The following is a 57,671-nucleotide window of genomic DNA, read 5'->3' as shown; positions in this document are numbered from 1 at the left end:
TCGCCCATCGCCCGGAGACCATCACCGACGCCGACACCGTGGTGATGCTGGACAACGGGGCGGTCGTCGAGCGCGGGAGCCCCGCCGAACTGCTCGCACGGGACGGCCGGTTCGCCGCGTTCCGGCAATCTCACCGACCGACCCCCGTGGATGGGGCCGAAGCCCGCGTTGGCGTGGCGCAAGGAGACGAGCCCCGATGATCCGCCTGCTCCTGCGCGTCCTGGGACGCGAGTACGCCCGGCCCGTGCGACGCACCGTGGCCCTGATGACCGCGACCGCGATGGCCGAGGGCCTGTCCTACGCGCTGCTCGTGCCGGTGCTGCGCGCCCTCTTCGGCAGTACGCCCGAGGACTCCTGGCCCTGGCTGGCCGCGTTCGGCGCCGCGATCGCGCTCTACGCGGTCCTGCGCTACGTCAGCGCCCTGTCAGGATTCCAGGTCGGGACCACGCTGCTGCGCGGCATGTACCACCGGCTCGGCGATCACCTCGCCCGACTGCCCATCGGCTGGTACGAAGCGGGCCGCCTCGGGGAGGTGTCCGTCCTGGCGGGCCGCGGGGTGCTACAGGCGATGAGCGTGATCGCGCATCTGCTCGCACCGTTCATCTCCGCGAGCGTGACGCCGCTGACGATCGTCGCCGTGATGCTGGCCTTCAACTGGCAGATGGGACTTGCCGCGCTGGCCGCCGTACCGATCGTGGCCGCGATCCAGATCTGGACGGCACGCTCGACGGCGGCAGGCGACGCGGAGCGGGCCGCGCGCGACGAGGAGTCCACCGCACGGGTCATCGAGTACCTCCAGGCCCAGCCGGTGCTGCGGGCCGGTGGCCGCACGGCCGAACGCTTCCGGCTGCTCGACGACTCGCTCCGGGACGTCGAGTGGGCATCGCGCCGCTCCACGCTCTCGGCGTTGCCCGGCGCGGTGGGCCTGACGCTCACGGTGCAGGCGCTGTTCACCGGGCTGCTCGTCCTCGGCGCCTACCTCGCCCTCGACGGCGACACCGGTGTGGCGCAGATCCTCACCATCCTGGTGCTCGCGGCGCGCTGCGCCGATCCGCTCCTGTCCCTGTCGGACATCGGGGGCAGGCTCCGCGGCGCGCGCTCCGTGCTGGTGAAACTCGACGCGCTCCTGCGCACCGAGCCACTGCCGGAGCCCGCCGAACCGGTCCAACCGAAGGGCCACGACCTGGAGTTCGACTCCGTCACCTTCCGCCGCGCGGAGCGTACCGTCTTCGACGACCTGTCGCTTTCCGTGCCGCGGGGACGGCGGATCGCCGTCGTCGGGCCATCGGGCGCGGGCAAGAGCACCCTGCTGCAACTGCTCGCCCGGTTCCACGACGTGGACGCGGGCGCGGTCCGCGTGGGAGGCGTGGACGTACGCTCCATCGACACGGAGGTGCTCATGGCGCGGATCGCCGTCGTCTTCCAGGACGTGTACCTCTTCGACGGCACCATCGAGGAGAACATCCGCGTCGGCCGGCCCGACGCCGAGGAGGCCGAGGTCCGTGCGGCGGCCACCGCCGCACACCTGGACGAGGTGATCGAGCGGCTGCCCGGCGGGTGGGAAGCCCATGTCGGCGAGGGCGGCGCGAGGCTGTCGGGCGGTGAACGCCAGCGCGTCTCGATCGCACGGGCACTCCTGAAGGACGCGCCCATCGTGCTGCTCGACGAGGTGACCTCCGCTCTGGACCCGGCGAACGAGGCCGCCGTCCACGAGGGAGTCGAGCGTCTGATGGCGGGCCGGACGGTCGTGATGGTCGCCCATCGCATGCGGACCGTCCGGCGCGCCGATCACGTCGTGTTCCTGGACGGCGGCCGGATCGTGGAGCAGGGCAGTCACGACGAACTGCTGAGCCGAGACGGCCGCTACGCCGACTTCTGGAACATCGCTCAGCGGCCCCCTCGGGTCGGCGTCCAGTCCCTCAGGTAGGCGGAACGCGACGCGAACTGGGCCTGGGTGCGGGTGAGTTGGGGACGGTTGCCCGCGACCGTGATGTGCGCGCCCGGGCCCGTGTTGCGGTACTCCGCGAACCGCTGGGCCTGCCAGGGGTGGGCGTCACGCATGTTCGCGTACGGGGCCACCGCGTCGATCCCGGGCCCCAGGTGGGTGTCGCGCACCGTGAGCATGGGGCGGGCCGTGGTGTCGGAGCTGGGGACCCAGGGGCGGGCCAGCTTGTAGTACGCGTTCGGGGCGTCACTCGTCACCCGGCCGCGGATGACGAGGTAGCCGCGCGGGTTGGCCACGGCGGTGGACGGCGCGAAGACGAAGCCGTACGGAGCCGCCGCCAGGTCGCCCCGGGTGAGCGTGTGAAAGCGGCAGCGCTCGAAGACGGCGGTGGCCCGGCCGAAGACGAAGTCGACGTCGCCCTCGACATAGCAGTCGCGGAAGTACTGGCGGGCGAAGGCGCCCAGGTCGACGGTGTCGGCGTAGAGGGTGTCCTGGTGGCCCAGGAACCGGCAGCGGAAGAACGCCGAGCGGTCGCCCATGACCTTGAGGGCGACGGCCTGCGTTCCGGTGTACTCGGGGTGGTCGGCGCGCAGCCAGTCGTTGGCGAACGTGATCGCGTGGGCGGTGAATCCGGCTGCCCGCACGGTCGTGGTGGCCGAGCCGCTGGTGCCGTAGGTGCCGGACCCGTCGGGCTTCGGGGTCCCCGCGGCGTTGTCGTACACGATGACGGTGTCGCGCGGGTCGCCGCTCGCGCCGACGAGCGTGAGTTCCGTGCTCGTCTCGGGAACGGTCACCGTCTCGCGGTACGTGCCCGCGGCGAGGACCAGTGTCCACCCAGGACCGGAGGCGGCGTCCACCGCGGCCTGGACCGTGGTGTGGTCGCCGCCGCCCGCCGGGTCGACGTACAGCGTCCGGCGGGCGGGGCGGCGCTCGTCGGCGCGGGCGGGCCGCGTGCCGCCGAGGGTCAGAGCGGCCCCGGCGCCCGCGCCCGCGGTGAGCAACGTACGCCTGCCGACAGGGGAGGTGAGGCGGACAGGGGAGTGGTGCGAGGGCATGGCTGCTCCTTCGCCTTGCGGTCGGTGAGGAGGTGGCGGGGGAGGTGAGGGGAGATGAAGGGAGGTGAGGCGGGTCAGAGGCGCTTGCCCGCGCCCGCGAGACGCGCGAGCAGCCCCGGCAGTGCGCGCGGGTCGTCCACCCGCGTCCGGAGGCTCGGCGTCCAGCCCGCACCCGACTGGAGGGTCTCCTCCGGCAGCTCCGCGTTGTGCACGGCGATGAGATCGACGCGCTTCCCGTTGACGTAGTTGGCGTCGGCGGTGACCGGCGCCTCCTTCCACTTCTTGAGGATCTTCGCGGCGCTGACCCCGCGCGGGAGCGTGAACGCGTTCTTCTGGGCGACGAGTTGCGACTCCTGACCGATGCCGAACGAGTACTGGTAGCCGCCCGCGGGGACCACGTAGTGGTTGTTGTAGGCGTCGACCTGACCGAAGCGGACGCGCGGCGCACGCTCGACGATGTCCCTGAACACGTTGTGGTGCAGGGTGACCCGCAGCTTGCCGCGGTCGGTGGCGCCCGCGCTGTCGCTGTTGCCGATCATCAGGGTCTTGTCGTGGTCGGCGAAGACGTTCCAGGACGCGGTGACCAGATCCGCGCCGCGTACGACGTCCAGCTCGCCGTCGTGCTGCTGGTAGATCTCGCCGTAGTAGGACGGCAGTGAACTGTCGGGGTGCTCGCCGTCGGTGAACGTGTTGTGATCCACCCACACATGCGTCGAGCCGTACACGACCATGCTGTCGTACTCGGAGTTCCAGGCCCCCCGGTCCCCGTCGGTGGGGTCCCACTGGGGGAAGCAGTCCAGCGGGCTCTCCAGGGTGAGATTGCGGACGACCACGTCGTCCACACCCTGGATCTGCAGGCTGCCGCCGACGATCCCGGCGTTCCTGCCGACGCCCACGATGGTCGTGTCGGCGGGGACGTACGCCTTGATCGCCGCGGCCTGCCGCGTCGCCGACGCCGCCCGCAGATCCTCCTGCGCACCGCTGACCGGCGTGTCACGCCCCCACACGGCGGGGTCGTAGTCGGCGAGATAGCGGTCGAAGTCGTAGCCATCGGCCTCGAACGCGGCGCAGCCCGCGGCCGTGGCGTTCAGCGTGCCCTTGACCTTGATGATCCGGGGAGCGCCCGCGTCGTCCGCGAGTGCGGCCCGCAGTTGCTCCCAGGTGGTGACGGTGTAGGTGTGTGCCGCGTCGGCACCGGCGCCGCCGGTGGTCCCGCCGTCGGCCGACGCCCACCCGTCGCGGGGCGGCAGTACGCCGTGCCGGGCGCCGGCGGCCGAGGCCGGGGCACTGGTGACCGCCACCACCAGGGCGGTGCACCCGGCGAGCGTTGCGAGGGATCTGCGTGCGGCCATGCTCGTCGTCCTCATGTCACGGTCCTTCCGGCCAGGTGATCCAGGATGGGGGTATCGCGGCGTCGAGCCGCCGCACGTCCCGCGGCGCGAGCACCTTGTGGTGCAGCAGCCCGGCCGCCACCAGGCGGGCCACTTCGATCGCGCCCGGCGGATTGAAGTGCGTGTTGTCCTGCTCGGTGGCGGTCCAGTTGAAGTACGTCTTGGTCCCCTCGACGCCGAGCTTCTGCCACAGCGCGATGGACCGGGCCTGCACGTCGAGCAGCGGCACGCCGTCGGCCGCGGCGAGCGCGCGCATCGCCGCCGGATACTCGCCGTGGGTGGGCAGGGCGACGCCGTCCGCGTCGAACTTCCTGCGCTCCACGGCGGTCACCAGGACCGGCCGCGCGCCACGGGACCGCGCCCCGTCGACGTACTGCCTGAGGTAGGCCTGGTACGTCGACCAGGGCTCGGTGTAGCGCGTCGGGTCGGCGCTCTTCTCGTCGTTGTGCGCGAACTGGATCAGGAGTCGGTCGCCGGGCCGGATCGCCTCCAGGATCACCGCGAGCCGGCCCTCGTCGACGAAACTCTTCGAACTCCGGCCGTTCATCGCATGGTTGGAGACCCGCAGCCCGTCCCGCAGGAAGAAGGGGAGGGCCATGCCCCAGCCGGTCTCGGGTGCCGCGTCCGTGTACTTCTGTGCGGCGGTGGAGTCCGAGGCGATGTAGAGGGTGGGCCCGGGACCCGCCGGGCGGGCGAACGCCGCCGGGGCCGCGGCCGCCGCGAGCGGAAGGCTCGCGAGGGCCGCGACCGCACGGCGTCGGCCGACGCCGTGCGCGGGGCGCGCTGTCACTTGTTCTGTTCGTTCCACTCGGCCTGAGCCTTGTTGAGCTGCTCGGCGAGGGTGTCGAGGAAGTCCTTCGCGGACATCTTGCCGAGCAGGACCTTCTGGTAGTTCGGCTCGTTGTCGGCCTTGCTGATGGTGTTCCAGTCGGGCAGGTAGTACGGCAGCTGCACGATCTTCAGGGAGCCGTCGTTGAGCGCGGCGGCGGCCAGCTTCGTGGGCTCGGCCTCGTTCACCCAGGCGTCCTTGGACGCCGCGGTGTTGGCGGGGATGGCGCCCGCGGACTTGTTCCACTTGCTGTTGGCCTCGTGCGAGGCGGCGAACTCGATGAACTTCCAGGCCGCCGCCTTCTTCTTGCTGGACTTGAACAGGCCGAGCCCGTCGACGGGGTTGGAGACCTGGACGCGGATGCCCTCGTCGGTCGTCGGGTTGGGCAGGCCACGGAACTTGCCCTCACCGAGCGCCTTCACGTGGTCCGTGTAGGAGCCGAGGTTGTGGCTGAGCATGCCGATCTGGCCCGTGTCCCACTGGGCGTTCATCTTCTTGAAGTCGTTGTTGACGTCGGCCGCGGGGGTGTTCTTCTTGTAGAGCGCGACGTACTTCTCCAGCGCCTTCACGTTCTTCGGGTCGTTGACGGTGGTCTTCTCGCCGTCCCAGAACGACCCGATGCCGGACTGGCCGTAGGCCGCGTCGAGCGCCTGCGCGATGGAACCCTCGCCGCCGCGGATGGTGTACCCGAACTTGTTCTCGCCCTTGGCCGTCAGCTTGTCGGCCGCCTTGTAGAACTTGCTCCAGTTGGTGGGGGCCTCCAGGCCCGCGGCCTTGAACAGGTCGGTGCGGTAGTACAGGACGCCGTTGCTCGCCGACGTCGGCACCGTGAAGAGCCGGTTGCCGCCGCCCGCCGCCCGGACGCTGTCCACCATGCTCGGGTTCAGCTTGCCCTCGAGGGAGCTGCCGGCGAGCCGGTCGTCCAGCGGCTCCAGGGCGTTCTGCGCGGAGATCCCGGCGAGCATCGCGGCACCGACGCCGCCGACGTCGGGCAGGCCGCCGCCCTGGATCGCGGTGTCGTACTTGGACTGGACGCTCTCGGCGGGGATCGGCACGTACTTGACGTCGATGTCCGGGTTCTTCGCCTCGAAGTCCTTGATGATCTCCTTCCAGACGTCGGTGCGGACACCGCCGTTGTTGTCCCAGAAGGTGATCTCGCCCTTGCCGGAGCCCTCCTTGCCCTTGTCTCCGCCCGCCCCGCTGCCGTCGTCGCCGCAGGCGGTGGCGGTCAGCGCGAACGCGGCGGTGAAGGCGACGGCGGCCACCGCGCGACGGCTTCTGCTTCTGTTTCCGCTTCTGTTTCCGCGGATGGTGAGGTTCATGGTCGGCTCTCTTCGTCGGATTACGGGTGGTGCGAGGTGATGTGGGGTCAGGGGGTGCGGTCCGGATTCAGTGGGTGGTGATCCGGAAGTGCGTGAACAGGGCTGTCCCGGCCCCGTTCCGTCCTGTGGGGGCCGTGGCGAACAGGCCGAGCAGTGCGCCCACCCATCGCCATGGAGTCGCGGTGAAAACCTGGCCCGAGGGGCGGAAACCGTCGCCGGTGTCGGCGGAGAAACGGCAGCGGGCGCCCTCCGCGACGTCGATCCGCAGCCGTGCGGTGCCGTCGGGGGCGAGGCGCGGGTACGCGGCGTCACGCTCGTGTTCCGCCACCGGCTCCGCGAACCGGTGGACGAGGCGGACCGTGCCGTCGTCGTCGCGTTCGAGGCCGATCCAGGCGAAGGCGTCGCCGAGCACGGCGAGCCCGGCCCTGGCGCCGGCCGCGGAGCCGTCGAGCCGGAGCCCGACCTCGACGGTGCACGGCGTGAGCGGAAGGCGCTGGGTCAGGACGTGGGGCAGGCGGCGCAGGTCGTCGGCTTCCACGGACCTGACGCACGTCAGCCGCAGGCCGTCCGATCCGTGCGAAGTCGCCCACCCCTCAAGGGGGTTGGCCGACCACTGCCACTGGCGGCCGTGCCGTCCGCCGGGGAAGTCGTCGTCGGTGGCGGGGGCGGACACGGGCTGCGCGGGCAGGTCGGGCTTCTTGTGCACGGCGACCGGGGCGCCGCCGTCACCGATCACCGGCCAGCCGTCGGTGCCCCAGCACATCGGCTGGAGGTGGACGACCCTGCCGTAAGCGCCGCGCTGCTGGAAGTGCAGGAACCAGTCGTCACCGGACGGGGTGCGCACCCAGCCGCCCTGGTGCGGGCCGTTGACGCCGGTGTCGCCCTGCTCCAGGACGATCCGCTCCTCGTAGGGCCCGTGGAAGGTCCGGGAGCGGAAGGCGCCCTGCCAGCCGGTCCCCACCCCGCCGGCGGGGGCGAGGATCCAGAACCAGCCGTCGTGGCGGTACAGCTTGGGGCCCTCCAGCGTGAACCAGCCGGGCAGCCGGTCGGCGTCGATCAGCACCCGGCCCTCGTCGAGGAGTTCACGGCCGTCAGGGCTCATGCGGTGACCAGTGAGCCGGTTCTTGATCCCGGAGCGCGACCTGGCCCAGGCGTGCACGAGGTAGGCCTCGCCGCGCTCCTCGTCCCACAGCGGGCAGGCGTCGATGAGGCCCTTGCCCGCCTTGACGAGGTGCGGCGCGCTCCAAGGCCCGCGAATGTCAGGGGAGTTGACCTGGTAGATGCCGTGGTCCGGGTCGCCCCAGAAGATCCAGAACCGTCCCTGGTGGTGCCTGATCGACGGCGCCCACACCCCGCAGTCGTGCCGTGGCGCGGCGAACGACTCCGCGGGTTCGAGGTGCTCGAGGGCGTGCCCGATCAGGGTCCAGTTCACCAGGTCGCGGGAGTGCAGGAGCGGCAGCCCCGGGGCGCGCCCGAAGCTGGACGCGGTGAGGTAGAAGTCGTCGCCGACCCGGACGACGTCGGGGTCGGACCAGTCGGCGGCGAGGACGGGGTTGCGATAGGTCCCGTCGCCCAGGTCACCTGTGCGGCCGGTGAGGGGCGCGTTCACGCCGTCACCGCCTTGCGGACGAGCCCCGCGGCCTCGGTCCGGCTCGGGCGGCCGTCGGAGACGACGGTGATGACACGGCGTACGACGGTCTCGCCGGGGCCGATCGGCAGGCGCCGCGTGTGTGCGAGCGAGGAGCCGACGCCGGGATACTCCGCGGTCCGCACGAACCACGGGTCTCGCCGCGTGTCGGGCGTGGCCCCGGCGAAGACGAGCGTCCAGCCCTGACCGGAGAGGGCCACCCAGTCGGCCGTCGCGCCGTGGGCGGCGGCCTCGCCGTCGGTGTCCGCGGTGAACACCTCGGGGGGCCGCGTCTCCTTGGGGGCGCGCCAGAAGAAGCCCCCGTAGGCCGCGCCGGGGCGGCCGTTGGTGGCGGGGCTGCCGATCGAGATCTCCGCAGCGGCCGGGTTGGTGAGGGAGAACGTGAAGTCGAGGGCCCAGGCGGACGGGGTGAGGGGCGTGACGGCGACGGTCCGGCGCTCGCGCAGCAGCTCGCACTCACCGTCGAGCCAGCCGATCTCCTCGACGAACCCGTCGGGGTCGCGCAGCTTGAACTCCAGATGGCGCTGTTCGCCGTGGTTGTCGAGCTCGGTGGGCCCCTGGTCGCGGACGTACGTGCGCCCGCCCCAGAAGTTGCGGCCCGCCGCGTCGGGCACGGCGACGCCCACGCCGAGGTGGTGCGGATGGTCGGCCGGACCGTACTCGGTGACGGGGAGGCCGCCGAAAGTGCGGACGGGGTGGAGATAGGGGCGGGGTGCAAGGCGCGGGCCCGCCGAGGGGTGGATGACGTAGCGGCCGACGGGGCGGCCCGAGCAGCGCAGCATGAGCGCGGTGTCGGTCGCGATTCTGTTCATGGCGTACTCACCTCGGTGGGGTCTCGGCGGTGGGTGACGGGGAGGTGGGGGATGCGGGGGCGGCGGCGCCGGCCCGCCGTGCGGAGGGACGGGAGTCGGGCAGCGCCCAGAACGTGCCGAGCTCCGCGAAGCCGCACAGCGTGTCGGCGCTCGCCGCGACGAGCCCGTCGATGCCGTGCACGACCCGCCGCCCCACGCCTTCGTGCTCGCCCGGCACCACGCGCCAGGCCTCGACCGGCAGGGGGAGCGGATCGGGGGCCGTGCGGACCGCCTCGACGACCTTCATGAAGGCGCCCGTCGACGCCGGCGGAACCAGCAGTTCGGCGTGGCCCGAGAGGTGATCGACCAGGTTCTCGAGGAGGTCCGTCCGCCCGTGAAGGACCTCCTCGGGCCCGTGCCCGGCGCGCTGCACGAGCACCCGGTCCTGCTTGTACCAGAACGTGACGCGGCCGCGGGTGCCGTGCACGATGACGTACGGCTCGTCGGGACGCTCGGCGCAGAGGGTCGCGGCCACACCGATGCGGCCGCCGCGCGCGGTGTTGATCCCCACGAAGGAGGTGTCGTCCGACTCGATGGCGTTGGCGCGGAACAGCTCCGTCTGCACGCCCGCGATGTCCTCGGCCCGCGTGGACCCCGCCACCGCCAGCGCGGTGGCGACGGCGTGGGCGAGGGGGTTGGTCAGGACCCCGTCCACGACGTCCACGCCGTCCAGGCGCCGCCGCCCCGCCCAGGACGCGCGCCGGTAGTACGCCTCGTCGCGGGCCCAGGCACCCGCCGCGCCGACACCCGTCGGTTCCCCCACCGCGCCTTCGGCGACCAGGGCGCGGATGGCGGGTACGGCGTGCGAGCCGAGCGACTGGAACCCGACCTGGCAGGCCACGCCCCCGGCGGCCACCGCGTCGGTGATCCGCCGGAACGCGGCGTACGAAGGGGCGGGCGGCTTCTCCAGGAGCAGGTGCACGCCCCGCTCGGCGGCGGCCACGGCCAGGTCGGCGTGGGTGGGGATGGGCGTGCAGATGACGGCGACCGCGGCTCCGGTGGCATCGAGCAGTCCCGCGAAGTCCGCGGACTGCGCGGGCTCACCGAGCCCGTCGAGTTCGGCACCGGTCAGCGGTGCGAGCTCGCAGACCCCCACGAGGCGTACGAGACCCGCCTTCTGGAGGCGCCGGATGTTCTCCAGGTGCCATCTGCCGTGGCCCCGCGCACCGGCGAGGACCAGCGGCAGCGGAGTGCGGGGCGCCTTCGGGCCCGGGCCAGGGCTCATCCCTTCACCGCCCCGGCGCTGAACCCGGTGACCAGCCACTTCTGGATGAAGGCGAAGACGATCACGACGGGCAGGGCGGCGATGACGCCGCCGGCCGCGAGCGCGCCGAGGTCGACGCTGTCGGCGCCCATCAGAGTGGCGAGGCCGACCGGGATCGTCTGCTTGTCCTGGTTGGAGAGGAACATCAGGGCGAACAGGAAGTGGTTCCAGCTGTGCACGAAGGCGAAGGAGCCCACGGCGATCAGACCGGGTCGAAGGAGCGGCAGGACGACGGCGCAGAAGGCGCGGAATCGTCCGCAGCCGTCGACCCAGGCGGCCTCCTCCAGGGAGTAGGGCACGTTCTTGATGAAGCCGCTGATCAGGATCATCGAGAGCGGCAGCTGGAAGACGGCCTCGGCGATGATGACGCTGCCGAGCGAGTTGATCATCTGGAGGTTGGCGAAGATCTGGAAGAGCGGCACCAGCATCAGCGCGCCGGGGATGAACTGCGAGCACAGCAGCGCCAGCATGAAGCCGCGCTTGATCTTGAAGTCGAAGCGGGCCAGGGCGTAGCCGCCGGCCAGCGCGACGAGCGTCGTCATCAGCATCGACAGGACGCCGACGATGAGGCTGTTCTGGAAGAAGAGCGCGAAGCTGCGCTCGGTCCACACCTTGTCGAAGTGCTCGAAGGTGATCGGCCAGGGGAGCAGCGAGGTCGAGCCCGCCGGGCGGATCGCGAAGAGCAGCATCCAGTAGAACGGGATGATGGTGAAGAGGAGGTACAGGCCGAGCGGCAGGTAGATCTGCCAGCGGGGTGCCTGGTCCCAGGGGCGCCGCTTCGGTGTGCGGGGGCCGCCGGCGCGGGTCTCGGCGGTCGCGGCGATGTCCGCCATGGCGCTTTCCCTGTCCAGGTGCTGAGTGGTGGTCACTTGTCCTGACCTCCGAACTTGCTCAGCCGCAGATAGACCATCGAGCAGAAGAGGAGGATCACGAACGCGATGGAGGTCAGTGCGGAGGCGTAACCGAAGTCGTGCGAGTCGACGGCGATGGACGCGATGCGCAGGGGCAGGGTCGTCGTCTCGCCCGCGGGTCCGCCGCCGGTGAGGGTGTAGAGCAGGTCGACGTTGTTGAACTCCCAGACCGCGCGAAGGAGCGTGGAGAGGATGATCGCGTCCTTCAGGTGCGGCAGCGTGATGTGGAAGAACTGCCTGAAGCGGCTCGCGCCGTCCACCTCCGCCGCCTCGTACAGGTCCTTCGAGACGGACTGCAGGTCGGCCAGGATGAGGATCGCGAAGAAGGGGACGCCGCGCCAGAGTTCGGCGACGACGACGGCGGGGAAGACGGTGCTGGTGTCCGAGAGCCAGGACGTCCCGTACGAGCCGATGCCCATGTCCGCGAGGTAACGGGTGATGCCGGTCTGCGAGTTGAAGATCAGCAGCCAGATCGTCGAGGTCAGCACGCCGGAGACGGCCCACGGCGAGAAGACCAGGGCGCGGGCCATCGCGCGGCCGATGAACGTCTGGTTCACGATCAGCGCGAGCCCGAGACCGAGGAGCAGCTGCAGGACGACCTCGACGACGACCCACTGGAGGCTGAAGCCGAGGGTCTGCCAGAACTGCGGGTCCTCGGTGAACGCGGTGACGAAGTTGTCGAAGCCCGCGAAGCCGTCGCGCCACGGCTTGGTCGGGTTGTGGTGGCGCAGGCTGTAGTAGAAGACGCTGATGACGGGATAGGCGATGAAGCCCACCATCAGGAGTCCGGCCGGCGCGATCAGCAGATACGGGAGACGGCGCGGGGTCGCTCCCGTTCGGCGCCGGTGCGCACCCGGCACGCGGCGCCGGGGCGGTGGCTGCGGTGGCGCTTTCGCCACAGCTGAGGCCATGTCTGCTTCTCCGTTCTCAGGGGCGGCACACGGTCCGCGAGATGAAGCGCTTCGCAGACGTCGTTCGAGATCTCGTACCAAGAGGAAAGTGCGTGAGTGGTCGTGCGGGGAGCTGTGCGGCTCAGCCCACGTACGGGTCGGGGACCTCGCCGTCGCGGGCCAGGAACGCGAAGTCGCAACCGGTGTCGGCCTGGGTGATCTGCTCGTCGTAGAGCGCGCCGTAGCCGCGTCCGAAGCGGGTGGGCGGCGGCGTCCACGCGGCCCGTCGCCGCGCCAACTCCTCGTCGGACACGTCGAGACGGAGGGATCGCGCCTCGACGTCCAGGGTGATCGAATCGCCCGTGCGGACCAGGGCGAGCGGCCCGCCCACGTGCGACTCGGGCGCGATGTGCAGCACACACGCGCCGTACGACGTACCGCTCATCCGCGCGTCGGAGATCCGCAGCATGTCGCGCACCCCCTGCTTGAGCAGATGGTCGGGGATCGGGAGCATGCCGTACTCGGGCATCCCGGGGCCGCCCCTGGGGCCCGAACCCCGCAGCACGAGGACGTGGTCGGCGGTGATGCCGAGCTCCGGGTCGTTGATGGTGCGCTGCATCTGCCGGTAGTCGTCGAAGACGACCGCGGGCCCGGTGTGACGCAGCAGGCGGGGCTCGGCGGCGATGTGCTTGATGACGGCGCCGTCCGGGCAGAGGTTGCCGCGCAGGACCGCCACTCCGCCCTCGTCGGCCAGGGGCTTCGTGCGGGGCCGGATGACCTCGGGGTTGTGCACGATGGCGCCCGCGAGCTGTTCGCGCAGGCTGTCGTGGGCAACGGTGGGCCGGTCCAGGTGCAGTATGTCGGTCAACTGGGCCAGGAAGGCCGGGAGTCCGCCCGCGAAGTGGAAGTCCTCCATGAGGTACTGCCCGCCGGGGCGCAGGTTGGCGAGCACCGGGACGGTCCGCGCGATCCGGTCGAAGTCGTCGAGCGTGAGCCGTACGCCGCTGCGGCCCGCCATGGCGATCAGGTGGATCACCGCGTTGGTGGAACCGCCGAGCGCGAGCACGGTGGCGACCGCGTCCTCGTAGGCGTCGGAGGTGAGGAAACGCGACAACTTCAGGCCCTGCCGCACGAGTTCGACGATCCGCATCCCGGAAGCGGCCGCCATCCGGTCGTGCCCGGAGTCCACCGCGGGGATGGAGGAGGCGCCGGGCATCGTCACGCCGAGGGCCTCGGCCGCGGCGGTCAGGGTGGAGGCGGTGCCCATGGTCATGCAGTGCCCGGGGGAGCGGGCCAACCCGTTCTCCAGCTCGGCCAGTTCACAGTCGCCGATGAGGCCGGCGCGCTTGTCGTCCCAGTACTTCCACATGTCGGTGCCGGAACCGAGCACCTCGTTGCGCCAGTGGCCGGGGAGCATGGGCCCCGCGGGCACGAAGACGGTCGGCAGGTCGACGCTCGCGGCGCCCATGAGCAGGGCGGGCGTCGTCTTGTCGCAGCCGCCCATCAGTACGGCGCCGTCCACGGGATAGGACCGCAGCAGCTCCTCCGTCTCCATGGCGAGGAGGTTCCGGTAGAGCATCGGCGTCGGCTTCTGGAACGTCTCCGACAGCGTGGAGACGGGGAACTCCAGGGGGAATCCGCCCGCCTGCCACACCCCGCGCTTGACCGCCTGGGCGCGGTCGCGCAGGTGGACGTGGCAGGGGTTGATGTCGGACCAGGTGTTGAGGACCGCGATGACGGGCTTGCCCAGATGTTCCTCGGGCAGATACCCGAGCTGCCGGGTGCGCGCCCGGTGACTGAAGGACCGCAGGCCGTCCGTGCCGTACCACTGGTGGCTGCGCAGCTCGTCGGGGTTCATGCCGACCACGCCTTCACCAGGGCCGCTATCTCGTCGCGCCGCTCCTCGGGCAGCTCCCGGCTCGGCGGGCGCACCTCGCGGCGGCACAGACCGAGTGCCGCCAGGGCTTCCTTGACGACCGTGACGTTGTCCGCGGACTGGTCGGCGGCGCGCAGTTCCTCGAAGCGGCGGATCCGCTCCCAGACGTCCATGGCCGCCGGATAGTCGCCGGCCCGCAGAGCCCGGAGCATGCTCAGCGACACCTCGGGCGCGACATTGACCAGACCCGAGGTGAAGCCGGTGGCGCCGACGGCCCAGTAGGCGGGGGCGTACAGCTCGGCGAGCCCCGCCACCCACACGAAGCGGTCGAGCCCCGCGTCCCGGGCGAACGCGGCGAAGGCGGCGGCGTCCGGAGTCGCGTACTTCGCGCCGATCACATTGGGGCACAAGTCCCGCAGGTCGGCGAGGCGTTGGCCGGTCAGGCGCGGATTGCGGATGTACGGCACGACGCCCAGCTCGGGCACGGCGTCGGCGACGGCACGGTGGTAGTCGACCCAGCCGTCCTGGGAAACGTACGGATGCACGGGCTGATGGACCATCACCATGTGCGCGCCGATGTCCCGCGCATGCCGGGCCGCGGCGATCGCCGTCGGCAGGTCATGGCCGACGCCGACGAGCACGAAGGCGCCGCTCGACCCCGCCTCCTCCATGGTCAGCTCGGTCACCAGACGCCGCTCTTCGGGGCTCAGTGCGTAGAACTCCCCGGTGTTCCCGTTCGGGGTGAGCGTGCGCACGCCCCCGTCGGTGAGCCGCCTGACCAGGGCGCGGTAGGTGTCCCGCTCCACCGATCCGTCCTCGGCGAACGGTGTCACCGGGATCGCGACCACATCGGCGAGCGCCGAACGCAGGTCGCCGAAACGGGAGTCGGGGGTCGGGCCGGTCATGAAAGCTCCCCTTCCGGGAACGCCCGCCGCACGAACGAGGCGATGTGGTCGTGGAGTCCGCGTGCCGCCGCGTCGGCCTCCCCCGCGAGGGCGAGCCGCAGGATCTCCCGGTGCTCGGCAGCCTCCCGCTCCCAGGAGGGCAGCGTGGCCCAGGCGACGGCGGAGACCAGGGCCGCCTGGTCGCGCACGTCGTCGAGCATCCGGGAGAGCAGCGGGTTTCCGCACGGGACGTACAGGGCGCGGTGGAACTCCCGGTTGGCCAGGGAGCGTTCGGCCGCGTCGACGGCCGAGTCCGCTCGCTCCAGTGCGTCGCGCGCCTCCTCCAGGTGGGCGCCGCCGCGGACGGTGCGCCGCAGGGCCTCCGGTTCGAGGAGCAGGCGTACGTCGTAGACCTCCTGCGCCATGGCCGCGTCGACCGTGCGCACGGTGGCGCCCTTGTACTGGCTCATGACGACGAGACCGGTCCCGGCGAGCGTCTTCAGCGCTTCCCGCACGGGCGTCTTGGAGACCGCGAACTGGGCGGCGAGCTCGGTCTCGACGAGGGGCTGGCCGGGCGCCAGCTGCCCGGTGAGGATGCGGTGCTTGACCGCCTCGAGCACGTACTGCGTGCGCGAGGGGATGGGGTGGGGCGCAAAGTTCATCGATGCTCTCAGTCGTCGTGCGGCCGTCGTGCGGTCATCGCGTAGGGCCGTCGTGCAGTCATCGCGTATCGCGTCTCATATATGACGTACGAAGTACGACGCGATGAAGCTAGGGCGCCGACCGGCCCGCGTCAACGTTTCGCGCAGGAAAACTCGTTCGAAATATCGGAGTTGAGGTCCAGCGGCTCGAAGCGCTTCGACCGTTACCGCCCGAACCGTTGACGTACTCATCGCGGCTCCCTACCTTGTCCCGGCAAGCGCTTTCCTAAAACGATTCAATCGCGTAGCGGAGGACGAACTGTGCCGACGAATGGGGAAGTTGACAGGCGTGGCCTGTTGAAGCTGGCCGGTGGCTCCTTGGCGGCCCTCGGACTGACCGCGGCGGGCTGCGGCGGTGGAAGCGGATCCGGCGACGGGACCGTCACCATCCGGTACGCGTGGTGGGGGTCCGACGACCGCGCCCAGCGGATCAACCGGACGATCGAGCTCTTCGAGAAGAAGCACCCGAAGATCAAGGTGAAGACGGACTTCCAGCCCTACCTGGACTTCTGGAAGAAGTTCAACACCCAGGCGTCCGGCGGGAATCCGCCCGACGTCTTCCAGAACGCGATCGGCTTCCTGCGCAAGTACGACAAGCGCAACGTGCTGCTCGACCTGAACGCGCAAGCCGAGGCGGGCAACCTGCGCCTGGACGGGTTCCGGGCAGGCCTGGAGAAGTTCGGCGAGATCGACGGCAAGCTGCTGGGCGTCCCCGTCGGCAGCAACTCCATGGCCCTGGTGATCGACAAGCCGGTCTTCGAGAAGGCCGGGGTCACTCCGGAGATGGGCTGGACCTGGGACGACTTCCACACCGCGATGGAGAAGATCCGCAAGCAGGGCAGGGCCGGCGACAGCGGACTCTACGGCGTCATGTACCTCTACGACCCCTACCTGCGCCAGCAGGGCAAGGCCTTCTTCACCGAGGACGGCCTGGGCTTCGACGAGTCCGACCTCGAGGAGTGGTGGACCAAGGGGTACGCCGGGGTGAAGTCGGGGATCTACGCCGACCCGAAGAAGGTCGCCCAGATCAAGCCCAAGTCGGCCGTGGCCGCCGAGATCGCCGCGTCCGAGTTCACCTGGGACAACTTCACCGTCCGCTACACCGCTGAGGGCAAGAGCACGTACGGCCTCGCGCCGCTCCCGACCACCGACGGAAAGAAGACGGGGCAGTACCTCGGCTCGCTGATGCTCAGCGGCTCCAAGCGCACGCAACACCCCAAGGAGGTCGCTCAGTTCATCGACTTCATGGTGCACGACCCCGAGGTCGCCAAGATCATGGGTTACGACCGCGGTGTGCCCACCACGACCGCGCAGTACGAGGCGTACAAGCCCGCCGAGGAGAAGGACAAGGTGATCGCCTCGGTCAACAAGGAGATCGCCGCGTACGAGGAGCAGCTGGTCGACGCCGGTGTCCTGGAGACCATCACGCCGCACCCGGCGGGCGCGGACGTCTGCGAGGCGGCGTTCCTGCGCATCGCCGAGGAACTGGCCCTGGGGGAGCGGTCGGTGGACGAAGCGGTGAAGCAGTTCTTCACCGAGTGCAAGACCGCGCTCGGCTCCTGATGGGCGGCACGATGACGTCCCTCCAGGCCTCGGTGGCCACGCCCGTCCCCGAGAAGCCCTCGCCGCCGAGCGGCCGACGCCTCCCCGAGGCCGCCCGGCGGCGACGGCGGGGCGAGAACATCGCCGGGTTCCTCTTCATGTCGCCGTGGCTCGCAGGCTTCCTGCTGCTCACGGCCGGGCCCATGGTCGCCTCGCTCTACTTCGCGTTCACCGACTACAACCTGTTCGACGCCCCCAGGTGGATCGGCCTCGACAACTTCACGGAGATGTTCGGCGACCCGCGCTGGCGAAAGTCGGTGGAGGTGACGCTCTGGTACGTCGTCGTGGGCACCCCGCTGAAGCTGGCGGCCGCCCTCGGCGTGGCGCTCCTTCTCAACCAGAAGCGGCGCGGACAGGCCTTCTACCGGGCCGCTTTCTACGCGCCGTCCCTGATCGGGGCCAGTGTCTCGATCGCGGTCGTCTGGAAGGCGATCTTCTCCGACGACGCCATCGTCGACCGCACGCAGCAGGCGATCTTCGGCATGGACGTCGGCGGCTGGACCGGCGACCCGCAGTGGATCATCTACAGCCTGGTGGCCCTCACCGTCTGGCAGTTCGGCGCGCCGATGGTCATCTTCCTGGCCGGTCTGAAGCAGGTGCCGCGCGAGCTGTACGAGGCGGCGGAGGTGGACGGCGCGGGCGCCTGGCGGCGGTTCTGGAACATCACACTGCCGATGATCTCCCCGGTCCTCTTCTTCAACGTCCTCCTGGAGACCATCCACTCCTTCCAGATCTTCGCCTCGGCGTACATCGTCGGCGGCGGCGCGGGCGGCAATGCCTGTGGCCCGGCGGACGGTTCGCTCGTCTACACCTGCTATCTCTACGTCCAGGGCTTCGAGAACAGCCGGATGGGTCTCGCGTCGGCCATGGCCTGGATGCTGCTGCTCGCGGTGGCCCTGGTGACGGCGGTCCTGTTCTGGTCCCAGAAGCGCTGGGTGCACTACGAGGAGGCATCCCGTTGAGCAGCGCGACACGCGGTCCGCACACCCACCCGTCCGCCCGCCGAAAGCGCTCAGCCGGTTCGCTCGCCTGGCACATCGGCTCCCTGGCGGTCCTCGCCGTGGTCCTCTACCCCGTGCTCTGGGCGATCGGCGGTTCGTTCAAGCCGAACGACGAGATCGTCGGAAGCCTCGACCTGTTCCCGACCGACCCCATCGTCGCGAACTACTCCGGTCTTGCCGACGGGATCGCCGACATCTCCATCTCCACCTTCTTCTCCAACTCCCTGTTTCTGGCGCTCGGCTCGGTGGCGGGAGTGCTGTTCTCGTGCTCCCTCGCGGCGTACGCCTTCGCGCGGATCAGGTTCGCGGGCCGCAATCTGCTGTTCGCCCTGATGATCGGCACCTTGCTCCTTCCGTACCACGTGCTCCTGATCCCGCAGTACGTGCTGTTCCAGAAGATGGGCCTGATCAACACCTATACGCCGCTCCTGCTCGGCAAGTATCTGGCGGTCGACGCCTTCTTCGTCTTCCTGATGGTGCAGTTCATGCGGAACCTGCCCAAGGAACTGGACGAGGCGGCGCGGCTCGACGGCTGCGGGCACCTGCGGATCTACTGGTCGATCGTGCTTCCGCTGTGCAGGCCCGCGCTCATCACCAGTGCGATCTTCACCTTCATCAACTCCTGGAACGACTTCATGGGGCCGCTGATCTATCTCAACGACCCCTCGAAGTACACGGTCTCGCTCGGCCTGAAGATGTTCGTCGACCAGGAGGGCGTCGCCAACTACGGCGGCATGATCGCCATGTCGCTCATCGCGCTGCTGCCCGTCCTCGCGTTCTTCCTGGCCTTCCAGCGGTACCTGATCGACGGTATGGCCACGTCGGGTCTGAAGGGCTGAGCGCCGATGAAGGCCAGGACGACGGAACGCTTCGGCGCCTTCGCCGAATGCCTCCTGACCGGGGTGTGGATCGCGCTCGCCGCCCTGCCCCTGGTCACCCTGCCCGCCGCCTTCGCGGCCGGTTCCCGCCACCTGAACCGGCATCTGGCCCACGAGACCTCCGGGTGGCGGGAGTTCACCGCGGATCTGCGCGCGGCGTCCCGGCGCGGCTGGCTGGTGGGCCTCGCCGGCTGGGCTGCGCTCGCCCTGCTCCTGGCCGACATCGCGTTCGTACGGGCGGGGCTTCCCGGTGGCGCGTTCGTCGGCGCGGTCGGGGTCATCGCCCTGTTCGTGCTGGTCGTCGCCGGGCTGCGAGGCGCGGCGAACTGGCGCCCCGAGGCGTCGTGGCGCGCGCTCCTGACCGGGGCGGTGCGCCGCACGCTGCGCGATCCCGCCGGTTCGCTGGTCATCGTGTGCGGCTTCGCCGTGGTCGTGGCGTCCGCCTGGTTCGCCCTGCCGCTCGCGGCACCCGCCCTGGGGATGGTCGCGGCGGCTGCCCTGGCCGTCGAACGGCGCAGCGCGGCGGCCTGAGGCCCGCGTGACGCAGCCGAATCGGCTGCACGTCCTCTTCTGTCCTGCCCTGTCATGCCCATGTAAATCGTGGAGAAAGGACCAACATGTCTCCGATCCCCCGCAGGTCCCTGCTCAAGGCCGCCGCCGTGGCCGGTGCCGCCGCGCAGTTCAGCTGGGCGCTCGGCCGTGGCGACGCCGAGGCGGCTCCCCGCGCGACGGCGGACGCAGGGCCCGTCGGCATCGGCTGGCTGGAGAAGGGCGGGCTCGGCGCGGCGCCGGGCTCCACCTTCGGCGTCCCGTGGCCCAAGGGCGCCCACCCCGCCGGGCAGAAGTTCACCCTCGCCACCACCGACGGCAAGGACGTCCCCGTACAGACCTGGGAGACCGCTCACTGGCCCGACGGCTCCCTCAAGTGGAGCGCGCACGCGGTGGGCCCGGCGGCGGCAGGCACCGAGAAGTTCACCCTCCGGACGGGGACACCCGCCACGCCGGCGAAGAAGGTCGAGGTCACCGAGACCCGCCGGGCGATCACCGTCGACACCGGTGTCATCAAGGCCGTCATCGCCAAGGACGGCGAGCGGCTCATCGAGTCCGTCACCCGCGACGGCGTGCAGATCGCCACCGACGGCCGGCTCGTCCTCCTCCGGCAGGGCGACCTCGATGACGGCGACCACGGCAATGCCAAGTGGGACCGGTTCGACGGCGAGATCAGCGGAGCCAAGGCCGAGCAGGACGGGCCGGTGCGCGCCGTGGTCCGCATCGACGGCAAGCACCGGAAGGGGAGCCGCAGTTGGCTGCCGTTCAGCGTGCGGCTCTACTTCTACGCGGGCGCCGACTCCTTCCGCATGGTGCACACCATCACCTACGACGGCGACGCGGAGAAGGACTTCATCCGCGGCCTGGGTGTCCGCTTCGGCGTGCCGATGCGCGACGCGGCGTACGACAGGCACATCCGTATCGCGGGCGAGGGCAAGGGATTCCTGACCGAGGCGGTCAAGGGGATCACGGGCCTGCGCCGCGACCCGGGCGCCGCGATCCGCACCGCGCAGGTCAAGGGCGAGAAGCTGCCGGACCCGGCGACCTGGGACCAGCGGGTCACCACCCGCCTCCCGTACATCCCCACCTGGGGCGACTACACCCTCTCCCAGCTCTCCGCCGACGGGTTCACCCTGCGCAAGCGGACCAAGCCGGGGCACACCTGGATCACGGCCGGAGGCGGCGGTCGTGCGACCGGCTTCGGGTACGTCGGCGGGGCCGGCGGCGGCTTCTCCTTCGGCCTGCGCGACTTCTGGGAGAAGCACCCCGCCCAGCTCGACATCCGGGGCGCCGCCGGTGACGAGGCCGAGGTGACCCTCTGGCTCTGGTCGCCCGAGGCCCAGCCGATGGACCTGCGCACCTACCACGACGGCATGGGCCAGGACACCTACCCCGAGCAGATCGAAGGCCTCAACATCACCTACGAGGACTACGAACCGGGCTTCGGCACCCCGTACGGCATCGCCCGCACCAGCGAGCTGATGTTCTGGGCGAACGCGGCCACCCCATCGGCGGCCACCCTCGTCGACCAGGCCGCCGCCGTCCGCACCCCGCCCCAGCTGGCCGCAGGCCCCGAGCACGTGACGAAGGCGGGTGTCTTCGGCGGTCTCTTCGCGCCCGTCGACCGCTCCACGCCCGCGAAGGCGACGATCGAGGACCACCTCGACTTCCTCTTCACCTACTACAGGGACCAGGCCGAACAGCGCCGCTGGTACGGCTTCTGGGACTACGGCGACATCATGCACACCTACGACGAGGACCGTCACCAGTGGCGGTACGACGTCGGCGGCTACGCCTGGGACAACTCGGAGCTCTCGCCCGACCTGTGGCTCTGGTACGCCTACCTGCGCTCGGGCCGCGCCGACATCTTCCGTTTCGCCGAGGCCATGACCCGCCACACCGGCGAGGTCGACTCCTACCACCTCGGCCAGTGGGCGGGCCTCGGCACCCGGCACGGCGTCCAGCACTTCGCGGACAGCGCCAAGCAGCAGCGGATCTCCACGGCCGTCTACCGCCGCCCCTACTACTTCCTCACCGCCGACGAACGCGTCGGCGACCTGATGCACGCCCTGGTCGATTCCGACGAGACGTTCCTCGTCCTCGACCCCCTGCGCAAGATCCGCACCGAGCCGTACGAACCCGACCGCAACGCCCTGTCCATCGGCTTCGGCACCGACTGGAGCGGCCTCGCGGCGGCCTGGCTCACCGAGTGGGAGCGCGGCGGCCCCAAGGCGGACAAGGCCGAGGACCGCCTGCGCTCCACCATGGAGACCATCGCGGCCCAGCCCAACGGCTTCGTCCAGGGCAGCGGACTCTACGACCTGGACACCGGGAAGTTCGCGGTGGCCGACGAACCCGCCGTCAATGTCTCCCATCTCTCCGCGATGTTCGGCCTGGTCGAGATGTGCGCCGAACTCATCGACCTCGTCGACCAGCCGGAGTTCGAAGAGGCGTGGCTGGACTACTGCCGTTACTTCAACGCCACCAAGGCCGAGCAGAAGGAGCGCTACGGCAAGGATTTCGGCAGCCTGCTGCTCTTCCAGGGGCACTCCCGCCAGGACGCGTACGCCGCCGCCCGGACCAAGGACGGGAAGCTCGCGGCGCGCGCCTGGCAGAAGTTCCACGACAGCGACGGCTACACGAAGGCGATGAGCTGGGCCAAGACGGACCTGGAGGGCCCGGCGGCCCTGGAGCCCGGGTACGAGAACCTGCGGATCAACACCAACGAGACCGCGCTGTTCGGGCTCGCCGCCATCCAGAACCTCGCCCTGGTCGGCGGCGAGCTTCCTGGCTAGCCGCCCGACACCGTAAGGGAGTTGGTGGTGAAGTCGAGCCCGCCGGCCGAGCCGCTGATCTCGTAGCCGAACTGCACGTCGCCGATGGTCTCGTTGCCCATCCAGCCCTTGGTGTTCTTGATCCACTTGAGGATCGGGAGGATGTCGACGGTCCCGGACGAGGAGTCGGAGGTGCGCAGGAAGGAGAACACCTCGTTGGCACCGTTGGTGCCCTTGTAGACCGCCCAGGTGTGGCCGCCGAGGCTGACGGTGCCCTGGGCGGTGCCCAGGGGGCCGACGTTCCCGTTGTAGTTGACCCAGAGCATGATCTCGTAGTCGTAGTCCGTGTCCCAGATGTCGTACGAGGAGTTGTAGTCGCCCGCGGACGGGACCCTGACGTTGTACGAGCTCTTCAGCGAGGACAGCGAGTCGACGGGCTTGCCGATGACCTTCTTGGAGTTGGGGTAGGACTTGATGCCGCCGGTGTTCGGGTGGTCGGCGCGCACGCTCCACTTCGTGCCCGAGTCCGCCGATATGCACTGGCTGCCCGCGCCCGAACCCCAGATGTTGTTGTAGAGGGTGTAGCCGCCCAGGCTGGTGTTGCCCCACTGGTTGCAGGAGCTCCACACGGCTGCCTGTGCGGGTGCGGCGGCGAGTCCGAACACCGCGCCCGCAGCCAGGGCGGGGGCGAGCAGCAGGCGGGTCAGGGTGCGGCGGGGGTGTCGTGTCATGTGTCGTCTCCAGGGTGGGGGGAGATGCGCCGCGGGTCCGGGGCGGGCCCGCGGTCGTCGTCGGCGGCGCGGCGCAGGACGGCCACACCGTGGCGGCCCAGGGTGATCGCACCCTCGGCCGCGCGGCCGGTCAGCAGATCGAGGTGCCGGCCCGGCACGGGCACGGTCACCTGCTCGCGGCCGTGGTGCAGGAGGAACAGGAGATCGCCGCGGCGTACGGCCTCCACTGCGCGGGGGAGGCCTGCGAGCGGGGGCCGTACGCCTGCTTCGGCGGCCACGCGCGCGAGCAGGTCGCGCAGGGCCTCGGGCTCGGGAAGCGTGGACAGGTACCAGGCGCGGTCGCGTCGAAGGAGCGCGGGCAGCCCGTCGAGTTCGCCGCCCCGGTAGGCGGCGGCCGTCTCCGCGCCGCCGTCGGCCTGCAGTTCCTCCGACCAGAGCGTGCCGGTGAACGCCCCGCAGTCCACGCTCTCCCCGGCCTCCAGAGGCCACCACTCGTGCACGGTGCGGATGCCGAACAGCGCGCGCAGCCGGGCGTCCATGCCGCCGGGCCGCACCCGGTCGTCCGCGTCGGCGACGCCGGTGAGGAAGCCGCAGACGAGGGTGCCCCCGTCGCGTACGTACGTCAGGAGGTTGTCGATCGCGGCGTCGGTGAGGAGATAGAGGTGCGGCACGGCGACCAGGCGGTACGGGGTCAGGTCGTGCTCGGGGTGGGCGAAGTCGGCGGGGATGTTCGCCTCCCACAGGGCGCGGTGCCAGGCGCCGAGCACCTGCGTGTGGTCGACCAGGGAGGAGGGGCGGCCCTCCTGTCCGCTCGCCCACCAGGAGTCCCAGTCGTGCAGCACGGCGACCTCGGCGGTGACGCGGCTGCCCGCCACCTCGGGACCCACCCGTGCCAGCTCGGCACCCAGCTCCTTGACCTCCTGGAAGGTGCGGCCGTGCTCGCCCGCGTGGCTCAGCATCCCGGAGTGGAACTTCTCCGCGCCCTGCCGGGACTGGCGCCACTGGAAGTAGCAGACGGCGTCCGCGCCGCGCGCCACCGCCTGCCAGGACCAGAGGCGGTTCAGGCCGCGCGGCTTGGGATGGTTCACGCCACGCCAGTTCACCGGACCCGCTGCCTGCTCCATCAGCATCCACGGACCACCGCGCGCCTGCGAACGCGTCATGTCCTGCACCAGGGCGCCCTGTTGGGCGCCGAGCGGGTCTCTGGGGTCCGGGTAGACGTCGACGGAGACGACGTCCTCCTGCGCGGCCCACGCCCACGCGTCCTGCCCCGGCCACAGCGGCATGAAGTTGGTGGTGACCGGCAGGTGCGGGGTGTGCGCGGTGACGATGTCCCGCTCGGCGCGGAAGCATTCGAGGAGGGCGTCGGACGTGAAGCGCTTGAAGTCGAGCACCTGGGTGGGGTTCTTCAGGTAGTGGGCGCGGCGGGGCGGCAGGACCTCCGCCCAGTCGGTGTAGACCTGCCCCCAGAAGGCGCTTCCCCAGGCCGAGTTGAGCGCGTCCGTCGAGGAATACTTCGCCCGGAGCCAGCGGCGGAACGCGGCCGCCGCCTCGTCGCCCCAGTCGTAGGTGCAGTACTCGTTGTTGATGTGCCACATCGTGAGCGCGGGGTGGTGCGCGTACCGGGCCGCCACGTCCTCCGTGATCGCGGCGGCGTAGCCGCGGTAGATGGCACTGGAGTGCGCGAAGTGCTGGCGCGACCCCCACCACTCCACCTGCCCGTTCTCGTCCCTCGGCAGCGTCTCGGGGTGCAGCCGGCCGAGCCAGGGCGGGGGAGCGGAGGTCGGTGTGGCGAGGACGACTCCGATGCCGTGCGCGTGCAGCAGATCCATCAGCCGGTCCAGCCAGCCGAACTCGCGGCTGCCCGGACGTGGTTCGAGCCTCGCCCAGGAGAAGACCCCGACGGTGACGGAGTTGACCGAGGCCTCGCGCATCAGGCGTACGTCGTCGAGCCAGACCTCCTCGGGCCACTGCTCGGGATTGTAGTCGCCGCCGAACAGGATCCGGCCGCGCGTGGTGTCGTCGAGGGAAGGCATCGGTGGGTCAGCCCTTCACTGCGCCGGTGAGCATGCCCTGCTTGAAATGCCGCTGCACGAAGGGCGAGAGGACGGCGACCGGCAGCAGCGCGAGGACCATCACGGCCATCTGGATGGCGAGCGGCGACAGGTGCCCCGTGTTGATCGCCTGACTCAGGCCCGTCGGCTTCTGCTGTTTGATCACCAACTGCTGCATGACGTTCTGCAGCGGCATCATGTCCGGGTCGCTGAGGTAGATCGACGCGTTGAACCAGGCGCTCCAGTAGCCCACCGCGTAGAAGAGGGTGATCACGGCGATGACCGCCCGGGACAGGGGCATGACGATCCGCCACAGGATGCGCAGGTCACCGGCGCCGTCGATGCGGGCGCTCTCGATCAGCTCCTGCGCCGTGCCCATGAAGAACGCCCGCAGGACGAGGATGTTGAAGACGTTCAGGGCGCTCGGCAGGATCAGCGACAGATAGGTGTCCGTGAGACCGAGGCCCTGCACCACCAGATAGGTGGGGATGAGTCCGGCGCCGAAGAACATCGTGGCGACGATCAGCAGCAGGATCGGACGGTGCAGGACCGATCCCGGGCGGGAGAGTCCGTAGGCGCACAGGACGGACACCACCATGCTGAAGAGCGTGCCGACGACCGTGACGCCCACGCTGACCAGCGTGGCCCGCGACACCTGGCCGCCGCCGAGCAGCTCCTGGTAGTGGACGAAGGTGACGCCCCGGGGGATCACCACGAGGCCGCCGGTCTCGGTGATCGTCTTGACGGAGGAGAGGCTGGTGACGACCACCACCCACACCGGGAAGAGGACCGCCAGACAGACCAGCGTCAGCGTCACGCCCTTGGTGGCGAGGCCGGCCCGCGTCGGGGGCTCCTCCCACACCGGACGCAGACCGGTCCTGCTGCCCGGCTTGATGCCGAAGTCGAGCACGCTCACCGCTTGTACACCCCCTGCTCGCCCATGAGATGGGCGGCCTTGTTGGCGCCGAGCACCATCAGGAGGCCGAAGACGCCCTTGACGATGCCGATGGCGGCGCCATATCCGAAGTTGCCGTTGTCCAGGCCGGTGTTCCACACATAGGTGTCGAGGACCTCGGAGGCCGTGGGCCCCACCGCGGTGCGCTGGAGCAGGATCTGCTCGAAGCCGACCGTGAGCGCGTTGCCGACCTGGAGCACGAGGAGCAGGGCCACCACCGGGCGCAGCGCGGGCAGCTGGATGTGCCACATGCGCCGCCAGCGGTTCGCGCCGTCCATCGCCGAGGCCTCGTACAGGTCGGGGCTGACGGCGGCGAGCGCGGCGAGGAAGACGATGACGCCCCAGCCCGCGTCCTTCCAGACCATCTCGAAGGTGACCAGGAACTTGAACAGGCCCGGGTCGGTCATCAGGTCGAAACCCTCGTGCCCGTGGTCCCGCAGGACCTGCGCGACCAGACCCGCCCCGCCGAACATCTGCTGGAAGACCGTGATGACAAGGACCCAGGAGAAGAAGTGCGGCAGATACAGGATCGCCTGCGCCACCGCCCGCACCCGGGGCCGCACGAAGCTGTTGATGAAGAGCGCGAGCGCGATCGGCAGCGGGAAGAACAACGTCAGCTGGATCGCGAAGATCGCCAGGGTGTTCCTGACCGCCTGCCAGAACAGCCGGTCCTCGACCATGTGCCGGAAGTGCTCGACGCCGATCCAGGGGCTCTGCGTCATCGCCTGGAACGCGTTGTCGGCGATGTAGGGGTCGTAGTCCTGGAAGGCGACGACGTTGCCGATCAGCGGCACGTAGTTGAAGACGAGCAGGAGCAGCAGCGCGGGCAGCACCATCAGGAGCAGGACGCGGTCGCGCCGCAGCCGGTGCCGCAGCGGGACGCGGGGCGGTGCCTTCTTCGCGGGGGGCGCGGCCTCGGCCGGCGGCTCGGGCGCCGGCGGGGTGGCGGCGCGCGCGTGAGCGGTGCTCTGTGCCATGTCAGGACGCCGAGTCGCCGGTCGCCCCGGTCTCGTCCAGCAGCTTCTTGTACCAGTCGCGCAGCTTGTCGCCGCCGCCCGACTTCCAGTCCGAAGCCGCCTGCTGCATGTCGGAGACCTTCTTGCGGCCCCGCACGACGTCCTTCTCCAGGTCCTCGAACTCGGCGTTCAGCTCGGTGTACCGGGTCGGCTCGATGATCATCATGCCGTGGAAGAGCGGCTTCTTCGTGTGCGCGCCCTGACGCTGCTGCCACCCGACCATGCCCTCGGTGACGTCCGGCAGGTCGGGGTAGGCGACGAAGGGCGCGGGCGACGCCAGGTACTCGTACGTCGAGAAGACCTCGTTGTTGCCCTTGCCGTTCTTGGTGAGGACGCCGTCCTTGAAGGTGTGGTGGACACCCTCGACGCCGTACATGCGAAGCCGCTGCTCCTTGGAGCCGTAGGGCGCGGCCGTGAAGTTGGCGAGGGCGAGGATGTCGCGGACGGTCTTCTCGTCGGCCTTCTCGCTGATGAACGTCCAGATGTCGGCCGGAGGGCGCGCGTACAGCGTGGGTGCCCCGCCGTCGGGGGAGAAGTAGTCGAACGCCTCCATGCGGAACTTCTTGTTGTCCACGCGCTGCACGGCCGCCTTGCCGTACCAGTCGGAGAGGTCCTGGCAGTACATCCAGACCTTGCCAGCCGCGCACAGGTCGCCGATGCTGCCGGTCTCGGCCTTCGCGTCGGGGTGGACGAAGCCCGCCGAGTAGAGCTTGCGCGACCACTCCAGGGCTTCGAGGTACTCGTCGGTCTCGTAGCGGTTGACCAGTTTTCCGTCGACGAGCTTCCAGTAGTACGGCTTCTCGGGCAGCACCCCGAAGATGTGCCAGGCGGCCCAGGACATGTCGCCGCACGCCCACACCTTGCTCCTGGGGGCGTTCAGCTGCTTGCACAGGTCGTAGAACTCCTGGGCGCTGGTGGGAGCCTCGATCCCCTCCTTCTCGAAGAGATCGGTGCGGTAGAAGGGCGCGATGTTGACGGTGGTCGCGGACGGCATCGGCAGGCCGCGCAGCTTGCCGCCGAAGATGGAGCGCTGCCACGCGCCGCTCGGGATCGCCGCGAGGTTCGGGTACTCCTTGGCCTTGTCGCCGCTCAAGTACGGCCCGAGGTCGGCGAACTTGTTGGCGATGGCGCTCGGTATCTTGCCGGTCAGCTCCCAGCCGGGCACGACCACGGCGTCCGGGACACCGCTGGAGGCGAGGACGGCGCCCAGCTTCTGGCCGTACGTGTCGCCCTGCTGGTTCTGCCACTTGACGCGGACACCGGCGGCCTCGTCCATCGCCGTCCAGTAGGGATTGCCCTGCTTGGGCACGTTCCCCCAGATCGGCGCCATGACGGTGAACTCGCCGCCCTTGCCCAGCTTCCGCGGCACCGACGTCTTCAGCTCTGCCGCGGGCAGGGCCTTGGTGAAGCCGGCAGCCGAGCCGTTCTTGGCGGGGATGTCCGGGGCGGCGAGCTCCGACGCGGTGTACGCGGGGAGCAGGTCCTTGAGCTTCTTCCCCGTCGTGGTGCCCTCGTTCTTCGACCCGCTGCCTCCGCAGGCCGCGAGCAGAGGCGCTCCACCGGCCACCGCGATCGCGGCGAGGCCCGATGAGGCGAGGAAGGATCTCCGGCTCGAACGAGAGCTGTTGGAGAGGGAGTTCGGCGTCATTGCGTCAACCCTTCGTGGCGCGTGCCCGGACACACGGCGGTCACCGCCGGTCGGCATTCGAAGCGCTTCGATATTGCTGCGAGGTTAAGTGAAGGCCTGGTTCGTAACAAGACTCGTTCCCGAATTCGTTTCAGGCGCTGGGGAGTTGCCGGATGAGGCCGGATCAAAGGGGATCGGTGGGTGTCGCACGACCGCGGCCTTGACATCGGCTTGAGCTGCACACAGCATCGAAGCGCTTCGAAGAACATCGACGCGTACGAGAACGAGTCGCCGCCTCCGTGCCCACCGCTCGCCAAGGGGATCCGCACGTGACCGCAAGCCCGCCACCGCTCCGCGACCCAAGACCACTGCCGTTCCGCGACCCCGAACTGCCCCTGGACCAGCGCGTGGACGACCTGTTGTCCCGACTGACCGCCGACGAACGCGTCGCGCTCCTGCACCAGTTCACGCCCGGCGTCGAAAGACTGGGCATCGCCCCGTTCCGCACCGGACAGGAGGCCCTGCACGGCGTCGCCTGGATGGGCCCCGCCACCGTCTTCCCGCAGGCCGTCGGGCTCGGAGCCACCTGGAACGACGACCTCGTCCGCCGCGTCGGCGAGGCCGTCTCCACCGAGGCACGCGCCATGCGGGCGGGGGACGACCGCGTCGGCCTCAACCTCTGGGCGCCCACCGTGAACCTCCTGCGCCACCCGCTGTGGGGCAGGAACGAGGAGGGCTACTCGGAAGACCCCCGGCTCACCTCCGCGATCGCCGTGGCGTACACCCGGGGCCTGCGCGGCGACCATCCGCACCACTGGCGCACCGCCCCCGTGCTCAAGCACTGGCTGGCCCACAACAACGAGACACGCAGAGACACGTCGTCCGCTTCCGTGCGCCCGCGCGTCCTGCACGAGTACGACCTGCGGGCCTTCCGGGCCGCCGTCGAGGCGGGCGCCGTGGCCGGGGTGATGCCCGCGTACAACTTGGTCAACGGCCGGCCCAACCACCTCTCGCCCTACCTGCGCGAGCACCTGCGCACCTGGGCCGACCACGATCTGCTCGTCTGCTCCGACGCGGGCGCGCCCAGCAACCTCGTGGACTCCGAGAAGTACTTCGACACCCACGAGGAGGCCACCGCGGCGGCGCTCGTCGCGGGCGTGGACAGCTTCACCGACCACGGCACCGACGCGAGCATCATCACCGGGCGCATCCAAAGAGCCCTGCGACAAGGCCTGTTGACCCAGGAGGACATCGACACGGCGGTCCGCCGTCAGCTGTCCGTCCGCTTCCGGCTCGGCGAGTTCGACCCCGGCCAGGGACCGTACGCGGATCCGGCGACGCACGCCTTCGACACCCACGGCCACCGCGCGCTCGCCCGGGAGGCGGCCGAGCAGGCCGTCGTCCTGCTGAAGAACGACGGGCTGCTCCCGCTGGACGAAGGGACCCGGATCGCGGTCGTCGGACTCCTCGCCGACGCATGCAAGACCGACTGGTACAGCGGCACCCTGATCCACCGCAGCACCCCCCTCGACGGGCTGCGCGAACGGTTCGGTGCCGAAGGCGCGGACAGGGTCACCTTCGCCGAAGGCGTCGACCGGGTGCGCCTGAAGTGCGCGGCCGGCTGGCTCCACGTGCCGCGCCACGAGGAGGACGAGCGAGCCGGCGGTGCCGAGATCGCCCTGGACCCGGCGCTGCTCGCGGGCCGCACCGACCTGCCGCCGCTGACCTGCGGCCCCGAGCCGACCGAGTTCGCCCTCGTCGACTGGGGAGGCGGCGCCTGGACCCTGCGCGCCCCCGACGGCCGCTACCTCTCGGTCGCCGACGACGGCTTCGTGCGCGCCTCGGCGGACCGGCCCGGCGGCTGGGTCGTGCAGGAGACATTCGCGCTGGTCGACCACGGGGACGGCTACCTCATCGCGCACACAGGGACGGGTGGGTACGTCTCTGTCGCCGCCGACGGCGTGAAGGTTGCCGACGAGCCTGAGGTCTTCACCCTCGACGTCGTGGAACGCGGCGAGGACGCCGTGGCCCGTGCCGCCGCGCGGGCCGACACGGTGATCGTCGTCGCGGGGAACGACCCCCACATCAACGGCCGCGAGACCGAGGACCGCACCACGCTCGCCCTGCCGCCCCACCAGGACCGCCTGTGGCGCGCGGCCCGGGCCGCCAACCCCCGCACCGCGCTCGCCCTGGTCTCGGCCTACCCGTACGCGGTCGCCGACGCCCAGGACCAGTTGCCCGCACTGCTGTGGAGCGCCCACGGCGGACAGGCCGCGGGCACCGCGCTCGCCCGGGTGCTCGCGGGCGACGTGTCCCCGGCCGGCCGCCTCCCGCAGACCTGGTACGCCGCCGACACCGACCTGCCGGACCTGCTCGACTACGACATCATCGGCTCCCGGCAGACCTACCTGTACTTCGACGGAGCCCCGCTCTACCCCTTCGGGCACGGCCTTGGCTACTCCTCCTTCGCGTACGAGGACCTGGTGGCCGCGCGCGAAGGGGAGCTGCTCCGCGTCGCGTTCACCGTCACCAACACGGGGCCCGTCGCCGCGGACGAGGTGGCCCAGCTCTACATCCGCGCGCCGAGGGAGGCCGCCGCCGGCCTCGCCCTGCCGCACCGGCAGCTCGCCGCGCACCGCCGCGTCCATCTCGCGGCCGGGGCGGCACGCCGCCTCGAGTTCGAACTGCCGCTGTCCGAGTCGGCGTTCTGGGACGTGCGCCACGACCGCTGGACCGTCCCGCCGGGCGCCTACGAGATGCTCGCCGGGGCCTCCAGCGGCGACATCCGACTCAGCGTGACCGTGGACGTCGGCGGCGACCCGATCGGCGCGAGACCGGTGCGGCGAGCGGGCCTCGCGGCGACCGGCTACGACCAACAGAACGGCACCGAGATCGTCGACCGCGCCAGGGCATCGGGCGACGCCGTACGGCCACGGGACGACGGCACGGGTGAACTCCTCTTCCGCGCCTGCGACTTCGGCGAGGGAGTGAGCGGCGTGTCCGTCGAGGCCGCGGGATCCGGAGCCGTCGACCTCATCTCGGGCAGCACCGCCACCACCGTCACCGTCCCCGCGACCGGCGGCATCTACGACTACGCCACGCTCACCTCCGGTTTCACCGTCTCCGGAGTGCGCGATCTGCGCGTGCGGCTGCGCGGCCCCCTGCGGCTCGCCCGGCTCACCTTTCCGGCCATCACTGCCCCGCCGAGGGAGACCGCATGAAGTTCACCGACGGCTTCTGGCTGATGCGTGACGGGGTGCGCGCCTCGTACGCGACCGACGTGCGCGAGGTGCGCGAAGGCGCGGGGCGGTTCACCGCGTACGCCGCCGTCCACCGGGTCCGCGAGCGCGGTGACACCCTCAACACGCCGCTCGTCACCGTCGAGTGCTTCTCGCCCGCCGAGGGCGTGATCGGCGTACGGGCGACTCATCACGCCGGAAAAGCGACGCACGGACCGGAGTTCGGCCTCAACGCCACCGAGGGCGCGGGGCACGTGAAACGCGAGGGCGCGGTCACGGAACTCACCAGCGGACCGCTCACCGTACGCCTCGACAGCGACGAAACCTGGGGCCTCACATTCCTCGACGCCGACCGGCAGCGGCTGACGGCCGTCGAGCGCAGGGGCACCGGCTTCGCCACCGCGCCCGACGGCAGCCACCACATGATCGGCCAACTCGCCCTGGACGTGGGGGAGTACATCTACGGCCTCGGCGAGCGCTTCACCCCGTACGTCAAGAACGGCCAGAACGTCGACATCTGGCAGGCCGACGGCGGCACCAGCAGCGAGCAGGCCTACAAGAACATCCCCTTCCACCTCTCCTCGCGCGGCTACGGCGTCTTCGTGAACCACCCCGGCAAGGTCTCCTACGAGATCGGTTCCGAATCCGTCGGGCAGGTCCAGTTCAGCGTCGAGGACCAGACGATCGAGTATTTCGTCATCGCGGGGCCCACCCCGAAGGACGTCCTGCGCCGCTACACCGCGCTGACCGGCCGCCCCGCACTGCCGCCCGCCTGGTCGTTCGGGCTGTGGCTGACGACCTCCTTCTGCACGCCCTACGACGAGGAGACCGTCACCGCCTTCGTCGACGGCATGGCCGAGCGCGACATCCCGCTCGGTGTCTTCCACTTCGACTGCTTCTGGATGCGCGAGTACCAGTGGACCGACTTCCGCTGGGACCCGGAGGTCTTCCCCGACCCCGAGGGCATGCTGCGCAGGCTCCGCGAGCGCGGCCTGAAGGTCAGCGTGTGGATCAACCCGTACATCGCGCAGAGGTCCGCGCTCTTCGCCGAGGCAGCCGACCGGGGCTACCTCGTGAGACGGCCGAACGGCGACATCTGGCAGTGGGACCTCTGGCAGCCCGGCATGGCCCTCGTGGACTTCACCGACCCGGCCGCCCGTGAGTGGTACTCGGGGCACCTGCGCGACCTGCTCGACCAAGGAGTCGACTGCTTCAAGACGGACTTCGGCGAACGGGTCCCCACCGACGTCGTCTGGCACGACGGCTCGGATCCCGCGCGCATGCACAACTACTACGCGCAGCTCTACAACAGCACGGTCTTCGAACTCCTGGAGAAGGAGCGCGGCCCGGGAGACGCCGTCCTCTTCGCCCGCTCCGCGACGGCCGGCGGCCAGCAGTTCCCCGTGCACTGGGGCGGCGACTGCTTCGCCTCGCTGGGCGCCATGGCCGAGTCGCTGCGCGGCGGCCTCTCCCTCTCGCTGTCCGGCTTCGGCTTCTGGAGCCACGACATCGGCGGCTTCGAGGGCACCCCCGACCCGGCGGTCTTCAAACGCTGGCTCGCCTTCGGGCTGCTCTCCTCGCACAGCCGGCTGCACGGCAACGTCTCCTACCGGGTGCCGTGGGCGTTCGGTGACGAGGCGGTCGAGGTGGCCCGGAAGTTCACCCGGCTCAAGCACCGCCTCATGCCCTATCTGTACGCGGCCGCCGTCGAGGCCCACCGCACGGGCGTCCCCGTCATGCGTCCGATGCTCCTGGAGTTCCCGGCCGACCCGGCCTGCCGCACCCTGGACCGCCAGTACATGCTCGGCCCCGACCTCCTGGTCGCCCCGGTCTTCACCGCCGAGGGGGACGTCGAGTTCTACGTGCCCGAAGGCACCTGGACCCACCTCCTGACCGGCGAGACGGTCCAGGGTCCTGGCTGGCGCCGGGAGACCCACGGCTTCGACAGCCTCCCCCTGTATGTGCGCCCCGGTGCGCTGCTCCCGCTGGGCGCCGACGACCGGCGCGCGGACGGCGACTGGCTCCAGGACCTCACCCTCCTGGTCACCCCGGAAGCGGACGGCACCCAGATCACCGTGCCGGACCTGGCGGGCAGGCCCGCGGCCGTCTTCCGCGCCGCACGGGACGGCGCGAAGGTCGAGGTCACCGTGGAGGGGAGCACACGCGCCTTCACGGTGCGGACGGCGGCGGATTGGCCGGACCTGGGCGGCAACCCTTCGGCGGGCGGCGGCGACAAGGACGTGTAAGCCCTCCACCACCGAAGGAATGATCCGGGAACATGACCCCACGAGCGAACAAGCGCGTCCGTCATCGCCGAGGACTCACCAAGCGCCGTGCCGTCGTCGGCGCCATTGCCGCGCTCGGCATGACCGGCGCCGCCCTCCTCACCACCACCATGATGTCGACCGCGGGGGCGGCGACCGCCTGGCCCGAGGCCAAGGGCCAGAAGCCGACGTCCAAGACCATCGAGGTCTCGGGCACCTACGACGGCGGCCTCAAGCGGCACTACGGCACCGGCGACCTGGGCGGCGACGGCCAGGACGAGGGCCAGGACCCGGTCTTCAAGCTGAAGGACGGCGCGACACTCAAGAACGTCATCCTGGGCTCCCCGGCCGCGGACGGCGTCCACTGCGCGGGCAGCTGCACGCTGCAGAACGTGTGGTGGGAGGACGTCGGCGAGGACGCGGCGACCTTCAAGGGGACGTCGGCGGGCTCGACGTACACCGTCTACGGCGGTGGCGCGAGGAAGGCCGACGACAAGGTCTTCCAGTTCAACGGCGCGGGCAAGCTGGTCGTGACGAAGTTCCAGGTCTCCGACTTCGGCAAGCTGGTGCGCGCCTGCGGCAACTGCTCCAAGCAGTACCAGCGGAACATCATCGTGAACGACGTCGACATCACCGCCCCCGGCAAGTCGATCGTCGGCATCAACACCAACTACGGTGACACGGCCGCGCTGCGCAACATCCGCATCCACGGCGACAGCGGCAAGAAGATCGCCACCTGCGACCGCTTCACCGGCAACAACACCGGCGCCGAGCCGCCCAAGACGGGCACGGGCCCCGACGGCAAGCACTGCAAGTTCACGGCTGCGGACATCAGCTACAAGTAGCGGCACGCACAGCACTGCGGCACGGCCACACCCCCCGGCCGTGCCGCAGTGCTGTTTCAGCTGCCCAGCAGCCGGTCGTACTCCGCCTGGGTCACCGGCAGCACCGTGCCGTGCCGGGCACCCGGAGGCAGCGCGGCGTCCTTCGTCTCGGTCCACTGGCCCGACGCGAGGTCCGTCGTCTCGAAGAGGACGTAACCGCGCCCGCCGAACTCGTCGATGAGCATGTACCACCTGTTCCCGGTGTTGGCCTTGAACACCGCGGGGCCCTCGCCCCGGTCGATCACACCCTTCCCGATGCAGTCGGCCACGAAGTCGTACGACGTGTCCGTCAGGCTCCTCGACCTCTCCGCGGTGATGAACTTCGAGCAGGGGGTGCCGGACGCCGGGTCCCGCTCGTCCTTGGTGAAGCGGTAGTAGTCGCGGCCCTCCCTGACCACCGTGGAGTCGATCACCGAGTAACCCGGGTCGTTCCACACCTTCGCCTTGCTGAAGGTGCGGAAGTCCTTCGTCGTCGCGTACAGCATCTTGTTGTACGTCGACCCCGTGTGGCCCGGATCGTCGGCTGCGTACACCTTGGAGGCCCAGAAGACGACGTACGCCTTCTGCTTCTCGTCGTAGTACGCCTCCGGGGCCCAGGTGTTGCCCGCCGTGTCCGGGGCGACCTTCACCAGGCGCTGGTCGGTCCAGTGGACCAGGTCGGTGGACTCCCACACCATGATGGATTTGCTGCCGGTGCGCTGCACCTGGTCCCAGCTGCCGCCGCCGCCCCCGTACATCCGCAGGTCGGTGGCGATCTGGTAGAACTTGTCGCCCTTCGGGGAGCGGATGATGAACGGGTCGCGCAGCCCCTTGGTGCCGAGCTGCGAGGTCAGCACCGGCTTGCCGCCGTTCAACTCCCGGTACCGCGTCGGGTCGTTGCCGTTACTGAGGGCCATGCGGATCTGCTCGCCGTCCGCGGTGCCCTCACCGGTGAAGTAGCTGAAGAGGTAACCCGCGTACTTCTGCTTGGCACGGGTTGGCTCCGCGTGCGCGGGAGTTGCGAGCAGCCCGGCCATCAGGGCAAGGAGCGGGATCAGGATTCTGGTGCGCACGGCTCAGCGCGCCGAGAAGCTGTGCACCGTGCTGGACCGGTAGGTCTGGCCGGGGCGCAGCACCGTCGAGGGGAACTTTGGCTGGTTGGGGGAGTCCGGGAAGTGCTGGGTCTCCAGGCACATGCCGTCACCCTGCCGATAGGTGCGTCCCGAGGGCCCGGTGAGGGTGCCGTCCAGGAAGTTCCCGGAGTAGAACTGCACACCGGGCTCGGTCGTGGCGATCTTCAGGGTGCGCCCCGACTCCGGGTCCCGCAGCGTGGCGAAGTGCTCGGGGCGCTTGGTGATGCCCTTGTCCAGGACCCAGTTGTGGTCGAAGCCCTTGGCGGTCACCAGTTGCGGGTGCGAGACCCGGATGTCCTCGCCGACGGTCTTCGCGCGCCGGAAGTCGAAGGGCGTGCCCGCCACCTTCGCCAGCTCGCCCGTCGGGATGAGACCGGTATCGGTGGGCGTGAACCGGGAGGCGGACAGGGCCAGTTCATGCCCCATGATGTCGCCGCTGCCCTCGCCCGCGAGGTTGTAGTACGTGTGGTTGGTCAGGTTCACCACGGTGGCCTTGTCCGTGGTCGCCGCGTAGTCGATGCGCCAGTCACCGCGTGCGTCGAGCGTGTACGTCACGGTCACCCGCAGCGTTCCGGGGTAACCCATCTCGCCGTCGACGCTCGTGTAATGCATGCGCAGGCCGACGCCGGACGAGTCCTTGAACGGCTCGACGTCCCACACCCGCGTGTCGAAGCCCCTGGCCCCGCCGTGCAGGCTGTTCTCTCCGTCGTTCACGGAGAGCTGGTGCGTCTTGCCGTCCAGGGTGAAGCGGCCCTTGGCGATGCGGTTGCCGTAGCGGCCGATCGTCGCGCCGAAGAAGGTGGTCCCGGCGACGTACGCCTCGATGGTGTCGTAGCCGAGGGACACATTGGTGTACCGGCCGTGCCGGTCCGGCAGTTCGAGGGACTGCACGATGCCGCCGTACGAGAGCACCTTCATGCGGGTGCCGCCGTTGGCGAGGGACCAGCGGTACACCTTGGTGCCGTCCGCGAGCTTGCCGAAGAGCTCCTTGGTGGGCGTGCGGCCCGCCGACGCGTACGAGGTGCCCGCGACGGCGGCGGTGAGGCCGACGGCGGCGGCCGATGCCAGGACGGTGCGTCTGCTCGTTTCCATGTGCGGCTCCTAATTCTCAGCCCGTCCGGCGTTTGAGGACGAGCCCGAAGGGCGATCGACGGTGCGATGAATCACAGGGCGAGGCGCGGTCGGTCAACTGGGGCTCAGCGCCCCACCTTGCGCTTGTTCCAGACGTCGAAGCCGACCGCGGCGAGCAGTACGAGCCCCTTGATGACCTGCTGGTAGTCGGTGCCGATGTTCACCAGGGACATGCCGTTGTTCAGGACGCCGAGGACCAGGCCACCGATCACGGCGCCCATCACCGTGCCGACGCCGCCGCTCATCGACGCACCGCCGATGAACGAGGCCGCGATGGCCTCGAGTTCGAAGTTCAGGCCCGCCTGCGGGGTGCCCGCGTTCAGCCGCGCCGCGTACACACAGCCCGCGAGGGCCGCGAGCACGCCCATGTTCACGAAGATCAGGAAGGTGACGCGCTTGTCCTTGACGCCGGACAGCTTCGCCGCGGCTTTGTTGCCGCCGAGCGCGTAGACGTGACGGCCGACGACGGCGTTGCGCATCACATAGCCGAGGGCGATGAGCAGACCGCACATGATGAGCAGGACCACGGGCACGCCGTGGAAGCTCGCGAGGGTCAGCGTGAAGGCGATGACGGCGGCGGAGATCGCCACCAGCTTGGCCGCCCACAGGCCCGTCGGCATCACGTCGAGGTCGTAGGCAAGCTGCTGCTTGCGGCTGCGCCACTCGCGGAAGATCAGGAACGCGACCGTCACCAGGCCGAGTACAAGGGTCGGATTGTGGTACTGCGTGTACGGGCCCATCTCGGGGATGAACCCCTTGGCGATGTTCTGGAAGCCCTCGGGGAACGGCGAGAGCGACTGGCCCTCCAGGACGATCTGCGTGAGACCGCGGAAGAGCAGCATGCCGGCCAGGGTCACGATGAACGACGGGATGCCGACGTAGGCGATGAAGAAGCCCTGCCACGCGCCCGCGACCGCGCCGATGAGGAGCGACAGGACGAGTGCGAGCACCCAGGGCATGTCGTGCTTGACCATCATCACCGCCGACATGGCACCGACGAAGGCGACCAGTGAGCCGACGGACAGGTCGATGTGCCCGGCGATGATGACGATCATCATGCCGATGGCCAGGATGAGGATGTAGCCGTTCTGCTGGATCAGGTTGGAGACGTTGTTCGGCAGGAGCAGCGTGCCGTCGGTCCAGATCTGGAAGAGGATGACGATGAAGGCCAGGGCGACGAGCATGCCGTACTGGCGCATGTTGGAGCGCACGCTCTGCAGCAGCAGGGCACGCGTGGACTCCTTGGCGGACGGCGCGGACGACGCGTCACGTGGTGGCGTGGACGTGGTGGTCATGGCGGATGCCTCAGCTTCTGTTCTTGGTCATGTGGCGCATCAGGAGTTCCTGGGTGGCGTCCGCGCGGTCGACCTCACCGGTCAGCCGGCCCTCGGCCATCGTGTAGATCCGGTCGCACATCCCGAGCAGCTCGGGCAGTTCGGAGGAGATGAACAGCACCGCCTTGCCCGAGGCCGCCAGCTTGTCGATGACGGTGTAGATCTCGTACTTCGCGCCGATGTCGATGCCGCGGGTCGGTTCGTCGAGGATCAGGACCTCGGGATCGGCGTGGATCCACTTGCTCAGGACGACTTTCTGCTGATTGCCGCCGGAGAGCCGCCCCACCTGCTCGAAGACGGTGGGGGCCTTGATGTTCATCGACTTGCGGTAGCGCTCGGAGACGGAGCGCTCGCGGTGCTCGTCGACGAAGCCGTCCTTGCGCCGCATGCCCGAGAGCGAGGGCAGGGAGATGTTGCGGTTGATGTTGTCGATGAGGTTGAGGCCGTACTGCTTGCGGTCCTCGGTGACGTACGCGATCCCCGCGTCGACGGCGGCGGGCACGTTCTTCGTCGAGACCTCGCGCCCGCCGACGGCCACCGTGCCGGTGACGTACGAGCCGTAGGAACGCCCGAAGACGGACATCGCGAGCTCGGTGCGGCCCGCGCCCATCAGGCCCGCGATGCCGACGATCTCGCCGCGCCGCACGGTCAGCGACACGTCGTCGACGACCTTGCGGTGGTGGTCGACCGGATGTCGCACCGTCCAGCCCTCGACGGACAGCGCGAGCGAGCCCGCGTCCTCGCCCTCGTAGGGCGTGCGGTCGGGGAAGCGGTGGTCGAGGTCGCGGCCGACCATGCCGCGGATGATGCGGTCCTCCGACAACTGCGGTTCGGCGGACGGGGTCTCACGCACCGTCAGGGTCTCGATGGTCCGCCCGTCGCGCAGGGTCGTGACCGAGTCGGCGATGGCCCGGATCTCGTTCAGCTTGTGCGAGATGATGATGCAGGCGATGCCCTGGTCGCGCAGCTCCAGGATGAGGTCGAGCAGCTTGGCGCTGTCCTCGTCGTTCAGGGCGGCCGTCGGCTCGTCGAGGATGAGCAGCTTCACCTCCTTCGACAGGGCCTTGGCGATCTCGACCAGTTGCTGCTTGCCCACGCCGATGTCGGCCACCGGGGTCTGCGGCTTCTCGTTCAGGCCGACCCGCTTGAGCAGTGCGCTCGCCCTGCGCAGCGTGTCGTTCCAGTCGATGAAGCCCCGGGTGCTCTGTTCGTTGCCCAGGAAGATGTTCTCGGCGATGGACAGGTACGGGACGAGAGCCAGCTCCTGATGGATGATCACGATGCCGTGCTTCTCGCTGGCGCGGATGTCCTTGAAGGCCATCTGCTTGCCCTCGAAGTGGATCTCGCCGTCGTAGCTGCCGTGCTCGTGGACGCCGCTGAGGACCTTCATCAGCGTCGACTTGCCCGCGCCGTTCTCGCCGCAGATCGCGTGGATCTCCCCGGGGCCCACGGTCAGGTTCACGTCGGAGAGCGCCTTGACGCCGGGGAACGTCTTGGTGATGCCGCGCATCTCGAGGACGGGGCCGCTCATGAGAGCTGCCCGGCCTTGAAGTAGCCCTCGTCCACCAGGAGTTGGGTGTTGGACTTGTCGATGCTGACCGGGTCGAGGAGGAAGGACGGCACGGTCTTCTTGCCGTTGTTGTAGTCCTTGGTGTTGTTGACCTTGGGCTTCTTGTCGTTCAGGACCGCGTCACCCATGGCGACCGTCTGCGCCGCCAGCTTGCGGGTGTCCTTGAACACCGTCTGCGTCTGCTCGCCGCGGATGATGGACTTCACCGACGCGAGCTCCGCGTCCTGCCCGGTGATGACCGGCAGGGGCTGGCTCTTGGAGCCGTATCCCGCGCTCTTCAGCGCGGAGATGATCCCGATGGAGATCCCGTCGTACGGCGAGAGGACCGCGTCCACCTTCGCGGAGCCGTAGTTCTTGCTGATCAGGTCGTCCATGCGCTTCTGCGCGGTGCCGCCGTCCCAGCGCAGCGTGGTGGCCTGGTTCATCTTCGTCTGCTTGCTGCGGACGCTGAGCTGGCCGCTCTTGAAGTACGGCTCGAGCACCTTCATGGCGCCGTTCCAGAAGTACTTCGTGTTGTTGTCGTCCGGCGAGCCCGCGAACAGCTCGATGTTCTTCGCGTCGCCGCCCTTCTCGGGCTTGCCCAGCTTCAGCTTGTCGACGATGTACTGGGCTTCCAGGCGGCCGACGCGCTCGTTGTCGAACGACGCGTAGTAGTCGACGTTGTCCGTGCCGAGGATGAGGCGGTCGTACGAGATCACGGGGATGTTCGCGTCGGCCGCGCGTTGCAGGACCTCGGTGAGCGCGGAGCCGTCGATGGCGGCGACCACCAGGAGGCTGCGCCCCTTGGTGATCATGTTCTCCAGCTGGGCGATCTGGTTCTCGACCTTGTCGTCGCCGTACTGCAGATCGGTCTTGTAGCCGGCCTTCTGGAACTGCTCGGCCATGTTGTTGCCGTCGGCTATCCACCGCTCGGAGGACTTGGTGGGCATCGCCAGACCGATGGTGCTGCCCTTGCCCTCGTCCGGCTGGTAGCGGCTGCCGCCCTTGGCCTCCTGGCCGCAGGCGGTCAGCGAGCCGAGGAGTACGACGGTGGCCACCGCGGCGGTGAGCCGCATGCGGGATATGCGGGTTCTCATGGATCAGTCCCCTTCCGGGACGGGGAAGCGCTGGAGCTCGCCGGGCAGGCGTGAGCCGAGCGGAGACATCCCGCCGTCCGCGCCGTGCCGGGCGAGCAGGTCGAGGGCGAGACGGCCACGGCGGACCCGCTCGCGTGCGGTGTCCAGGGTGTGGTCGCGCAGGTGGGCACCGTAGGGGTAGATGCCGGGGGACTTGCTCAGGCCGAACTTGAGGTAGAGCGGGGCGCCGCGCCGGATCAGCTCGGCCGCCTCGTACATCCGGACATAGCCGCCGAGGTCGTCGGGCGCCTCGACGTACAGGTCCATCGGGGCGCGGCTGGCCCGGCGGATCTCCGTGAAGTGGTCCAGGGTGAGGTCGGACGGGACGTTGAGCGAGTCGGCGCCGAGTCGCTCGTAGACGGCGTACGAGGCCGGGTTGACCGGGCCGATCAGGGCCGAGACCTTGAACGTGGTGTCGGCGGGGAGTACACCGGCCACCCGCAGCCGATGCAGTGTCCACAGGACGCCCTCGTCGGCGACGAGCAGGCACTTCACGCCCAACTCGGTGGCCCGCACGGCGTCTTCGACGCATCCGGCGAGCGCGTCGTGGCCGCGTGAGCGGAGCCCCGCGCCGCCGGAGTCGGTGCGGGTCGCGGCACCGATGTCCCAGGTGCCGCGCGGCCCGGTGAACAGGCAGAGCTCGATGTCCCGTTCGGCGCAGGCCTCCACCATCTCGGTGATCTCGTCGTCGGAGAGCATCCAGATGCCGCTGCCCTGGCTGATCCGGTGGATCGGCACGTCGAGCCGCGAGCTCTCCTTGAGGACGACGGCCAGCGCCTCGGGGCCCTCCACCGAGGGGATCTCGGTGCGCCAGGTGCCACCGTCGGGGAACGTGTGCGGGGACGTGTCGGCCGGATCGACGGCGGGTACGGGGTGCCCGATGCGGGCGAGGGCGTCGACGCCGGGGCGGCGGGGTGCTGACGGGCTGGTCACGGGACTCCCATACGCGGTGAATTCTGCTGTGAATTCTGCTGTGTTCGGTATTTCGTACGTTGGTCGGTTCGGTGGGGACACCTCAGGGGCGGAGCAGCACCTTCCCGGTCTTCGGGTCGCCGCCGCCGACCAGCGCCACCGCCTCGCCGAACTGTTCCAGCGGGAACTCGTGCGTGATGAGCGGCGCCGGGTCGAGCAGTCCGAGCTCGAACGCGCGGACCGCGTCCGACCAGGCCCTTGACGGCGCGCCGAAGACGCTGCGCACCTCCAGCTGGCTCAGCGAGAGATGCACCGGATCGATGCCGGCCGCGCCGGGCGTGAACATGCCGGTCAGCACGACCCGGCCGCCCCTGCGCGCGAGAAGACACGACGAGGCGGCCGTGCTCGGCGCCCCCGCGGTCTCCACCACGAGGTCGAAACGACCGTGGTACCCCTCCGCCTCGGCGGGCGTCAGGCTCTCGCTCGCCCCGAAGTCCAGCGCCTGGCGGCCGCGTTCGGCCCGCGGGTCGATCACGACGAGCTCGCCGGGCGACGCTGCGGCAAGGAGCTGTACCGCCAGCATCCCGAGGGTGCCCGCGCCGACCACCGCGATCCGCTCGCCGGGCCTCGGCCGCCCCGTCCGCACCGCTCCCGCGATCACCGCGGCGGGTTCGAGCAGGGCCGCGGCGGCCAGGTCCGCGTCCGCGGGCAAAAGGTGCAACAGCCTGGCGGGTACGGCCACGTGGTCGGCGAAGGCGCCGGGCTCGGTGAAGCCGGTCTCCGCGTACCCGCCGCCGCACAGGCTCGTCTCGCCCTCGCGGCAGCGTTCGCAGGTACCGCAGGCGCGGAAGCCCTCGGCGACGGTCTTGTGCCCGGTGAGCGCCGGGTCGACGCCCTCGCCGGTGGCCTCGACGGTGCCGGACCACTCGTGCCCGGGGATCACCGGGTAGCGCACGTAGGCGGGGTCCCGGTGGCCGTCGTACACCTCACGGTCGCTCATGCAGATCCCCGCAGCTGCCACCCGGACCAGGACCTCGCCGGGTCCCGGCTCGGGCCGCGCCCCGACCGTGAGCCGGTGCGCGCCCGGCCGGTCGACGACGATCGCGCGGGAGTCGGCGCTCACTTCGCGGCTGCCTTGGGAGCGCGCTTCTCCCAGCCCTCGGCCCACAGGTCGAACCGCGCCTGCTGTTGCGGGAACTCCGCCGCCGCGTCCGTGTCCAGCTCGACGCCGAGGCCCGGTGCGTGCGACACCTCGAAGTAGCCGTCGACCACCTGGGGAGCGCCCTTGACGACCTTCTTGATCTCCGCGTCCGCGAAGTCGTTGAAGTGCTCCAGGATCTTGAAGTTGGGCGTGCAGGCGGCGACTTGCAGCGATGCCGCCGTCAGTACCGAGCCGCCGACGTTGTGCGGCGCGACGAGCGTGTAGTGCGTCTCCGCGGTCGCGGCCAGCTTGCGGGTCTCCAGGATGCCGCCGATGTGGCCGACGTCCGGCTGGATGATGTCGGCGGCCTGCGACTCGAACAGCTCGCGGAACTCGATCCGGTCGTGGATGCGCTCGCCGGTGGCGATCGGCATGTCCACCTTGGCGGCGACCTTCTCCAGGGCCTTGAGGTTCTCCGGCGGCACCGGCTCCTCCAGCCAGGCCGGCTTGAACGGCGCGAGTTCCCGCGCGAGACGCACGGCCGTGGACGGGCTGAACCGGCCGTGCATCTCCAGCATCAGCTCGGCGTCCGGACCGATCGCGTCCCGCACCGCCTCGATCAGCGAGACCGCGTACGACGTGCCCGCCTGGTCGAGCTCGAAGTGCCCGGTACCGAACGGGTCGATCTTCAGGGCGCGGTAGCCGCGCTCCATCACGCTCTGCGCGGCCTTGTGATAGGCCTCCGGAGTGCGCTCGGTGGTGTACCAGCCGTTCGCGTACGCCTTGACCTTGTCGGTGACCTTTCCGCCCAGGAGCTGCCAGACCGGCACGCCGAGTGCCTTGCCCTTGATGTCCCAGCAGGCCATCTCCACACAGGCGATGCCCGACATGACGATCTCGCCGGCCCGGCCGTAGTCGCCGTACTTCATCCTCCGCACGAGATCCTCGACCGCGAACGGATCGGACCCCACGACGTGATTGGCCGCAGCCTCGTGGAGGTAGCCGAGCAGTGCGTCGGTGTGGCCGAGCATGCGGGTCTCGCCGACGCCGGTGAGGCCTTCGTCGGTGTGGACCTGGACGTAGGTGAGATTGCGCCACGGCGTTCCCACCACGTGCGTGCTGATTCCCGTAATACGCAAGGCAGTTGCCCCTTGGTTGTTCGGTATTTCGTCACACGTTCGAAATGTTGGCGTGACCGTATTCACGCAGGCGGCAGGGTGTCAATGGGTCGCGCGAAACGGTCTTGGGCCGACCGGTGACCCGCAGGCCGTTGCGCGCCGAAGGCCGCTGTGTCTAGCCTGTGTTCGTCATATCGATCGTTGACCGAAGTTTCGGACGCATCTGCAAGCCTGACGTGGACGCGATTTCGGCCGCACGGGGTGGGAGGCCGACCATGGGACGACTCGTTCCCGCGGTGACCAGGGCGCTGGACATACTGGAACTGTTCCTGGAGGGCGACGGGACGCTGTCCGCCCCCGAGGTCACCCGCAGGCTCCGGCTGCCGCGGACCACCGTGCACGAACTGCTGACCACCCTCGCCGCCCGCTCGTACCTTGTCCAGATACCGGACCAGACGGGCCGCTACCGCCTCGGCGTACGCGCCTACCAGCTCGGCAGCCGGTACGCGGAGCAGCTCGACCTCGCCGCCGAGGGGCAGCAGGTGGCCCGCGAGGTCGCCGAGACCTGCGACGAGACGGTCCATGTGGCGGTCCTCGAGGACACGGACGTCATCTACATCGCCAAGGTGGACTCCACGCACGCCGTGCGCATGGTCTCCGCCGCGGGCCGCAAACTGCCCGCGCACTGCACGTCGGTGGGCAAGATGCTGCTCGCCTCACTGCCGCAGACGGAGCTCGAATCCCGGCTCGCGGGGCGGGAATTGGTGGCGATGACGCAGAACAGCATCACGGAGCCGGACGCGCTGCTCTCCGCGCTCGCCGACATCCGGGAGCGCGGTGTCGCGGCCGAACACCGCGAGTCGAACCCGGACGTCAGCTGCGTGGCCGCCCCGGTCCGTGACAGCGCGGGCCACGTCGTCGCCGCGCTGTCCATCTCCGTGCCGATGATCCGCTGGAGCGAGCAGCGCGAACACGAACTGGCCGAGCTGGCGGCCAAGGGCGCGGGCGATCTCTCGGAGCGCCTGGGCCACCGCGGCGGACGCTGAGCGGTCCGGCGGGCCGGGGCCCTAGCTCCTCGACTCCAGGTCCAGGAGCCGCCGCTTGGCCTCGAGGCCGCCCGCGTACCCGGTCAGCGAGCCGTCGGCGCCGATGACGCGGTGGCAGGGGCGGACGACGAGCAGGGGGTTGCGCCCGATCGCCGTGCCCAGGGCGCGGACCGCCACACGCGAGAGGCCGAGCTGTTCGGCGAGCTTCCCGTACGTGGTGGTCGTGCCGTACGGGAGAGTGTCGAGCGCCTGCCAGACCCGCCGCTGGAAGTCGGTGCCCACGCCGCTCGCGTACTGGATGTCGAAACGCGTCAGCGTCCCCTCGAAGTACGCGCGCAGCTGCCCGGCGATCACGGCGAAGGCCTCGTCGTCGCGCACCCACCCGTCCTGGACGACGACGCCGCCCTTCTGCCCCGGCAGGGACAGCGAGGCCAGCGCGGTGCCGCCGTGCGCGGTGGCCGACTCCTCGCCGACCAGCAGCAGCTCGCCCAGCGGGCTCTCGACGGTCGTGTAGACAGCCTTGGCCATGACCTTGCTCATCAGATGCTCCCTCTTACCCCGGTGACCTGTCCCCGGTGACGTCCCCAAGTCTGCGGGGTACGGGGGTGCGCGGCTGGCGGGAATCGGACGTGGCGTTCACCCCCGCGCGGCGGCGAACGTCAGCGCCAGCGGCGCGCCGTGCGTGCGGTCGGACGAGGGCCCCGTCTCCAGGAGGATCTCGCCCGGCTCCACCACGAACCGCAGGGACCGGTCCAGCGAGGCCAGGGTATCCGCCTCGACGGCGAAGGCGACCTCGGCCCGTTCGCCGGGCGCCAGGTCCACCCGGGCGAAGCCGCGCAGCTCACGGACGCGCGGCCAGGAGCTGGACCCCGAGAGGCGGCGCACATAGAGCTGCACGGTCTCCCGCACGGACCGCGCGCCCGTGTTCGTCACGGCGACGGTGCAGGTGAGCGCGGGATCGGTGACCGGCACCTCCGTGCGTGAGAGCCGGGGCTCCCCGTACGCGACGGTCGTGTACGAGAGGCCGTGGCCGAAGGCGTGCAGCGCGGTGGCGGGCTGGTCCACATAGCCCCGGTAGCCGTGATCCTTGGCGTTGTAGAACACCGGCAACTGGGCGGCCGAGCGCGGCACGGAGACCGGGAGCCGCCCCACGGGCTCCGCGCGCCCGAAGAGCACGTCGGCCACCGCCCGGCCTCCCCACGGCCCCGGATACCAGGCGCAGAGCACGGCACGGGCCTGCCCGGACAGCTCCGGCACGGCATGCGGGCGCCCCTGGACGAGGACCACGACGACGGGCGTGCCGGTGGCGGCCACGGCTTCGAGCAGCGCCGACTGGCCGCCCGGCAGACTCAGTTCGGCGAGGTCGACCCCCTCGCCGCACGTCATGCCCACCGGGCCGCCCGGGGCGATGACGGCCGCCCCGTTGCTGTCGAAACGCGTGTCGGCCTCCCGCGCGCTCGACCCGCCGAGCACCAGCACGGCCGTGTCGGCGCCCGCGGCGAGCTCCACCGCATCCGCGACCCCGGCGCGGTCGTCGCCGACCAGCTCACAGCCCCGCGCGTACGCCACATCGACCCCCGGTGGCGCCACCGCCCTGATGCCGTCGAGGACGGTCAGCCCGGTCCCGGGGCGTTGCGGCGCGGTGTAGTCGCCGAGCTGCTGGGGGAGCGAGTCGGCGTTGGGGCCGATGACGGCGATGCGGGGAGGGTCCGCCAGCGGGAGGGTCGCCCCGTCATGGCTGAGCAGGACGACGGACTCGCGGGCCAGGCGCTCACTCAGCCCGGACTGCCGCGCGGGCTGCCGGTCGGCCTCGCCGACGTAGGGCCGCTCGAAGAGACCCAGGCGGAACTTCAGCGTCAGGACACGGGCGACCGCCGCGTCCAGGGCGTCCTCGGAGACCAGGCCCCGCTCCACCGCCTCCGCGAGCCGCGGGAAGCAGCCGTCCCACAGGCTCAGGTCGGTGCCCGCGTCCAGGGCGAGCGCACCGGCAGCCACCGGGTCACCGGCAAGGCGTACAAGACGGTCGAGCGCGCACCCGTCGGCCATGACCAGGCCCGTGAACCCCCACTCCTCGCGCAGGAGACCGGTGAGCAGCTCGCGGTTGGCCGCGCACGGCAGGCCGTCGTACTCGTTGTACGCGGCCATGACGCCTGCCGCGCCGGCACGGACGCCCGCCCGCGCCGCGACCAGGTGGATCTCGCGCAGTTCGCGCGGACCGAGCTCCGTCGCCGCGCTGTTGCGGCCGCCGACCGTCGCGCCCTGCCCGGCGAAGTGCTTGAGCACGACCGCCGCCCGGTCCGGGGCGTACGAGGCGCCGTCACCCTGCATGCCCCGCACCAGCGCCTGCGTGAAGCGCGCCGCCAGATACGGGTCCTCGCCGAAGCACTCCTCCGAGCGGCCCCAGCGCGGGTCCCGGACCAGGTCGAGCGCGGAGACGAGGGCGACATGGCCGCCCCGGGCACGCAGCTCGGCGGCGGCGCCCGCCGCCGCGGCCTCGTACAGATCGGGGTCCCAGGTCGCGCCCACCGCGAGATTCACCGGCAGGACCGTGCCGTCCAGGGCCTGATGGCCGTGCGGGACCTCCTCGACCATCAGGACCGGAATGCCGAGCCGGGTGCTCGACATGACATGCCGCTGCACCGAGTCGGCCACCCGCGCCGCGTCCGCCGCCGTGATGCCGTCCGCGAACGTCACTCCCGACCACGGGTCGGCGCGCTGCAGTCCGTACAGCGCGCCCATCCCGTCGAACGCGGCGACCTCGGCGCGGAAGGCGTCCGTCAGGCGGTGGCCGCCCGGTGAACCGGCCGTGCGCTCGTAGGCGTCCCAGCCGTACATCCGCTGGTTGACCTGGCCCACCTTCTCGGTGAGCGTCATCCGGGAGAGCAGATCGCGCACCCGGTCGGCGACCGGAGCGTCCGCCTTCCGGTACAGCGGCCCGCTCATCGCTGTTCGAGGACGCGCACGCCGAACGGGGCGAGCCGCACCTCCTCCACCGCCTCGCCCGTCTCCAGGTCGTGCAGCGAACCGTCCACCTCGGGACGGGCCGTCAGCTCCTCCTCCGACTGGCTGACCAGCCACACGAAGCGCCGCCCGTCCTCGTGCACCAGGGCGTCCGCCGCTATGTAGGGGCTGTCGACCGTGACCGGCCGCCGCACGCCCGCGAGTCGGGCCAGGGCCGCGTACAGCCGGTGCGTCTGCTCGGGGTTGACGCGGGCGGTGCGCGCGGCCATGTGCTCCAGGGGATAGGTGGCGAGGACCGTGCGGCCACGGCCCGTCTCGTGGACGAGGAGCGCCGGGCGGCCGTGCGCGTCCTTCGCGACGACGCGCGCCCCGGTCGGGACGACCGGCAGATAGGCGCGGCTGTCCTCGTTGCCGGCGACCGGGAAGCGCAGGGTCTCGCCCGCCGCGATCCCCCCGAACTCCTCGATGAAGGTCAGCTCCAGGACATCGTCCTCGATGGGCTCGGCCACCCCGTAGGTGAGCTGGAGTTCGACCCCGAAGAGGCCGTCCAGGTCGTCGAACCACGGGCCGCGTGTCCCGGGGTGCTCGCCGGAGCAGAACGACAGGTAGACGGTGGCGCCCTCGCGGGCCCGCCGCTCGAGATCGCGCCGCGTCCGGGTGGTCAACTGCCGTGTGGACGGCAGGAGATACAGCGCCGCGTCCCCGGGAAGCCCGTCCGCCTCGCGCAGGAGGCCCACCGGAAGATTGGCGCCGCGCGCGGCCACGTACCCCTGGTGCAGGGACGTGAAGATCAGCGGCCGGTCGGCGGGGCGGCTGTAGGGGTAACCGCGCTCCAGGAACGCGGGCACGACGAGCGCCGCGTCCACGTCCGAGCGGCGGCAGCGGGCGAAGTCGATCTGCTTCAACACGGCGGAAAACGCAGCGAGTTCGTGGAGCGGCGCCTTGGGTGTGCCCGTGCTGTCCGTGATGCCGAAGTGCATCTCGAAGGGGTGGTGGTCGTACGGCGACTGGTCCCACAGGTCGTCGTAGTCGGTGTTGTTCCAGGCCATCCAGCCGGTCGCGCCGCCGAGGAGGGAGTTGTGGAGCGTCTGGCGGTAGTAGACGCCCGCGTTCTCGGCCGACACGGTGTCCGTCGAGAGGCCGAACTCCTCCAGGATCACCGGCTGTTCGGTGACTCCGGCCAGCTCGCACTCGAAGGCGGCGCGGTAGTGCTGACGTACGCGGTCCGTGTCGGAGCGGTAGACGTGCGGGCCCACGAAGTCGACGTACTCGGCCGTGTCCCGCAGCGAGAAGCCGTTGTCGCGGCCCGTCACCTCGATGCCCCACGCGCCGTCACCGAGCGACACCGGCTGGGTGCCGCCCGCCGCGCGCACCGCGTCACACATGAACTGGGCCCAGGCGGTGACGACATCGCTGGAGGGCGGGTCGACCTGGTAGATGCGGCCGTAGCCCGGCATCTCGTTGGTGATGAGCCAGCCGGTGACGGCCGGGTGGTCCTTGAAGCGGCGCGTCATCTGGGACACGAACCACGCCTGGCGGCCGACCAGCCACACGTCCTCGTACAGGTCGCGGTCCCCGCGCCACGCCGGGTCCCAGTTCTCGCCGGACATGTGCCCGACGATGAAGGTGGGCACCGTGCCCATCCCCGACTCGGTGTGCGCGTCGAGGAAGTCGCGGAAACGGTCGCACAACTCCTCGTCGATCCGGTGCGGTTCGGGGTGGAAGTCCGGCCAGTAGAAGAACGAGCGGGTCATCGTCAGGCCGTGCTCGCGCAGCACGGAGAGTTCCTCGCGGACCGTCTTCGGGTCGTAGTTCCGCCACATCAGCGGACCGCCGGTACGGGACCAGAAGTTGGCGCCGATCCAGGGCAGGACGGCGGAGTCGTGGGTGAGCTGGGCGCTGTGGCGTCGCATGGTGGTACTCAGGTCTTTCCGTACGGGGGTGGAGAGGTGATCAGAAGCGGCGGTCAGTGGGCGGGCCCCGTCGACTCGCGGACGACCAGCCGTGGCCGGTCGTCGAGCGACACGGGCGGCACGTCCTCGCCGCACCGCGCGAGCAGCGCCCGCGCGGCGGCCGCGCCGACCCGCTGCACCTGCTGGTCGACGGTCGTCAGGCGCGGGTGCAGCCAGCGGCCGATCGGGAGGTTGTCGTAGCCCACGACGGACAGGTCGTCCGGGACGCGCAGCCCGGCGCGTTGAGCCGCCCCGATGCCGCACACCGCCATGGAGTCGTTGGCGTACATGACGGCGGTGGGGCGCTCCGCCATGCCGAGGAGTTCCTCCGTCGCGGCGAGGGCCGCCGCCTCGGAGAAGTCGGTGCCGAGGACGGCTGCGGGCTCAAGTCCCTTGATCAGCAGGGTCTCTTCGAAGACCGACCTGCGCAGTCCGGTGTGCAGCAGTTCGGCGGGCCCCGACACGTAGGCGATACGCCGGTGGCCGAGCTCCATGAGGTGGTCGACGGCCTCGTGTATGCCGGCACCCTGGTTGCCCAGGCCCACGGTGGGCACGGCCGCGTCCGGGTGGGGCGCGCCGAGCAGCACGGCGGGCAGCCCCAGGCCGCGCAGGAGCGGCGGTCGTGGATCGTCGGCGCGGGCGTCGGTCAGGACGGCGCCGTCGACGCGGCCCTCGGCGGCCAGGCGCTCGTACAGCGCGCTCTCCTCGGCCACGTCCGTGACCAGGTGGAGGAGCAAGCCGTAGCCGCGCGGCGCCAGTTCCCCCTCGAGGCCGGTGATCAGTTCGCTGAAGTGCGGGTCGGCGCCGAGCACGTCGGTGGGGCGGCGCACGACGAGGGCGAGCGTGCGGGTCCGCGCGCTGCGCAGTGCCGTGGCCGTGGCGCTGGGCGACCAGCCGAGCTCGGCGGCGGCGTCCAGGATGCGGCGCCGGGTGGCATCGGAGATGCGACCCTTGGCGTTGAAGGCCTGTGAGACGGCGGCCGTGGAGACCCCGGCCGCCGCGGCGACCGCCTTGATCGTCGGACGCCCGCCGCTCTCCCTGCCCGACGTGATCGACCCGTTCACATCTTCACCGCCCCACTGACGAGGGCCTGCTGCATCCGCTTCTGCAGCACCGTGTAGACGGCCCATACCGGTACGAGAGTCAGTACCGTACCGGCGGTCAGCACCCCGTAATCCGTTCCCGTCAGGGACTTCAGCGTGGGCAGGGCGACCTGCACGGTGCGCTGGGACGGGTCGGGGCCGATGATGACGAGCGAGTACAGGTACTCGTTCCAGAACGTCAGGAAGTTCAGGAGCAGCACCGTCGCGATGCCGGGCAGACACATCGGCGTGTAGACGTGCCGCAGGACCGCGAACGTGGAGGCGCCGTCCATCCGTGCCGCCTCCTCCATCTCCTTGGGGATGGTCCGCATGAACTGCACCAGGATGACGACGGACAGTGGCATCGCGGTGGCGGGCAGGAAGAGCACCATGAACAGGCGGGTGTGGAAGAGGCCGGTCGCCGCCGCGAGGAGGAACGTGGGAAAGAGCGCGGCGAACGTCGGGATGAGGAAGCCCAGCGAGAAGACCTTCTCCACGAAGGCACCGAGCCGGCCCGTCGCGCGGGCGATCGCGAACGCCGCCGGAATCGCGAGCGCCAGCGTCAGCGCGAGCGAAAAGACCGTCACCAGCGCCGAGTTGACGACCGCGAGTCCCAGATCGGCGCTCTCGAAAGCCGTGCCGAAGTTGCCCAAGGACAGCGAGGTGGGCAGGGAGAACGGGCTGGCGAAGATCTGCTCGTTCGTCTTGAAGGCGGAGGCGAGCAGGTAGTAGAGGGGGACGACGAGCAGCGCCGCGTACGCCCACGCCAGGATGTGCGCGGGCAGCCAGGACTTTCCGTGCTTCAAGGTGACCGGCTCCAATCGGGGGTCAATCGGGGGCGTGCGGCGTCAGTAGTTCTGGCGGAACGCGCGGCGGATGGTGAGCAGGCCGACGAGGCCGACCAGGAAGAGGATCACGCCGACGGTCTGGCTGTAGCCGAGGTCGGCCGCGATGAACGCCTTCTGGTAGACGAGGAACGACAGCGTCGTCGACGAACTGCCCGGACCGCCCTGCGTAAGCAGCAGGACGTGCTGCGCCGACCCGAAGAACGTCCAGAGGAACTGGAGCATCGTCACCACGCCCACGTACTCGCGGATGACCGGGAAGTGCACGCGCCACATCGTCCGCCAATGCCCGGCACCGTCCAGCTGCGCCGCCTCACCCAGCTCCTCGGGCACGCTGCCGAGCCGGGCGGCGAACAGGACGGCGGTGAAGCCGATGCCGCCCCAGACGTCGAGCACGATCAGACAGGCGAGCGCCGTCGAGGGAGAGGCGAGCCAGGCGTCGGTCACCGAGCCGAGGCCCACCGACTTCAGCGCGCCGTTGACCAGGCCGTCGGGGGAGAGCGCGGCGTAGAACACCATCGCCTTGGCCGGGGTGGAGATCAGGCCGGGGATGAAGAGGAGGTAGCGCAGGACGCGGTGGCCCGGCGGCTTCTGCGCCACGTAATAGCCCAGCATGTACGCGCACACGATCATGATCGGCAGCGCGACGGCGAGCTGGACCGCCGTATTGCGCACGGCGTCCCAGAACACCGGGTCGTCGAAGACCGTACGGACGTTGTCCCACCCGGCGAACGAGACGGGCTGCAGCATGCCCGGCCAGTGCAGGGCCGCGATCACGAAGATCGCGATCATCGGGCCGACCATGAAGACCAGGTACCAGACCAGGGCGGGGACGGCGAGGATCGTGCCGCCTTCCTGGCGGCGCTTGCGGATCGGGGGCTCGGCGGGCGCGGGGCGGACCTCGGTCCCGCCCGGCGGCACGTTCGTCGACATCGTCGGCGTCGTCATCTCGGGTGACTCCCAGAAAACTGCTCGGGCGGGCGGCTCATGCGGTGCGGTACGCGGCTTCGAGCACGGAGCGCACCTTGGCGGGGCTCGTGCCCCGGGTGAACGCCGTACTGGTCGCGGTGATCAGCGGCTGCGTGGCGGCCGGCGGGACGTAGACGTCGGGCAGCAGGGCCTCGCTGACGTCGTTGCCGAGCTTCTGCGCGTCGGCGACCAGCGGGAAGTCCGTGCTGAGGGTGTCGGAGCGCAGCGCCATGTCGCGGCCGCTCTCCTTGATGAAGCGGGACACGGTGTCGGGGCGGTACATGAAGCGCAGGAACTTCTCGACCGCGTCCAGCTTCTTCGTGCCGTTCGGGCTGATCCAGAAACCGATCAGGGTGTACGTCCGCAGGATCGTCGGCTTGGCGTGCGCGGCGTCCGGCGAGAGCGGCCAGCCACCGACCTCGGTGTGCCGCGCGACCTTCTCGGGGATCTTGGCGAGCGCCGAGGACATCGCGGACTCGATGGCGGCGGCCTCGGTGTTGAACTGCGTCGTCATCGTGTCGGACGTCAGGCCCTGCGCCTTGTCGGCGAAGACACCCGCGTCACGCAGGGCGGTGAAGTACTCGATGCCCTCGCGTGCGCCCCGGCTGCCGCTGAAGTCGCCGCTCGTGAACACCTTCCGCGCCTCGTCGGGGGAGAGGAAGGTCTGGATGATCTGGGCGAGGAGCTTCTGGCCCGTCCAGTCGTTGCCGCCGACGGTCACCGGTGCGATGCCCTTGGCGCGGAGCTTGCGGGCGGCGGAGATCAGCTGGTCGCCGGTGGTCGGGACGGCGTCGACACCGGCCTTGTCGAGCAGCGCGGTGTTGTAGGCGACCGGCCAGTTGGTGGCGAAGTACGGGAAGGCCCGAAGGCGTCCCCCGGCGTCGGTCCAGGCGTCGAGGGCGACGGGCAGGACGCGCTGTCGAAGCCCCCAGTCGTCCATGTAGCCCTTGACGTCGACGGTGGCCCCGACATCGGTCCAGGCCAGCGTCTTGTCGTAGAGGTTCACCATGACGACGTCCGGCTCCTTGCGGGCCAGCCGGGAGGTCTCGTAGACCTGCGCGAGGTCGTCGCCGTTGACCAGGTTCTTCACCGTCAGGCCCGGGTTCTCGTCCCGGAAGGTGTTCAGGGCGGACAGGTACGTGGGCGAGCCCGGCGCGGTGGTGCCGAGCTGGCTGTGCACCACGAGCGTGTCGGGATCGGAATCCGCCGACGCCGGCATGGAACAGCCGGCGAGGGCGGGCAGGGCGGTGGCGGCGGCCAGGCCTGAACCTGCGGCCAGGAAGCCGCGCCGACTCATCGTTGAGCGCACAGCGGGATGTCTCCAACCAGGGCGATGACAACCAGGGGTTAATCGATATACCTGTGGGGGTGCGAGGAGCGTAGGAGTGCTTCGATGAATGGTCAATCCCCTGTTGCGCACGGCGAATCTTCCGGCGAAAGGGGCGAATCGACCACCTGGAGCGTGCCGTGCGCCGAAGTGGCGCCCGCCACGTCTTTATGCAACTAGTTGCACAAGGGGTCTGCGTCCTCTAGAACTGTCCCGACGACACATCGCGTACGGAGGGCCCGCATGAGCCGCTACCCGAACCTGCTGAACCCCCTGGATCTGGGCTTCACCACCCTGCCCAACCGGGTCCTGATGGGATCCATGCACGTGGGCCTCGAGGAGGCACCGGACGGCTTCCGGCGGATGGCGGAGTTCTACGCGACCCGTGCGCGCGGCGGTGTCGGCCTCATCGTCACGGGCGGCATCGCCCCGAACGAACTCGGCCGCCCCTGGGACGGCGGCGCCAAGCTGACCACCGAGGCGGAGGCGGAGGAGCACGCGGGCATCACGGCCGCCGTGCACGCCGAAGGCGGCAAGATCGCCATGCAGATCCTGCACTTCGGGCGGTACGCCTACCACGAGGGCCTCGTCGCGCCGAGTGCGCTCAAGGCGCCGATCAGCCCCTTCGTGCCGCGCGCCCTGGAGGACGACGAGGTCGAGCAGACCGTCGAGGACTTCGTGCGCGCCGCCGAACTCGCCAAGCTCGCGGGCTACGACGGTGTCGAGGTGATGGGCTCCGAGGGCTACCTGATCAACGAGTTCATCGCGGCCCCCACCAATCAGCGCGACGACCGCTGGGGCGGTGCCTACGAGAACCGCATCCGCTTCCCCGTCGAGATCGTCCGGCGCATACGCGAGCGCGTCGGCGCGGACTTCATCATCATCTACCGCCTCTCCATGCTGGACCTCGTCCCCGGCGGCTCGACCCTCGAAGAGGTCGTTCACCTCGCCAAGGAGATCGAGGCCGCGGGCGCCACGATCATCAACACCGGCATCGGCTGGCACGAGGCACGCATCCCCACCATCGCGACCTCGGTGCCGCGCGGCGCGTACACCTTCGTCACGAAGAAGGTCATGGGTCAGGTCTCCGTGCCGCTCGTGACCACCAACCGCATCAACACCCCTGAGCTCGCGGAGCAGTTGCTCGCCGACGGCGCCGCCGACATGGTCTCCCTGGCCCGCCCGCTCCTCGCCGATCCCGACTTCGTCGCCAAGGCGGAGGCCGAGCAGTCCGACGCCATCAACACCTGCATCGGCTGCAACCAGGCCTGCCTGGACCACACCTTCAACCTGCAGATCACCTCCTGCCTGGTGAACCCGCGCGCCTGCCACGAGACCGAGCTCGTCCTCGCCCCGACCCGCACCAAGAAGCGCGTCGCGGTCGTCGGCGCGGGCCCGGCGGGACTCGCCTTCGCGGTGTCGGCGGCCGAGCGCGGCCACGACGTCACGCTCATCGACGCGGCGTCCGAGATCGGCGGCCAGCTCAACGTCGCCCGCAAGGTGCCCGGCAAGGAAGAGTTCGACGAGACCCTGCGCTACTTCCGCACCCAGCTCGAACTGCGCGGCGTACAGGTCCAGTTGAACACCCGCGCCACGGCCGAGAGCCTCGCGGGGGCGGCGTACGACGAGGTCGTCGTGGCCACCGGAGTCACGCCCCGCACCCCCGAGATCCCCGGCATCGACCACCCCAGCGTGGTCGGCTACCTCGACGTACTGCGCGACAGCGCGCCCGTGGGGGAGCGCGTCGCGATCATCGGCGCGGGCGGCATCGGCTTCGACGTCGCCGAGTACCTCACCGACAGCGGCGACAAGGCCAGCCTGGACCCGGCGACGTACTTCCGGCAGTGGGGCGTCGACATGGACTACAAGGACCGCGGCGGCCTGACCGCGCCCGACCGCCCCACCCCGCCGCGCTCGGTCCACCTGCTGCAGCGCAAGACCTCCAAGGTCGGCCAGGGCCTCGGCAAGACCACGGGCTGGATCCACCGCACCGAGCTGCGCCACCGCGGCGTCACGATGGTCGCGGGCGCGAGCTACGACCTCATCGACGACGCCGGCCTGCACATCACGGTCGACGGGCAGTCCACGGTCATCCCCGTCGACACGGTCGTCCTCTGCTCCGGCCAGGACCCGCGCCGCGACCTGTACGAGGAGCTGCTCGCCGGCGGGCACAGCGCGCACCTGATCGGGGGCGCCGACGTGGCGGCCGAGCTGGACGCCAAGCGGGCCATCAAGCAGGGCACGGAGCTCGCCGCGGCCCTGTGACCCCCGAGGCCCGTGACGCCGGGCGTCCGCTCCGGACGCCGTACCTAGGATGGCCGCCATGTCACTCCCGCACGCGATCCTCACCGCCCTGCTCGAAAAGCCTTCGTCGGGCCTTGAGCTGACCCGCAGGTTCGACAAGTCGATCGGCTACTTCTGGTCGGCCACGCACCAGCAGATCTACCGCGAGCTGGGAAAACTGGAGCGGGACGGGTCCATCCGCGCCCTTGAGCCGCAGCAGGCCACCCGCGGGCAGAAGAAGGAGTACGAGGTCCTGCCCGCGGGCCGCGCCGAGCTGGCACGCTGGACGGCCGCGAGCCAGGACCCCAAGCCGTTGCGGGACACACTGCTGCTGCGCCTGCGGGCGGCCGCGGTCGTCGGCACGGACGGCATCGAGGCGGACCTCCACCGCCATCTCGCCCTGCATCGGCGACAGCTGGCCGAGTACGAGGAGATCGAGGAGCGGGACTTCCCGCCCGGCAAGGACACGGTGGAGGACCGCCTGAGGCATGTGGTGCTGCGGGCCGGGATCGACCTGGAGACGTTCTGGACGCAGTGGCTGGAGCGGACCCTGGAGGAGCTCGGGGCGCCCGACACGCCACGTGACGCCTGAAGCCCGGGTGAACGACGGCTGCCGCCGGCCCGACCTGAGT

44 protein-coding genes and 1 pseudogene (1 of these 45 running past the window's edge) are annotated in these 57,671 nt (G+C 70.3%); 13 read left to right on the top strand and 32 right to left on the bottom strand.

From position 1 onward, the window contains the following. Both ACWGIH_RS25490 and ACWGIH_RS25485 read left to right on the top strand, forming a co-directional pair. On the top strand, positions 1-200 hold the 3' portion of the coding sequence (locus ACWGIH_RS25490; protein WP_453446442.1) for an ABC transporter ATP-binding protein. Its footprint begins 1,570 nt before the window's first position; the window shows 200 of its 1,770 coding nt (coding positions 1,571-1,770); the start codon falls outside the window, past its left edge; its stop codon occupies positions 198-200. After that, positions 197-1,927: an ABC transporter ATP-binding protein gene (locus ACWGIH_RS25485; RefSeq protein WP_453446444.1), complete on the top strand. Its 1,731-nt coding sequence runs from the start codon at positions 197-199 to the stop codon at positions 1,925-1,927. Before ACWGIH_RS25490 ends, ACWGIH_RS25485 begins: the two co-directional genes overlap by 4 nt. On the opposite strand, the gene ACWGIH_RS25480 is transcribed toward ACWGIH_RS25485, so the two are convergent. The 12 genes from ACWGIH_RS25480 to ACWGIH_RS25425 form a co-directional block, all read right to left on the bottom strand. Continuing rightward, positions 1,888-3,000 carry a pectinesterase family protein gene (locus ACWGIH_RS25480; RefSeq protein WP_453446446.1) on the bottom strand — a complete coding sequence of 371 codons (1,113 nt, stop codon included), beginning with the start codon at positions 2,998-3,000 and terminating at the stop codon, positions 1,888-1,890. The genes ACWGIH_RS25485 and ACWGIH_RS25480 overlap by 40 nt on opposite strands. Positions 3,001-3,074: 74 nt before the next feature. Continuing rightward, positions 3,075-4,367, bottom strand: a complete 1,293-nt coding sequence (locus tag ACWGIH_RS25475) for a pectate lyase family protein (protein ID WP_453446448.1) — start codon at positions 4,365-4,367, stop codon at positions 3,075-3,077. 1 nt (position 4,368) lies between these two features. Then, positions 4,369-5,181, bottom strand: a complete 813-nt coding sequence (locus ACWGIH_RS25470; RefSeq protein WP_453446450.1) for a rhamnogalacturonan acetylesterase — start codon at positions 5,179-5,181, stop codon at positions 4,369-4,371. Continuing rightward, entirely contained in the window at positions 5,178-6,542 is a 1,365-nt protein-coding gene (locus tag ACWGIH_RS25465; RefSeq protein WP_453446452.1) for an ABC transporter substrate-binding protein, read from the bottom strand. Before ACWGIH_RS25465 ends, ACWGIH_RS25470 begins: the two co-directional genes overlap by 4 nt. A 67-nt stretch (positions 6,543-6,609) precedes the next feature. Continuing rightward, entirely contained in the window at positions 6,610-8,151 is a 1,542-nt protein-coding gene (locus ACWGIH_RS25460) for a family 43 glycosylhydrolase (RefSeq protein WP_453446454.1), read from the bottom strand. Next, positions 8,148-9,002 carry a DUF6807 domain-containing protein gene (locus tag ACWGIH_RS25455; protein WP_453446456.1) on the bottom strand — a complete coding sequence of 285 codons (855 nt, stop codon included), beginning with the start codon at positions 9,000-9,002 and terminating at the stop codon, positions 8,148-8,150. The genes ACWGIH_RS25460 and ACWGIH_RS25455 overlap by 4 nt, the downstream gene beginning before the upstream one ends. 7 nt (positions 9,003-9,009) lie before the next feature. Next, entirely contained in the window at positions 9,010-10,266 is a 1,257-nt protein-coding gene (locus ACWGIH_RS25450; protein WP_453446457.1) for a Gfo/Idh/MocA family protein, read from the bottom strand. Further along, a complete protein-coding gene (locus tag ACWGIH_RS25445) occupies positions 10,263-11,138 on the bottom strand; it encodes a carbohydrate ABC transporter permease (protein ID WP_453446523.1) in 876 nt (291 codons plus the stop codon). The genes ACWGIH_RS25450 and ACWGIH_RS25445 overlap by 4 nt, the downstream gene beginning before the upstream one ends. A 32-nt stretch (positions 11,139-11,170) precedes the next feature. Further along, entirely contained in the window at positions 11,171-12,127 is a 957-nt protein-coding gene (locus ACWGIH_RS25440) for a carbohydrate ABC transporter permease (RefSeq protein WP_453446459.1), read from the bottom strand. A 121-nt stretch (positions 12,128-12,248) separates the two neighbouring features. After that, positions 12,249-13,964: an L-arabinonate dehydratase gene (gene araD / locus ACWGIH_RS25435; RefSeq protein ID WP_453446461.1), complete on the bottom strand. Its 1,716-nt coding sequence runs from the start codon at positions 13,962-13,964 to the stop codon at positions 12,249-12,251. After that, positions 13,961-14,887 carry a dihydrodipicolinate synthase family protein gene (locus ACWGIH_RS25430; RefSeq protein WP_453446463.1) on the bottom strand — a complete coding sequence of 309 codons (927 nt, stop codon included), beginning with the start codon at positions 14,885-14,887 and terminating at the stop codon, positions 13,961-13,963. The genes araD and ACWGIH_RS25430 overlap by 4 nt, the downstream gene beginning before the upstream one ends. Then, positions 14,884-15,528, bottom strand: a complete 645-nt coding sequence (locus ACWGIH_RS25425) for a GntR family transcriptional regulator (protein ID WP_453446465.1) — start codon at positions 15,526-15,528, stop codon at positions 14,884-14,886. The genes ACWGIH_RS25430 and ACWGIH_RS25425 overlap by 4 nt, the downstream gene beginning before the upstream one ends. A 300-nt stretch (positions 15,529-15,828) precedes the next feature. On the opposite strand from ACWGIH_RS25425, the gene ACWGIH_RS25420 reads away from it, so the two are divergent. From ACWGIH_RS25420 to ACWGIH_RS25400, 5 genes are all read left to right on the top strand, one after another. Then, positions 15,829-17,130, top strand: coding sequence for an ABC transporter substrate-binding protein (locus ACWGIH_RS25420; protein WP_453446467.1), 1,302 nt, complete (start codon positions 15,829-15,831; stop codon positions 17,128-17,130). Between the two features lie 11 nt (positions 17,131-17,141). Continuing rightward, positions 17,142-18,131, top strand: a complete 990-nt coding sequence (locus ACWGIH_RS25415; protein ID WP_453446524.1) for a carbohydrate ABC transporter permease — start codon at positions 17,142-17,144, stop codon at positions 18,129-18,131. Further along, positions 18,128-19,009: a carbohydrate ABC transporter permease gene (locus ACWGIH_RS25410; protein WP_453446469.1), complete on the top strand. Its 882-nt coding sequence runs from the start codon at positions 18,128-18,130 to the stop codon at positions 19,007-19,009. Before ACWGIH_RS25415 ends, ACWGIH_RS25410 begins: the two co-directional genes overlap by 4 nt. Before the next feature lie 6 nt (positions 19,010-19,015). Continuing rightward, positions 19,016-19,579 carry a hypothetical protein gene (locus ACWGIH_RS25405; RefSeq protein ID WP_453446470.1) on the top strand — a complete coding sequence of 188 codons (564 nt, stop codon included), beginning with the start codon at positions 19,016-19,018 and terminating at the stop codon, positions 19,577-19,579. Between the two features lie 86 nt (positions 19,580-19,665). Continuing rightward, complete coding sequence (locus ACWGIH_RS25400) at positions 19,666-22,392, top strand: exo-rhamnogalacturonan lyase family protein (protein ID WP_453446473.1); 2,727 nt, start codon at positions 19,666-19,668, stop codon at positions 22,390-22,392. Here ACWGIH_RS25400 and ACWGIH_RS25395 read toward each other — a convergent pair. The 5 genes from ACWGIH_RS25395 to ACWGIH_RS25375 are packed head-to-tail and all read right to left on the bottom strand — an operon-like array spanning position 22,389 to position 28,775. Next, entirely contained in the window at positions 22,389-23,102 is a 714-nt protein-coding gene (locus tag ACWGIH_RS25395; protein ID WP_453446475.1) for a glycoside hydrolase family 12 protein, read from the bottom strand. The genes ACWGIH_RS25400 and ACWGIH_RS25395 overlap by 4 nt on opposite strands. Beyond that, positions 23,099-25,138, bottom strand: a complete 2,040-nt coding sequence (locus ACWGIH_RS25390) for a beta-galactosidase (protein ID WP_453446477.1) — start codon at positions 25,136-25,138, stop codon at positions 23,099-23,101. The genes ACWGIH_RS25395 and ACWGIH_RS25390 overlap by 4 nt, the downstream gene beginning before the upstream one ends. A gap of 7 nt (positions 25,139-25,145) precedes the next feature. Beyond that, entirely contained in the window at positions 25,146-26,072 is a 927-nt protein-coding gene (locus tag ACWGIH_RS25385; protein WP_453446479.1) for a carbohydrate ABC transporter permease, read from the bottom strand. Further along, positions 26,069-27,088 (bottom strand): ABC transporter permease, encoded by a 1,020-nt coding sequence (locus ACWGIH_RS25380; RefSeq protein WP_453446481.1) that lies wholly within the window; start codon positions 27,086-27,088, stop codon positions 26,069-26,071. The genes ACWGIH_RS25385 and ACWGIH_RS25380 overlap by 4 nt, the downstream gene beginning before the upstream one ends. 1 nt (position 27,089) lies before the next feature. After that, positions 27,090-28,775 carry an extracellular solute-binding protein gene (locus tag ACWGIH_RS25375; protein WP_453446483.1) on the bottom strand — a complete coding sequence of 562 codons (1,686 nt, stop codon included), beginning with the start codon at positions 28,773-28,775 and terminating at the stop codon, positions 27,090-27,092. 308 nt (positions 28,776-29,083) lie between these two features. Here ACWGIH_RS25375 and ACWGIH_RS25370 point away from each other — a divergent pair, with 308 nt between their 5' ends. Genes ACWGIH_RS25370 through ACWGIH_RS25360 form a run of 3 tightly spaced genes read left to right on the top strand, consistent with a single transcriptional unit; the run spans position 29,084 to position 35,102 of the window. Further along, positions 29,084-31,975: a glycoside hydrolase family 3 C-terminal domain-containing protein gene (locus ACWGIH_RS25370; protein ID WP_453446485.1), complete on the top strand. Its 2,892-nt coding sequence runs from the start codon at positions 29,084-29,086 to the stop codon at positions 31,973-31,975. After that, on the top strand, positions 31,972-34,239 hold the full coding sequence (yicI, locus tag ACWGIH_RS25365) for an alpha-xylosidase (protein ID WP_453446487.1): 2,268 nt from the start codon (positions 31,972-31,974) through the stop codon (positions 34,237-34,239). The genes ACWGIH_RS25370 and yicI overlap by 4 nt, the downstream gene beginning before the upstream one ends. A gap of 32 nt (positions 34,240-34,271) precedes the next feature. Further along, positions 34,272-35,102 (top strand): pectate lyase, encoded by an 831-nt coding sequence (locus ACWGIH_RS25360; protein WP_453446489.1) that lies wholly within the window; start codon positions 34,272-34,274, stop codon positions 35,100-35,102. 59 nt (positions 35,103-35,161) lie between these two features. Here ACWGIH_RS25360 and ACWGIH_RS25355 read toward each other — a convergent pair. The 8 genes and pseudogenes from ACWGIH_RS25355 to ACWGIH_RS25320 all read right to left on the bottom strand — a co-directional run. Then, positions 35,162-36,157 (bottom strand): annotated as a pseudogene (locus ACWGIH_RS25355) (glycoside hydrolase family 43 protein); the annotation flags it as partial. A 39-nt stretch (positions 36,158-36,196) separates the two neighbouring features. Beyond that, positions 36,197-37,345 carry an aldose epimerase family protein gene (locus ACWGIH_RS25350; protein WP_453446491.1) on the bottom strand — a complete coding sequence of 383 codons (1,149 nt, stop codon included), beginning with the start codon at positions 37,343-37,345 and terminating at the stop codon, positions 36,197-36,199. 104 nt (positions 37,346-37,449) lie between these two features. Further along, positions 37,450-38,679, bottom strand: a complete 1,230-nt coding sequence (gene mmsB, locus ACWGIH_RS25345; RefSeq protein WP_453446492.1) for a multiple monosaccharide ABC transporter permease — start codon at positions 38,677-38,679, stop codon at positions 37,450-37,452. A gap of 10 nt (positions 38,680-38,689) precedes the next feature. Continuing rightward, positions 38,690-40,249, bottom strand: a complete 1,560-nt coding sequence (gene mmsA, locus ACWGIH_RS25340; RefSeq protein ID WP_453446493.1) for a multiple monosaccharide ABC transporter ATP-binding protein — start codon at positions 40,247-40,249, stop codon at positions 38,690-38,692. Continuing rightward, a complete protein-coding gene (gene chvE / locus ACWGIH_RS25335) occupies positions 40,246-41,364 on the bottom strand; it encodes a multiple monosaccharide ABC transporter substrate-binding protein (RefSeq protein WP_453446494.1) in 1,119 nt (372 codons plus the stop codon). Before chvE ends, mmsA begins: the two co-directional genes overlap by 4 nt. Positions 41,365-41,367: 3 nt before the next feature. Next, on the bottom strand, positions 41,368-42,336 hold the full coding sequence (locus ACWGIH_RS25330; RefSeq protein WP_453446496.1) for a hypothetical protein: 969 nt from the start codon (positions 42,334-42,336) through the stop codon (positions 41,368-41,370). 82 nt (positions 42,337-42,418) lie between these two features. Continuing rightward, a complete protein-coding gene (locus ACWGIH_RS25325; protein ID WP_453446497.1) occupies positions 42,419-43,438 on the bottom strand; it encodes a zinc-dependent alcohol dehydrogenase in 1,020 nt (339 codons plus the stop codon). Further along, complete coding sequence (locus tag ACWGIH_RS25320; RefSeq protein ID WP_453446500.1) at positions 43,435-44,595, bottom strand: mandelate racemase/muconate lactonizing enzyme family protein; 1,161 nt, start codon at positions 44,593-44,595, stop codon at positions 43,435-43,437. Before ACWGIH_RS25320 ends, ACWGIH_RS25325 begins: the two co-directional genes overlap by 4 nt. 254 nt (positions 44,596-44,849) lie before the next feature. Between ACWGIH_RS25320 and ACWGIH_RS25315 the strand changes: the two genes are divergently transcribed. Then, positions 44,850-45,620 (top strand): IclR family transcriptional regulator, encoded by a 771-nt coding sequence (locus ACWGIH_RS25315; protein ID WP_453446502.1) that lies wholly within the window; start codon positions 44,850-44,852, stop codon positions 45,618-45,620. A gap of 21 nt (positions 45,621-45,641) precedes the next feature. Here the strand turns inward: ACWGIH_RS25315 and ACWGIH_RS25310 are convergent, their stop codons facing one another. The 7 genes from ACWGIH_RS25310 to ACWGIH_RS25280 form a co-directional block, all read right to left on the bottom strand. Further along, entirely contained in the window at positions 45,642-46,160 is a 519-nt protein-coding gene (locus ACWGIH_RS25310; RefSeq protein WP_453446504.1) for a methylated-DNA--[protein]-cysteine S-methyltransferase, read from the bottom strand. Between the two features lie 96 nt (positions 46,161-46,256). After that, on the bottom strand, positions 46,257-48,563 hold the full coding sequence (locus tag ACWGIH_RS25305) for a glycoside hydrolase family 3 N-terminal domain-containing protein (protein WP_453446505.1): 2,307 nt from the start codon (positions 48,561-48,563) through the stop codon (positions 46,257-46,259). Then, entirely contained in the window at positions 48,560-50,494 is a 1,935-nt protein-coding gene (locus tag ACWGIH_RS25300; protein WP_453446507.1) for a glycoside hydrolase 5 family protein, read from the bottom strand. Before ACWGIH_RS25300 ends, ACWGIH_RS25305 begins: the two co-directional genes overlap by 4 nt. A 53-nt stretch (positions 50,495-50,547) precedes the next feature. Next, on the bottom strand, positions 50,548-51,597 hold the full coding sequence (locus ACWGIH_RS25295; protein ID WP_453446509.1) for a LacI family DNA-binding transcriptional regulator: 1,050 nt from the start codon (positions 51,595-51,597) through the stop codon (positions 50,548-50,550). Then, a complete protein-coding gene (locus ACWGIH_RS25290; protein ID WP_453446511.1) occupies positions 51,594-52,421 on the bottom strand; it encodes a carbohydrate ABC transporter permease in 828 nt (275 codons plus the stop codon). Before ACWGIH_RS25290 ends, ACWGIH_RS25295 begins: the two co-directional genes overlap by 4 nt. A gap of 42 nt (positions 52,422-52,463) precedes the next feature. Next, positions 52,464-53,408, bottom strand: coding sequence for a carbohydrate ABC transporter permease (locus ACWGIH_RS25285; protein WP_453446513.1), 945 nt, complete (start codon positions 53,406-53,408; stop codon positions 52,464-52,466). A gap of 37 nt (positions 53,409-53,445) precedes the next feature. Beyond that, a complete protein-coding gene (locus ACWGIH_RS25280; RefSeq protein ID WP_453446515.1) occupies positions 53,446-54,738 on the bottom strand; it encodes an ABC transporter substrate-binding protein in 1,293 nt (430 codons plus the stop codon). 261 nt (positions 54,739-54,999) lie between these two features. On the opposite strand from ACWGIH_RS25280, the gene ACWGIH_RS25275 reads away from it, so the two are divergent. Both ACWGIH_RS25275 and ACWGIH_RS25270 read left to right on the top strand, forming a co-directional pair. Next, entirely contained in the window at positions 55,000-57,021 is a 2,022-nt protein-coding gene (locus tag ACWGIH_RS25275; RefSeq protein ID WP_453446516.1) for an oxidoreductase, read from the top strand. Between the two features lie 58 nt (positions 57,022-57,079). Beyond that, entirely contained in the window at positions 57,080-57,631 is a 552-nt protein-coding gene (locus ACWGIH_RS25270) for a PadR family transcriptional regulator (protein ID WP_453446518.1), read from the top strand. The last annotated feature ends 40 nt before the right edge of the window (positions 57,632-57,671 follow it).

It is taken from the genome of Streptomyces sp. NPDC054872, assembly GCF_053610705.1.
This window is presented reverse-complemented; position numbering and strand designations above follow the sequence as displayed.

What these genes read in the sequence shown, in the direction of transcription:
- ACWGIH_RS25485 (WP_453446444.1), top strand. Translation starts at nt 197, where the DNA reads ATGATCCGCCTGCTCCTGCGCGTCCTGGGACGCGAGTACGCCCGGCCC.
- ACWGIH_RS25480 (WP_453446446.1), bottom strand. Translation starts at nt 3,000, where the DNA reads ATGCCCTCGCACCACTCCCCTGTCCGCCTCACCTCCCCTGTCGGCAGG.
- ACWGIH_RS25475 (WP_453446448.1), bottom strand. Translation starts at nt 4,367, where the DNA reads ATGAGGACGACGAGCATGGCCGCACGCAGATCCCTCGCAACGCTCGCC.
- ACWGIH_RS25465 (WP_453446452.1), bottom strand. Translation starts at nt 6,542, where the DNA reads ATGAACCTCACCATCCGCGGAAACAGAAGCGGAAACAGAAGCAGAAGC.
- ACWGIH_RS25455 (WP_453446456.1), bottom strand. Translation starts at nt 9,002, where the DNA reads ATGAACAGAATCGCGACCGACACCGCGCTCATGCTGCGCTGCTCGGGC.
- ACWGIH_RS25450 (WP_453446457.1), bottom strand. Translation starts at nt 10,266, where the DNA reads ATGAGCCCTGGCCCGGGCCCGAAGGCGCCCCGCACTCCGCTGCCGCTG.
- ACWGIH_RS25445 (WP_453446523.1), bottom strand. Translation starts at nt 11,138, where the DNA reads ATGGCGGACATCGCCGCGACCGCCGAGACCCGCGCCGGCGGCCCCCGC.
- ACWGIH_RS25440 (WP_453446459.1), bottom strand. Translation starts at nt 12,127, where the DNA reads ATGGCCTCAGCTGTGGCGAAAGCGCCACCGCAGCCACCGCCCCGGCGC.
- araD (WP_453446461.1), bottom strand. Translation starts at nt 13,964, where the DNA reads ATGAACCCCGACGAGCTGCGCAGCCACCAGTGGTACGGCACGGACGGC.
- ACWGIH_RS25430 (WP_453446463.1), bottom strand. Translation starts at nt 14,887, where the DNA reads ATGACCGGCCCGACCCCCGACTCCCGTTTCGGCGACCTGCGTTCGGCG.
- ACWGIH_RS25425 (WP_453446465.1), bottom strand. Translation starts at nt 15,528, where the DNA reads ATGAACTTTGCGCCCCACCCCATCCCCTCGCGCACGCAGTACGTGCTC.
- ACWGIH_RS25415 (WP_453446524.1), top strand. Translation starts at nt 17,142, where the DNA reads ATGACGTCCCTCCAGGCCTCGGTGGCCACGCCCGTCCCCGAGAAGCCC.
- ACWGIH_RS25405 (WP_453446470.1), top strand. Translation starts at nt 19,016, where the DNA reads ATGAAGGCCAGGACGACGGAACGCTTCGGCGCCTTCGCCGAATGCCTC.
- ACWGIH_RS25400 (WP_453446473.1), top strand. Translation starts at nt 19,666, where the DNA reads ATGTCTCCGATCCCCCGCAGGTCCCTGCTCAAGGCCGCCGCCGTGGCC.
- ACWGIH_RS25395 (WP_453446475.1), bottom strand. Translation starts at nt 23,102, where the DNA reads ATGACACGACACCCCCGCCGCACCCTGACCCGCCTGCTGCTCGCCCCC.
- ACWGIH_RS25390 (WP_453446477.1), bottom strand. Translation starts at nt 25,138, where the DNA reads ATGCCTTCCCTCGACGACACCACGCGCGGCCGGATCCTGTTCGGCGGC.
- ACWGIH_RS25380 (WP_453446481.1), bottom strand. Translation starts at nt 27,088, where the DNA reads ATGGCACAGAGCACCGCTCACGCGCGCGCCGCCACCCCGCCGGCGCCC.
- ACWGIH_RS25375 (WP_453446483.1), bottom strand. Translation starts at nt 28,775, where the DNA reads ATGACGCCGAACTCCCTCTCCAACAGCTCTCGTTCGAGCCGGAGATCC.
- yicI (WP_453446487.1), top strand. Translation starts at nt 31,972, where the DNA reads ATGAAGTTCACCGACGGCTTCTGGCTGATGCGTGACGGGGTGCGCGCC.
- ACWGIH_RS25360 (WP_453446489.1), top strand. Translation starts at nt 34,272, where the DNA reads ATGACCCCACGAGCGAACAAGCGCGTCCGTCATCGCCGAGGACTCACC.
- ACWGIH_RS25350 (WP_453446491.1), bottom strand. Translation starts at nt 37,345, where the DNA reads ATGGAAACGAGCAGACGCACCGTCCTGGCATCGGCCGCCGCCGTCGGC.
- mmsB (WP_453446492.1), bottom strand. Translation starts at nt 38,679, where the DNA reads ATGACCACCACGTCCACGCCACCACGTGACGCGTCGTCCGCGCCGTCC.
- mmsA (WP_453446493.1), bottom strand. Translation starts at nt 40,249, where the DNA reads ATGAGCGGCCCCGTCCTCGAGATGCGCGGCATCACCAAGACGTTCCCC.
- chvE (WP_453446494.1), bottom strand. Translation starts at nt 41,364, where the DNA reads ATGAGAACCCGCATATCCCGCATGCGGCTCACCGCCGCGGTGGCCACC.
- ACWGIH_RS25315 (WP_453446502.1), top strand. Translation starts at nt 44,850, where the DNA reads ATGGGACGACTCGTTCCCGCGGTGACCAGGGCGCTGGACATACTGGAA.
- ACWGIH_RS25310 (WP_453446504.1), bottom strand. Translation starts at nt 46,160, where the DNA reads ATGAGCAAGGTCATGGCCAAGGCTGTCTACACGACCGTCGAGAGCCCG.
- ACWGIH_RS25305 (WP_453446505.1), bottom strand. Translation starts at nt 48,563, where the DNA reads ATGAGCGGGCCGCTGTACCGGAAGGCGGACGCTCCGGTCGCCGACCGG.
- ACWGIH_RS25300 (WP_453446507.1), bottom strand. Translation starts at nt 50,494, where the DNA reads ATGCGACGCCACAGCGCCCAGCTCACCCACGACTCCGCCGTCCTGCCC.
- ACWGIH_RS25285 (WP_453446513.1), bottom strand. Translation starts at nt 53,408, where the DNA reads ATGACGACGCCGACGATGTCGACGAACGTGCCGCCGGGCGGGACCGAG.
- ACWGIH_RS25275 (WP_453446516.1), top strand. Translation starts at nt 55,000, where the DNA reads ATGAGCCGCTACCCGAACCTGCTGAACCCCCTGGATCTGGGCTTCACC.
- ACWGIH_RS25270 (WP_453446518.1), top strand. Translation starts at nt 57,080, where the DNA reads ATGTCACTCCCGCACGCGATCCTCACCGCCCTGCTCGAAAAGCCTTCG.